General features: G+C 61.0%; 36 protein-coding genes. 22 read left to right on the top strand and 14 right to left on the bottom strand.

The genetic code is table 11. From position 1 onward, the window contains the following. The 8 genes from LQ215_RS20575 to LQ215_RS20540 all read left to right on the top strand — a co-directional run. Positions 1-729 (top strand): hypothetical protein (locus LQ215_RS20575; RefSeq protein ID WP_230152342.1); only part of this gene is annotated, 729 nt, incomplete at its 5' end. 268 nt (positions 730-997) lie between these two features. Then, positions 998-2,239 (top strand): SfnB family sulfur acquisition oxidoreductase, encoded by a 1,242-nt coding sequence (locus LQ215_RS20570; protein WP_230152341.1) that lies wholly within the window; start codon positions 998-1,000, stop codon positions 2,237-2,239. A 23-nt stretch (positions 2,240-2,262) separates the two neighbouring features. Beyond that, positions 2,263-3,456, top strand: coding sequence for an SfnB family sulfur acquisition oxidoreductase (locus LQ215_RS20565; RefSeq protein WP_230152340.1), 1,194 nt, complete (start codon positions 2,263-2,265; stop codon positions 3,454-3,456). Beyond that, the gene (locus LQ215_RS20560; RefSeq protein WP_230152339.1) at positions 3,456-4,814 is read left to right on the top strand and encodes an LLM class flavin-dependent oxidoreductase; all 1,359 of its coding nucleotides are present in this window, start codon (positions 3,456-3,458) and stop codon (positions 4,812-4,814) included. The genes LQ215_RS20565 and LQ215_RS20560 overlap by 1 nt, the downstream gene beginning before the upstream one ends. 191 nt (positions 4,815-5,005) lie before the next feature. After that, positions 5,006-5,815: a MetQ/NlpA family ABC transporter substrate-binding protein gene (locus LQ215_RS20555; protein WP_230152337.1), complete on the top strand. Its 810-nt coding sequence runs from the start codon at positions 5,006-5,008 to the stop codon at positions 5,813-5,815. A 1-nt stretch (position 5,816) separates the two neighbouring features. Beyond that, positions 5,817-6,941 carry a methionine ABC transporter ATP-binding protein gene (locus tag LQ215_RS20550; RefSeq protein WP_230152336.1) on the top strand — a complete coding sequence of 375 codons (1,125 nt, stop codon included), beginning with the start codon at positions 5,817-5,819 and terminating at the stop codon, positions 6,939-6,941. After that, the gene (locus tag LQ215_RS20545) at positions 6,931-7,575 is read left to right on the top strand and encodes a methionine ABC transporter permease (protein WP_003196648.1); all 645 of its coding nucleotides are present in this window, start codon (positions 6,931-6,933) and stop codon (positions 7,573-7,575) included. The genes LQ215_RS20550 and LQ215_RS20545 overlap by 11 nt, the downstream gene beginning before the upstream one ends. Before the next feature lie 82 nt (positions 7,576-7,657). After that, positions 7,658-8,284 (top strand): class I SAM-dependent methyltransferase, encoded by a 627-nt coding sequence (locus LQ215_RS20540; RefSeq protein WP_230152335.1) that lies wholly within the window; start codon positions 7,658-7,660, stop codon positions 8,282-8,284. 981 nt (positions 8,285-9,265) lie between these two features. Here the strand turns inward: LQ215_RS20540 and LQ215_RS20535 are convergent. After that, complete coding sequence (locus tag LQ215_RS20535) at positions 9,266-9,832, bottom strand: transporter substrate-binding domain-containing protein (RefSeq protein ID WP_230152334.1); 567 nt, start codon at positions 9,830-9,832, stop codon at positions 9,266-9,268. A gap of 133 nt (positions 9,833-9,965) precedes the next feature. On the opposite strand from LQ215_RS20535, the gene LQ215_RS20530 reads away from it, so the two are divergent. Then, positions 9,966-10,391 carry a DUF4399 domain-containing protein gene (locus tag LQ215_RS20530; RefSeq protein WP_230152333.1) on the top strand — a complete coding sequence of 142 codons (426 nt, stop codon included), beginning with the start codon at positions 9,966-9,968 and terminating at the stop codon, positions 10,389-10,391. A gap of 109 nt (positions 10,392-10,500) precedes the next feature. On the opposite strand, the gene serA is transcribed toward LQ215_RS20530, so the two are convergent. Continuing rightward, on the bottom strand, positions 10,501-11,730 hold the full coding sequence (gene serA / locus LQ215_RS20525; RefSeq protein WP_230152332.1) for a phosphoglycerate dehydrogenase: 1,230 nt from the start codon (positions 11,728-11,730) through the stop codon (positions 10,501-10,503). Positions 11,731-11,935: 205 nt separating this feature from the next. On the opposite strand from serA, the gene LQ215_RS20520 reads away from it, so the two are divergent. The 4 genes from LQ215_RS20520 to LQ215_RS20500 all read left to right on the top strand — a co-directional run bounded on the left by LQ215_RS20520 (position 11,936) and on the right by LQ215_RS20500 (position 16,238). Then, positions 11,936-13,330 carry an FAD-binding oxidoreductase gene (locus tag LQ215_RS20520; RefSeq protein WP_230152331.1) on the top strand — a complete coding sequence of 465 codons (1,395 nt, stop codon included), beginning with the start codon at positions 11,936-11,938 and terminating at the stop codon, positions 13,328-13,330. Positions 13,331-13,372: 42 nt separating this feature from the next. Continuing rightward, positions 13,373-14,038, top strand: coding sequence for a fumarylacetoacetate hydrolase family protein (locus LQ215_RS20515; RefSeq protein ID WP_230152330.1), 666 nt, complete (start codon positions 13,373-13,375; stop codon positions 14,036-14,038). Positions 14,039-14,269: 231 nt separating this feature from the next. Continuing rightward, positions 14,270-15,202 carry an SdiA-regulated domain-containing protein gene (locus tag LQ215_RS20505; protein WP_230152329.1) on the top strand — a complete coding sequence of 311 codons (933 nt, stop codon included), beginning with the start codon at positions 14,270-14,272 and terminating at the stop codon, positions 15,200-15,202. Positions 15,203-15,323: 121 nt separating this feature from the next. Next, positions 15,324-16,238 (top strand): SdiA-regulated domain-containing protein, encoded by a 915-nt coding sequence (locus LQ215_RS20500; protein ID WP_230152327.1) that lies wholly within the window; start codon positions 15,324-15,326, stop codon positions 16,236-16,238. A 156-nt stretch (positions 16,239-16,394) separates the two neighbouring features. Here the strand turns inward: LQ215_RS20500 and rpiA are convergent, their stop codons facing one another. Continuing rightward, the gene (gene rpiA / locus LQ215_RS20495; protein WP_013692033.1) at positions 16,395-17,069 is read right to left on the bottom strand and encodes a ribose-5-phosphate isomerase RpiA; all 675 of its coding nucleotides are present in this window, start codon (positions 17,067-17,069) and stop codon (positions 16,395-16,397) included. A 137-nt stretch (positions 17,070-17,206) separates the two neighbouring features. On the opposite strand from rpiA, the gene ilvA reads away from it, so the two are divergent. Together ilvA and LQ215_RS20485 are read left to right on the top strand one after the other, a co-directional pair. After that, positions 17,207-18,721: a threonine ammonia-lyase, biosynthetic gene (gene ilvA, locus LQ215_RS20490; RefSeq protein ID WP_230152326.1), complete on the top strand. Its 1,515-nt coding sequence runs from the start codon at positions 17,207-17,209 to the stop codon at positions 18,719-18,721. A 45-nt stretch (positions 18,722-18,766) separates the two neighbouring features. Next, a complete protein-coding gene (locus tag LQ215_RS20485) occupies positions 18,767-19,192 on the top strand; it encodes a DUF2269 family protein (RefSeq protein WP_230152324.1) in 426 nt (141 codons plus the stop codon). Positions 19,193-19,296: 104 nt separating this feature from the next. Here the strand turns inward: LQ215_RS20485 and LQ215_RS20480 are convergent, their stop codons facing one another. Then, positions 19,297-19,953 carry an HAD family hydrolase gene (locus LQ215_RS20480; protein WP_230152323.1) on the bottom strand — a complete coding sequence of 219 codons (657 nt, stop codon included), beginning with the start codon at positions 19,951-19,953 and terminating at the stop codon, positions 19,297-19,299. Positions 19,954-20,096: 143 nt separating this feature from the next. Here LQ215_RS20480 and LQ215_RS20475 point away from each other — a divergent pair, with 143 nt between their 5' ends. Continuing rightward, positions 20,097-20,576, top strand: coding sequence for an RNA pyrophosphohydrolase (locus LQ215_RS20475; RefSeq protein WP_003186867.1), 480 nt, complete (start codon positions 20,097-20,099; stop codon positions 20,574-20,576). 22 nt (positions 20,577-20,598) lie between these two features. Beyond that, a complete protein-coding gene (gene ptsP / locus LQ215_RS20470; protein ID WP_230152322.1) occupies positions 20,599-22,878 on the top strand; it encodes a phosphoenolpyruvate--protein phosphotransferase in 2,280 nt (759 codons plus the stop codon). A 123-nt stretch (positions 22,879-23,001) separates the two neighbouring features. On the opposite strand, the gene LQ215_RS20465 is transcribed toward ptsP, so the two are convergent. Next, positions 23,002-23,748, bottom strand: a complete 747-nt coding sequence (locus tag LQ215_RS20465; RefSeq protein ID WP_230152321.1) for an NRDE family protein — start codon at positions 23,746-23,748, stop codon at positions 23,002-23,004. 327 nt (positions 23,749-24,075) lie between these two features. Here LQ215_RS20465 and LQ215_RS20460 point away from each other — a divergent pair, with 327 nt between their 5' ends. The 3 genes from LQ215_RS20460 to LQ215_RS20450 all read left to right on the top strand — a co-directional run bounded on the left by LQ215_RS20460 (position 24,076) and on the right by LQ215_RS20450 (position 26,757). Then, positions 24,076-24,858 carry a sulfite exporter TauE/SafE family protein gene (locus LQ215_RS20460; RefSeq protein WP_230152320.1) on the top strand — a complete coding sequence of 261 codons (783 nt, stop codon included), beginning with the start codon at positions 24,076-24,078 and terminating at the stop codon, positions 24,856-24,858. Positions 24,859-24,926: 68 nt separating this feature from the next. Next, a complete protein-coding gene (gene lgt / locus LQ215_RS20455; RefSeq protein ID WP_072342621.1) occupies positions 24,927-25,736 on the top strand; it encodes a prolipoprotein diacylglyceryl transferase in 810 nt (269 codons plus the stop codon). Positions 25,737-25,785: 49 nt separating this feature from the next. After that, positions 25,786-26,757, top strand: a complete 972-nt coding sequence (locus tag LQ215_RS20450; protein ID WP_134922381.1) for a thymidylate synthase — start codon at positions 25,786-25,788, stop codon at positions 26,755-26,757. A gap of 135 nt (positions 26,758-26,892) precedes the next feature. Here the strand turns inward: LQ215_RS20450 and cadR are convergent, their stop codons facing one another. Further along, positions 26,893-27,339, bottom strand: coding sequence for a Cd(II)/Pb(II)-responsive transcriptional regulator (gene cadR, locus LQ215_RS20445; RefSeq protein WP_003196623.1), 447 nt, complete (start codon positions 27,337-27,339; stop codon positions 26,893-26,895). 86 nt (positions 27,340-27,425) lie between these two features. Between cadR and LQ215_RS20440 the strand changes: the two genes are divergently transcribed. After that, positions 27,426-29,645, top strand: a complete 2,220-nt coding sequence (locus LQ215_RS20440) for a heavy metal translocating P-type ATPase (protein ID WP_230152319.1) — start codon at positions 27,426-27,428, stop codon at positions 29,643-29,645. Positions 29,646-29,798: 153 nt separating this feature from the next. Here LQ215_RS20440 and LQ215_RS20435 read toward each other — a convergent pair whose 3' ends face one another. From LQ215_RS20435 to LQ215_RS20425, 3 genes are read right to left on the bottom strand one after another with little or no spacing between them, the layout of a single operon-like run. Continuing rightward, on the bottom strand, positions 29,799-32,846 hold the full coding sequence (locus tag LQ215_RS20435) for an efflux RND transporter permease subunit (protein ID WP_230152318.1): 3,048 nt from the start codon (positions 32,844-32,846) through the stop codon (positions 29,799-29,801). Further along, positions 32,843-33,907, bottom strand: a complete 1,065-nt coding sequence (locus tag LQ215_RS20430; protein ID WP_230152317.1) for an efflux RND transporter periplasmic adaptor subunit — start codon at positions 33,905-33,907, stop codon at positions 32,843-32,845. Before LQ215_RS20430 ends, LQ215_RS20435 begins: the two co-directional genes overlap by 4 nt. Then, positions 33,904-35,007 (bottom strand): efflux RND transporter periplasmic adaptor subunit, encoded by a 1,104-nt coding sequence (locus LQ215_RS20425; RefSeq protein ID WP_230152316.1) that lies wholly within the window; start codon positions 35,005-35,007, stop codon positions 33,904-33,906. Before LQ215_RS20425 ends, LQ215_RS20430 begins: the two co-directional genes overlap by 4 nt. Positions 35,008-35,239: 232 nt before the next feature. Between LQ215_RS20425 and LQ215_RS20420 the strand changes: the two genes are divergently transcribed. Beyond that, complete coding sequence (locus LQ215_RS20420; RefSeq protein ID WP_230152314.1) at positions 35,240-36,400, top strand: AAA family ATPase; 1,161 nt, start codon at positions 35,240-35,242, stop codon at positions 36,398-36,400. A 108-nt stretch (positions 36,401-36,508) separates the two neighbouring features. On the opposite strand, the gene LQ215_RS20415 is transcribed toward LQ215_RS20420, so the two are convergent. The 5 genes from LQ215_RS20415 to LQ215_RS20395 all read right to left on the bottom strand — a co-directional run bounded on the left by LQ215_RS20415 (position 36,509) and on the right by LQ215_RS20395 (position 45,008). After that, positions 36,509-37,291, bottom strand: coding sequence for a MetQ/NlpA family ABC transporter substrate-binding protein (locus LQ215_RS20415; protein ID WP_230152313.1), 783 nt, complete (start codon positions 37,289-37,291; stop codon positions 36,509-36,511). 180 nt (positions 37,292-37,471) lie between these two features. Then, positions 37,472-42,202 carry an RHS repeat-associated core domain-containing protein gene (locus tag LQ215_RS20410; RefSeq protein WP_230152312.1) on the bottom strand — a complete coding sequence of 1,577 codons (4,731 nt, stop codon included), beginning with the start codon at positions 42,200-42,202 and terminating at the stop codon, positions 37,472-37,474. 34 nt (positions 42,203-42,236) lie between these two features. Beyond that, complete coding sequence (locus tag LQ215_RS20405) at positions 42,237-43,184, bottom strand: hypothetical protein (protein WP_230152311.1); 948 nt, start codon at positions 43,182-43,184, stop codon at positions 42,237-42,239. A gap of 260 nt (positions 43,185-43,444) precedes the next feature. Next, positions 43,445-44,368, bottom strand: a complete 924-nt coding sequence (locus tag LQ215_RS20400) for a sigma 54-interacting transcriptional regulator (protein WP_230152310.1) — start codon at positions 44,366-44,368, stop codon at positions 43,445-43,447. A gap of 58 nt (positions 44,369-44,426) precedes the next feature. Further along, on the bottom strand, positions 44,427-45,008 hold the full coding sequence (locus LQ215_RS20395; RefSeq protein WP_230152309.1) for an alpha/beta hydrolase: 582 nt from the start codon (positions 45,006-45,008) through the stop codon (positions 44,427-44,429). Between the last annotated feature and the right edge of the window lie 154 nt (positions 45,009-45,162).

The following is a 45,162-nucleotide window of genomic DNA, read 5'->3' as shown; positions in this document are numbered from 1 at the left end:
ACCCTGGCCAATGCCCACCCCACCGGCATCAATATCGCCAACGCCGCTCACCTGGAGGTCGCCATTGCGCCCTACCCCGGCATGGACGCCGGTGACCTGATCGAACTGTTCTGGGACAGCTGCTTCGTCGGCTCGCGCGTGCTGTCGCAGGCCGATACCCTGGGCGACATCACGATGCGGGTTCCGGAGAGTTTCATCGTCAATGGCAGCTCGCGCATTCATTATCGGGTGATGCAAGTCGGGCGTGGGCCGGCGCTGTCGGCCAAGCAACGGGTACACGCGAAGCTCGATTGTCCCGGCGGGCAGTCGTCGGCCCTGAGCGGCGATGAAAACCAGAGCCTGGCACCCGTGCGCATTCCCAGCACTATCCGCCGCCAAGGGGTGAACCCCAACCAGATCAAGCGCGGTGTACCGCTGACCATCGAACCCTACCTGAACATGGCCGTCGGCGATGCCGTGACCCTGCGCTGGGGCGATGTGCGCATGGACCTGCCTGCCGTCACCGCCAGCGAGGTCGGCCAGCCGATCAATGTCTGGGTCCCGCCGCAGATCATCCTGGAGGCGGGAGAAGACCTGCGCCTGGAAGTGACCTACTGCATCCTCGACCGTGTGGGCAATAACTCTCACTGGGCACCGCCACGGACATTGAAGATCGGGTGCGTCAATCCGTATCTGAAAAACCCGCCGAAAGAAGCCCTCATGGCGGCCGAGCCGCACCGACAAAAGTGAAAGACACTGGAAAGCTTCTGTGGCGAGGGGATTTATCCCCTCGCCACAGCATCACCCGGCAAAAGCCCTCTATCAATATTCCTAAAAGTTAGTTTAAAAATAATTTACACACGCTTAGGGTATATACACCGGACCACCGGACATTCTTGATTTTCGCTCGCCGCATTCATCGCGGCGTTTTCTTGAGATGTGAGGTGGGTATGCAACGGAACACAATCACCCCAGGGCAATACGCCAAGGCACTGCCTGCAGCCACGGAGTGGCTGTAATGTCGGATCTGGCGCAAGCAAAAGTCCAAAGCGACCTGGACATCGCCCCGCTGTTGGTGCCCGCACAGGTGTTGCGCAACGATGCCGAGGCGATCAAAGCTGCCCATGAACTGGCGCAGGTCGCCCGTCAACAGGCGGCCCGTCGTGACCAGCAACGCAAGCTGCCCTGGGCAGAAATCGAGCAGTTCACCCGCAGCGGACTGGGCAGCATCACCATTCCCCGGGCATACGGCGGCCCGCAGGTATCGTTCGTCACCCTGGCCGACGTCTTCGCGATCATTTCCGCCGCTGACCCGGCCCTCGGGCAGATCCCGCAAAACCAGTTCGGCGTACTCCAGCTGATTCTCGGCACCGGCACCGAACGGCAGAAAAAAATCCTTTTACAAAGCGTGCTCGAAGGCTGGCGCATCGGCAACGCCGGGCCGGAACGTGGCACTCGCAATACCCTTGAACTCAAGGCTCGGATCACCGCTGACGGTGACGGGTTTGTCATCAATGGCCAGAAGTTCTATTCCACTGGCGCGCTGTTTGCGCACTGGGTCGCGGTCAAGGCGCTGAATGACGAGGGCCGCCAGGTGCTGGCGTTCGTGCGGCGCGGCACCCCGGGCCTGCGGATCGTCGACGACTGGTCGGGGTTCGGCCAGCGCACCACCGCCAGCGGCACCGTGCTGCTGAATAATGTGCGGGTGGATGCCGAGTACGTCCTGGATAACTGGCGCATCAACGAAACACCCGGTGTGCAAGGCGCGATTTCCCAACTGATCCAGGCCGCCATCGATGCGGGTATCGCCCGTGGCGCCATCGACGATGCCATCGCCTTTGTGCGTGAACGGGCCCGGCCCTGGATTGATGCCAAGGTCGACCGAGCCAGTGATGACCTTTACGTGATCGCCGACATTGGCAAACTGAAAATCGAACTGCACGCCGCCGAAGCCTTGCTGCGCAAGGCCGGACAGGTGTTGGACCAGGTCAGTGCCGCCCCCATCACGGCGCAATCGGCCGCCCGCGCCTCGATTGCCGTGGCCGAGGCCAAAGTGCTCACCACCGAGATCGCCCTGCAAGCCAGCGAAAAACTCTTCGAGCTGGCCGGCAGCCGCGCCACCCTCGCCGAATTCAACCTCGATCGCCACTGGCGCAACGCACGGGTCCACACCCTGCACGACCCGGTGCGCTGGAAGTATCACGCGGTAGGCGCCTACCACCTGAACGGCACCTTGCCGGCCCGCCATTCCTGGATCTGACCACCCGACCTCTGGAGCAGCACATGACGTTTTCCCAACACGTCGCGGTGATCACCAGCGATGAACAAGCCCTGATCGTAGCCAGCGACCTGGCCGATGACTTCAAGCGCGACAGCGCCCTGCGCGACCGCGAGCGCCGCTTGCCGTACCCGGAACTGGAGGCCTTCTCCCGCTCGGGCCTGTGGGGCATCAGCGTGCCCAAGGCTTACGGCGGCGCCGGCGTGTCCAATGTCACGCTGGCCAAAGTGATCGCCTTGATTGCCCAGGCTGACAGCTCGCTTGGGCAGATCCCGCAAAATCATTTCTACGCCCTGGAAGTGCTGCGGGTAAACGGCAGCGAAGCGCAAAAACAACGCCTGTACGCCGACGTGCTCGCCGGCCAGCGCTTTGGTAACGCCCTGGCCGAACTTGGCACCAAGACTGCCCATGACCGCATCACCCAACTGCGCCGCGACGGCGAGGGTTATCGCATCAACGGTCGCAAGTTCTACGCCACGGGCGCGATCTACGCCCAGCGCATCCCCACATCGGTGGTGGACGAAAACGGTGTGCAGCAACTGGCGTTCGTCCCTCGCAACAGCCAAGGCCTGACGGTGATCGACGACTGGAGCGGTTTTGGCCAGCGCACCACGGACAGCGGTTCGGTGGTGTTCGAAGACGTGTATGTCGCCGCCGCCGATATCGTGCCCTTCCAGAGCGCCTTCGAGCGTCCCACACCGGTGGGGCCGCTGGCGCAGATTCTTCACGCCGCCATCGACACCGGCATCGCCCGCGCCGCCTATGAAGATGCCCTGCATTTTGTCCGCAATAAAACCCGCCCCTGGATCGACGCTACCAGCGACGTCGCCACCGAAGACCCGCACACCCTCAAGAGTTTCGGCCAACTGAGCATCCGCCTGCACGCCGCCGAAGCCCTGTTGGAACGTGCCGGTGAGTTTCTCGACCGAGCCCAGGCCAACACCCAAGCCGACACGGTCGCCGCCGCCTCGATTGCCGTGGCCGAGGCCCGTGCCATCAGCACCGAAATCTCCCTGGCCGCCGGCAGCACGCTGTTCGAATTGGCCGGCAGCCAGGCGACCCTGGCCGAACATGGCCTCGACCGCCACTGGCGCAACGCCCGGGTGCACACCCTGCATGACCCGGTGCGCTGGAAATACCACGCGGTGGGCAACTTCTACCTCAACGATGAAAAACCGCCGCTGCGGGGGACTATCTGATGGCGGCCGGCAAGAAAAAGATCCTGCTCAACGCGTTCAACATGAACTGCATCGGGCACATCAATCACGGCCTGTGGACCCATCCCCAGGACACGTCGACCCAGTTCAACACGATCGAATACTGGACCGCCCTGGCGCAATTGCTCGAGCGCGGATTGTTCGACGGGTTGTTCATCGCCGACATCGTCGGGGTCTATGACGTGTACCAAGAGTCGGTGGACGTTACGCTCAAGGAGTCGATCCAACTGCCGGTCAATGACCCGTTGCTGTTGGTGTCCGCCATGGCCGCCGTGACGAAAAACCTCGGCTTCGGCCTCACCGCCAACCTGACCTACGAACCGCCCTACCTGTTCGCCCGACGCATGAGCACCCTCGACCACCTGAGTCGCGGCCGGGTCGGCTGGAACATCGTCACCGGCTACCTGGACAGCGCCGCCAAGGCCATGGGCCTGACGGCGCAGGTCGAGCATGACCGCCGCTACGACCAGGCCGACGAATACCTGCAAGTGCTCTACAAACTGTGGGAAGGCAGCTGGGAAAACGACGCGGTGCTCAACGACCGCAAGCAGCGGATTTATGCCCGGCCGGAAAAAGTGCACAAGGTCCGGCACCAGGGCGAGTTCTACCAGGTCGAGGGCTATCACCTGTGCGAACCGTCACCCCAGCGCACGCCGGTGCTGTTCCAGGCCGGCAGTTCCGAGCGCGGCCTGCTGTTCGCCGGGCGACATGCCGAGTGTGTGTTCATCAGCGGCCAGAACAAACCGGCGACCAAGGCCCAGGTGGACAAGGTCCGCGCCAGCGCCGTAGAGGCCGGGCGCAACCCCGGGGACATCAAGGTGTTCATGGGCCTGAACGTGATCGTCGGCGAGACCGAAGCGGCCGCCTGGGCCAAGCATGCCGAGTACCTGAGCTACGCCAGCGCCGAGGCCGGCGTGGCGCATTTTTCCGCGTCGACGGGGATCGATTTTTCCCAGTACGAACTGGATGAGCCGATCCAGTACGTCAAGAGCAACGCCATCCAATCCGCCACCAAGACCCTGCAGAACAACGACTGGACCCGGCGCAAACTGCTGGAGCAACACGCCCTGGGCGGTCGCTACATCACGGTGGTCGGCTCGCCCGAACAGGTGGCCGACGAGCTGGAGTCGTGGATCGCCGAAACCGGCCTGGATGGCTTCAACCTGACCCGTATCGTCACGCCGCAAAGCTACGTGGACTTCATCGACCTGGTGATCCCCGAGTTGCAGCGACGCGGCTCGTACAAGACCGAATACGACAACGGCAGCCTGCGCGAAAAACTGTTTCACGCCGAGGCCCATCTACCCAAGCAACACACTGGTTCGACGTACCGGCACTGACACTGTGGCGAGGACTGATGAACCTGTGGCGAGGGGATTTATCCCCGTTGGGCTGCGGAGCAGCCCCAAAGCAGTCAACTGCATCTAGCTGATCCACCGTTGGATCTGAGGGCCGCTTCGCGGCCCAGCGGGGATAAATCCCCTCGCCACAAAAAATATGCACCGCACCTAAAATGACTGGAATAACTGACATGACCAAGCACTTCCTCACCCTGCCAGTCAAAGCACTGGCCCTGGCCCTCGGCCTGTTCAGCTCGGCGCTGTTTGCCGCCGATGCGCCGTTGAAAATCGGCACCACCGCCGCGTTCGCGATTCCCCTGGAAGCGGCCGTCGAAGAAGCCGGCAAGCAAGGCTTGAAAGTCGAGTTGGTGGAGTTCAGCGACTGGATCGCGCCCAACGTCAGCCTGGCCTCCGGCGATATCGACGTGAATTACTTCCAGCACATCCCGTTCCTGGAAAATGCCAAGGCCGCCGCCGGGTTCGACCTGGTGCCGTTTGCGCCGGGGATCATCAACAACGTCGGCCTCTATTCGAAAAAATACAACAGCTTCGACGAACTGCCCGAAGGCGCCAGCGTCGCCATTGCCAACGACCCGATCAACAGCGGTCGCGGCCTGCAACTGCTGGCCAAGGCCGGGCTGATCAGCCTCAAGCCGGGCGTCGGCTACAAGGCCACCGAAGACGACATCGTTGCCAACCCGAAGAAGCTCAAGATCCTGCAGGTCGAAGCCGTGCAGTTGGTGCGCGCTTATGAAGACGCCGACCTGGTGCAGGGTTATCCCGCCTACATCCGCCTGGCCAAGACCTTCGATGCCAGCTCTGCCTTGCTGTTCGACGGCCTCGATCACAAGGAATACGTGATTCAGTTCGTGATCCAGCCCAAGAGCCAGAACGACCCGCGGCTGATCAAGTTCGTCGACATCTACCAACATTCGCCAGCCGTGCGCGCCGCCCTGGACAAGGCCCATGGCAAGCTCTACCAAGCCGGCTGGGAAAGCTGACATGAACGCCGTCAACGCTCGACTCCGACACGAAGCCCCCGCGCCCCAGAGCGCCGAACACGCTGAACTGCATCCGGCGCTCAACCGTGCCCATGTGCGCTTCATCGGCCTGGGCAAGACTTACACCGGCGCCCAGGGTCCGGTGGCCGCACTGCAAGGCATCGACCTGGCGATCCAGCGCGGCGAGGTGTTCGGCATCATCGGCCGCAGCGGCGCCGGCAAGTCGTCGCTGATCCGCACCATCAATCGCCTCGAACAACCCACCAGTGGCCGGGTGTTGATCGATCAGATCGACATCGGCGAGTTCGATGAAGACCGCCTGGTGGAACTGCGCCGGCGCATCGGCATGATCTTCCAGCACTTCAACCTGATGTCGGCCAAGACCGTGTGGCAGAACGTTGAGCTGCCGCTGAAAGTCGCCGGCGTGCCCAAGGAGCAACGCCAGCGCAAGGTTCGCGAGCTGCTGGAACTGGTCGGCCTGCACGGCAAGCACAAGGCCTATCCGGCGCAACTTTCGGGCGGGCAGAAACAGCGGGTGGGGATTGCCCGGGCCCTGGTGCATGACCCGCAGATTTTGTTGTGCGACGAGGCCACCTCGGCCCTGGACCCGGAGACCACTCAATCGATCCTCGGCCTGCTGCGCGAAATCAACCAGCGGCTGGGCCTGACCATCGTGTTGATCACCCACGAAATGGCGGTGATTCGCGAAGTCTGCGACCGGGTCGTGGTGCTCGAGCAGGGGCGGATCGTCGAGCAGGGGCCTGTCTGGGAGGTGTTTGGCAACCCGCAACACGAGGTCAGTCGGACGCTGCTGGCACCGTTGCAACACGCGATACCGGAAGAACTGCAAAACCGCTTGCAGGCGCAGCCGGCATCGGCGGATGCCGCCACTGTGCTGCGCCTGCAATTCACCGGCGCTGGTCGTGATAAAGCGGATCTGGCCGCCTTGTTCAGCGCCCTCGGTGGGCGGGTGCGGCTGCTGCACGGCGGCATCGAGCGAATTCAGGGCCACGGGCTGGGGCAATTGCTACTGGCCGTGAGCGGTTCGTCGTGGGGCGCCGAGGAACTGCGGCAACGGGCCGGCAATTGGGCGCAACGGGTAGAGGTGCTGGGTTATGTGGTTTGATCGGCTATTGCAGGGTTTCATCGACACGTTCCTGATGGTCGGCGTGTCGTCGCTGATCGCGCTGTTGGCGGGCATCCCGCTGGCGGTGATCCTGGTGACCAGCGGCAAGGGCGGGATCTATGAAGCGCCGGTCTTGAACCGGGCCCTGGGCGCGTTCGTGAACCTGTTTCGCTCGATACCATTCCTGATCCTGATGGTGGCGTTGATCCCGTTCACCCGGCTGATCGTCGGCACCACCTATGGCGTCTGGGCCGCGGTCGTACCGCTGACCATCGCCGCCACACCGTTCTTTGCCCGCATCGCCGAAGTCAGCCTGCGGGAGGTCGACCATGGCCTGATCGAAGCGGCCCAGGCCATGGGTTGCCGGCGCTGGCACATTGTCTGGCATGTGTTGCTGCCCGAAGCGCTGCCGGGCATCGTCGGCGGTTTTACCATCACCTTGGTGACCATGATCAACTCTTCGGCCATGGCCGGCGCGATCGGTGCAGGCGGCCTGGGCGACATCGCCTACCGGTACGGCTACCAGCGTTTCGACAGCCAGATCATGCTCACGGTGATCGTGCTGCTGGTGGCGTTAGTGGCGGTGATCCAGTTGGGCGGCGATCGCCTGGCGCGGGGGTTGAACAAGCGTTGATCTGTGGGAGCAGTTGCTCCCACAGGCAGAACAGCGGGCTTGCGGTATAGTCGGCTGACGCTCCCAACCCAAGCCCCCAATCATGAAACACACCACTGAAGACCTGCACGCCATCACCGCCACGACCCTGGGCCATTACAACGCCGTGGCAGAAAGCTTTCGCGAAGGCACCCGCGATCACGATGTCAGCCAGAACATCGACGCCTTGCTGCGCCATATCCAGGGCCAGGCACCGCTGCACATCCTGGATTTGGGCTGCGGCCCGGGGCGCGACCTGCGCACATTCACGGCCATGGGTCATGTTGCGGTCGGCCTCGACGGTTCAGAAGAGTTCGCCCGGATGGCGCGCCAGGACAGCGGTTGTGAGGTCTGGCAACAGGACTTCCTGGAACTCGACCTCCCGGCCGAGCGCTTTGACGGGATTTTCGCCAACGCGGTGCTGTTTCATGTTCCCGTCCAGGAACTGCCCCGGGTGCTCAAGCAACTGCACGCCACGCTCAAGCCCGGCGGCGTGCTGTTCAGTTCAAACCCGCGAGGCGAAAACCAGGAGGGCTGGAATGGCCAGCGCTTCGGCGCCTACCACGACCTCGCGGCCTGGCGCACGCTGCTTGGCGAAGCAGGCTTCGTGGAACTGGAGCATTACTACCGACCGGCGGGGCTGCCGCGCGAGCAACAGCCTTGGTTGGCGAGTGTCTGGCGTAGGCCTTGAAGGCAACCCCATCCGGACCAAACGCTGAACCTTGTGGCGAGGGAGTCCCCGCCGCGTCACCGACGCTGCGCTGTCGCGCAGCAAACAATTATTCGGCCTAAGATAGGAGGTGCGCGCAGGACAGAGGCCGTAGTTACCACTGGCGTGTTCGCACCCGAGAGGGAGAGTGGTCCGCACGGTATCGGCGTGGAGACGTTGTTGGCGCAGCATGCTGTGACCACGTATAGGAGAGTGAACCCTTTCGCCACCGTGTAACCTGCGCCTTGGAATCTATTTAGAAGATCAGATGCCTGAGTTTTGGGGTAGGAGCTTGCTCACGAAGATAGTCTGACAGCTGGCCAGGATTATGGCCGAGTACATATCCATCGCTGCGGTAACGGCCACTTAGGGTTCCGCCCTGACGGCGGGTCACTTTCGAAAAGCGCGAAAGTAACCAAAGCGCTTTTGCCCCACCACTCGGCACCTCGCCTAGGCTCGGTGTGCCCGAACGCAGGCATTGCTCCGTGGGCCGCCGCGAAGGGCCATCCATGGCCCAGCGCGGCTAACCCGGCATCCATGCCGGGTTACCCACTACGCAATACCTGCGTTCGGCCATCGTGGTTAACGGGGCGCCAAGATCAACGTCCGTCGCGAGGCGGCCTCATAGCCGACCTGGCTCTTGCGGTCGTACTCCGGTCCAATTGTGGGAGCGAGCCTGCTCGCGAAGGCGGTCTGATAGTTTGGCCATAGATTCTGGGCAACCACATTTTCCGTGGAAATTGAACCTTTTCGCTACCGTGCAGCCTTGGCCTGGAATTTTTTTTAGAAAAATCAATGCTTGAGTTTTGTTTGATAGGAGCTTGCTCCCGCTGGGCTGCGGAGCGGCCCCAACCGGATGATGTGATTTTCCAGGCAGACCGCGTCAGCTGCTTTACGACGGCTGCGCCGCCGAGCGGGAGCAAGCTCCCTCGCCACAGGAGTTGCGCTTGATCCCAGGTTTTATCACTCCTGCTTACCCAACCACTTCTGCGACAACTTCTCCAACCGCCCGTCATCCTTGATACGCGTCAGGGCGTTGTCCAGGCTGGCCTTGAACGCCGGGTTGCCCTTCTGGAACGGGATCACCAGGCTCGGCGCTGGCTCGCTCTTTTTTTCTGGCTGGAACGACTGCGCCATGACCAACGGGCGTGGCGTCTCATCCTTGCTCGCCAGCAGTTGTGCATCCGGTTGGCTGTAAACGGCGCTGGTGTCGAAACGTTCCGCCAGTTCCGGGGTCATTGCTATGTGGTTGATGGCGACGTCGTACTTGCCGCTCTCCACGCCGCTCATCAGGTCCACGGCATCGGTGACCACGAAGTCGGGGCGTACATCGAGCTCACTGGCAAGCATTTCACCCAATTCCACTTCGAAACCGGTGAGTTTGCCGTCTTCCTTGAAGTTGAAGGGCGCGGTGTTGGCCTCCAAGGCAATGCGCAGTTCGCCACGGTCATTGACGTCATCGATCAGTTCGGCATGAGCCAGGGGACTCAAAAGGGGTAGCAGGCAAATCAGGCCAGGCAGAAAGCGCATGGTCACTCCTAGGTATTTATACAAGCGACGCTCGTTTCAGGCTCGCTTTGCTATGGTTGTTGCAGGCTTCGACAACGATTGGTCATGAAGTTGTCATGGCCAGGCGGATTTCATGGAAAAACTGGAGAAAAAAATGAAAAGCTTTATGTCTCGTGCCGCGGTGGCCGGCCTGTTACTGGGGGCCTCGATGCTGGTAAGCGCCGCAACCCCAGCGCCCAAAGGTGCAGAAGTGTTCATCGTTTCCCCGGCAGACGGCGCCACCGTCGCGCAAGAGTTCAAGGTCAAGTTCGGCGTCAAGGACATTGCCCTGGCGCCGGCGGGTGACGTGACCAAGAATACAGGCCATCACCATTTGCTGATCGACGTGGACAAACTGCCTGCCGCCGGCGCGCCGATTCCGAACGACGCCAATCACATGCACTTCGGCAAGGCACAAACCGAGGCCACCATCAAACTGGCCCCGGGCAAACACACCTTGCAATTGATCCTGGGCGACAGCGGCCACATGCCGTTCGAGCCGTCGATCGTGTCCGAGAAAATCACGGTGAACGTGAAGTAACACAACACCGGCTGACACAACGCAGCTCCCACAGGGGTTTGATGGGCTGTCAGGCAAAAAAACGGGAGCCCTTTTGGGGCTCCCGTTTTTTATTGCAAGCCAGGCCTGCTTAGAACAACACGCGGCAACGAATGGTGCCGTTGATGTGCTGCAGCTTCTCTTGCGCCAGGTCCGAGTATTCGGCGTCGACGTCGATCACGACGTAGCCGACTTTCTCGTTGGTCTGCAGGAATTGACCGGAAATGTTGATACCGTTTTCGGCGAAGACCTTGTTGATCTCGCTCATCACACCCGGGATGTTTTCGTGGATGTGCAGCAAACGGTGCTTGCCAGGGTGTGCCGGCAGGGCCACTTCCGGGAAGTTCACGGACGATACCGAAGTACCGTTGTCGCTGTACTTGACCAGTTTTTCCGCCACTTCCAGGCCGATGTTGGCCTGGGCTTCAGCGGTGGAACCGCCGATGTGCGGGGTCAGGATCACGTTGTCCAGGCCACGCAGCGGGCTTTCGAAGATGTCGTCGTTGGAGCGTGGCTCCACCGGGAACACGTCGATGGCGGCGCCGATCAGGTGCTTGTCCTTGATCGCGTCGGCCAGGGCGTCGAGCTTGACCACGGTGCCACGCGCGGCGTTGATCAGGATCCCGCCCTTCTTGATGGCACGGATTTCCTCCTCGCCGATCATCCACTGGGTGGCAGCGGTTTCCGGCACGTGCAGGGTCACGATGTCGGACATGCCCAGCAACTCGTGCAGGTTGTTGACCTGGGTAGCGTTGCCCAGCGGCAGCTTGGTCACGGTGTCGTAGAAGAACACCTGCATGCCAAGGCCTTCAGCCAATACCGACAACTGGGTGCCGATCGAGCCGTAGCCCACGATACCCAGCTTCTTGCCGCGGATTTCGAAGGAGTTGGCCGCGCTCTTGATCCAGCCACCACGGTGGCAGGAAGCGTTCTTCTCAGGGATGCCGCGCAGCAGCAGGATCGCTTCGGCCAGCACCAGTTCGGCAACGGAACGGGTGTTGGAGTACGGCGCGTTGAACACCGCGATACCGCGCTCGCGCGCCGCGTTGAGGTCAACCTGGTTGGTGCCGATGCAGAAGCAGCCGACCGCCACCAGTTTCTTGGCGTGGTCGAAGATCTCTTCGGTCAGTTGGGTACGGGAGCGAATGCCGATGAAGTGAGCATCGGCGATCTTTTCCTTGAGCTGGGCTTCCGGCAGAGAACTGGTGATGTACTCGATGCTGGTGTAGCCCGCCGACTTGAGGACGTCGACAGCCGATTGGTGGACGCCTTCGAGAAGAAGGAACTTGATCTTGCTCTTATCGAGAGAAGTCTTGCTCATCTGCGTAAACCTGTGTCCCGGAGAAAAATGGCAGGGAATCGGACAGCGCATGCTGGCCCGACCGGCGTGACAGCCGTCGCCGCAGAACAGCCGTTGGGCACTACGCTGCGGGGTCGGTATGCTAGCATATGCACCCCGCTAAACACTCATTCCTGCGACGTGAAGCGTTCTCAGGATGACCATGAATTGTTCGAGAGTTCTGTCGATGACCAATCCTGCCCTGATAGATGAGCTGAAGACCCTGGTTGAGCCTGGCAAGGTCCTGACCGATGCCGACTCCCTGAACGCTTACGGCAAGGATTGGACCAAGCACTTCGCCCCGGCGCCAAGCGCCATCGTCTTCCCCAAGACCACCGAGCAAGTCCAGGCCATCGTGCGCTGGGCCAACGCGCACAAGATCGCGCTGGTGCCATCGGGCGGACGTACCGGGCTTTCCGCCGCAGCCGTGGCGGCCAACGGCGAAGTGGTCGTGTCGTTCGACTACATGAACCAGGTGCTCGACGTGAACCTCACCGACCGCACCGCGGTCTGCCAGCCGGGCGTGGTCACCGAACAACTGCAGAACAAGGCCGAAGAACATGGCCTGTACTACCCGGTAGACTTCGCTTCGGCAGGTTCCAGCCAGATTGGCGGCAATATCGGCACCAATGCCGGCGGGATCAAGGTCATTCGCTACGGCATGACCCGCAATTGGGTGGCGGGCATGAAGGTCGTCACCGGCAAGGGTGACCTGCTGGAATTGAACAAAGACCTGATCAAGAACGCCACCGGCTACGACTTGCGGCAGCTGTTCATCGGCGCCGAGGGCACCCTGGGCTTCGTGGTCGAGGCCACCATGCGCCTGGACCGTGCGCCGAAAAACCTCACCGCCATGGTGCTCGGCACCCCGGACTTCGATTCGATCATGCCGGTGCTGCACGCCTTCCAGGGCAAGCTGGACCTGACCGCCTTCGAGTTTTTTTCCGACAAGGCCCTGGCCAAGGTCCTCGCTCGCGGCGACGTGCCAGCACCGTTCGAAACCGAGTGCCCGTTCTATGCGCTGCTGGAATTCGAAGCCACCACTGAAGAAGTCGCCAACCACGCCCTGGAAACTTTCGAGCATTGCGTGGAGCAAGGCTGGGTGCTGGACGGCGTGATGAGCCAGAGCGAAACCCAACTGCAAAACCTGTGGAAGCTGCGCGAATACATCTCCGAGACCATCTCCCACTGGACCCCGTACAAGAACGACATCTCGGTGACCGTCTCCAAGGTTCCGGGTTTCTTGCGGGAAATCGACGCGATCGTCGGCGAACACTATCCGGATTTCGAAATCGTCTGGTTCGGCCACATCGGCGACGGCAACCTGCACCTGAACATCCTCAAGCCGGAAAACCTGAGCAAGGATGAGTTCTTCGCCAAATGCGCGACCGTGAACAAATGGGTCTTTGAAACCGTCGAGAAGTACAACGGCTCGATTTCCGCCGAACACGGCGTGGGCATGACCAAGCGCGACTACCTGACCTATAGTCGTTCACCTGTGGAAATCGAATACATGAAAGCGGTGAAGGCGGTATTTGACCCGAACGGCATCATGAACCCGGGCAAGATTTTCGCGATCTGACGCTTAAAAACACCTGATGAATCCCAGAAGCAGGAGTCGGTAATGAGCTATCAGCACCAGTATGTCGACGGAACACGTATTCATTTCCCGGTGGGGAAAGTGGTGTGCATTGGCCGCAACTACGCCGAACATGCAAAGGAACTGGATAACCCGGTGCCCACCGAACCCTTGCTGTTCATCAAGCCGGGCAGTTGCGTGGTGCCGCTGGAAGGCGGTTTCAGCATTCCTGCCGAGCGTGGCTCGGTGCACTACGAGGCAGAAATCGCCGTGCTGATCGGCAAGCCGCTGTCCACCAAGCCCAGCGCTGAAGAAGTACTGGACGCAATCTCCGGCTTCGCCCCGGCTCTGGACCTGACCCTGCGGGACAAGCAGGCCGAACTCAAGGCCAAGGGCCTGCCGTGGGAAGTGGCCAAGTCCTTCGACGGCGCGGCAGTGATCGCTCCATTTGTCTCGAAGGATACGTTTGCCGACCTGGCCGACATTCCCGTGCGCCTGACCATCAACGGCGAAGTGCGCCAGGACGGCAACAGCAGCCTGATGCTCAACCCCATCGTGCCGATGATCCAATACATGGCCGGCTGCTTCTCGCTGCAGGCCGGCGACGTGATCCTCACCGGCACCCCGGCCGGCGTCGGGCCGTTGAATGCAGGTGATGAGCTGGTACTGGAGTTGCCGGGGGCGAGCCGCTTCGAAAGCAGCGTTCGCTAACGGCTAAACCTGTGTTCCCCTGTGGGAGCGAGCTTGCTCGCGATGAGGCCATCACATCCAGCATTGATGGTGGATGACACACCGCTATCGCGAGCAAGCTCGCTCCCACAGGGGCGGGTGGAGGTCTGTCCCACCATTTACCGTTTTTTTCACATGCCATCCGGATAATTCCGAGGAATGCGGCATCTGAGCCAGCCACTCCCCTAGCCGAATTTCTGGAACGTATTCCCGATGGCCAAAACCCAAGCATTCTCTGCTGCCAAACCTGCCCGCCGCTCCCGCTTCGCCCTGCCCTGGTATGCCTGGTCGCTGCTGGCATTGGCCGCTGCCTATGGCCTGGCGTTTGCGATGCATTGGGACGACCGCGGCCTGCTTTGGCTATCGGAACGCTTCCAGAGCCCGGCCCAGCGCCAGGAGAGCATCTGGCTGCCGGACTACCGCGCCGTGATCGACGCCAAGCCGCTACCGGGCATGGAAAAGGACGAAGCGTCCGATGTGACCTACAACCCGCAGACCAAGACCCTGTTCGCCGTCATGGGCAAAAAACCGTTCCTGGTGGAACTGACCCTGCAAGGCGATGTGCTGCGCAAGATGCCCTTGGTGGGTTGGAGCAACCCCGAGGGCGTGGCCTATATGGAAAACGGCCTGTTGGCCATCACCGACGAACGAAATCACACACTGACCATCGTCCACGTCGGTGCCGATACCCGCGAACTGAACAACGCCGACTTCCCCCACTATGATCTCGGCCCATCCAAGAACCAGAACAAAGGGTTCGAAGCGATCGTCTGGGACCCGCGCAACCAGCAACTGGTGCTTGGGGAGGAACGCCCGCCAGCGCTGTTCACCTGGAAAAGCGATGGCAGCCAATTGCTCAAGGGCGACAAGCAGATCCATGTCAGCAATGAACTGGACCTGCGCAACCTCTCGGCACTGGCGATCGATCCGCGCACCGGTCACATGCTGGTGCTTTCGGCCGACTCCCATCTGTTGCTGGAACTGGACGAAAAAGGCGAGCAGGTCAGCTTCATGACCTTGCTAGGCGGCTTCAACGGTTTGAAAGACACCATCCCTCGTGCCGAAGGCGTCACCGTCGATGAGGCCGGCAACCTGTACATGGTCAGCGAGCCGAATCTGTTCTATCGTTTCGAAAAACAGCGCTGACGGCACTAACTCTGTAAGGTAGATTCCCTTTCGTTGTAGGGTGTGGCACACAGCTATTAAGCTTCAGTTCAGGCAGCGGTGGTATTTCCACTCACCTGTTCTCATCCGAGCCCACCCTGACATGCGTCGACTCGTCCGCCCCAAATCCTTGATCCTGATATTGCTGACGCTGGTGCTGATTCTCCTGATCGCCGCCGGCCAGCACCTGCGCCTTTTCGAACGCGCCTGGTTCAACCTCAACACCCTCTGGAAAACCACCAGCGAGCAAGCCATTGCCCTGGACCAATACCGGGTCACGATCGAGGCGCAGGTGATCGAAGGCCTGGACGATGACGTTTCAGCGCTGACGTTCGATCCGATCCGCAAGAGCCTGTTCACCGTCACCAATAAAAATGCCGAGCTGGTCGAGTTGTCGCTGGACGGCAAGATTCTGCGGCGTATCGCCCTGATCGGCTTTGGCGATCCGGAGGCAGTGGAATTCATCAGCGAAGATATTTACGTCATCACTGACGAGCGCCAACAGCGCCTGATCAAAGTCCACCTGGACGACGACACCCAATTCCTCGACGCCGCCGAAGCCGAGCAGATGACCCTCGGCGTGCACATGAGCGGCAACAAGGGGTTCGAAGGGTTGGCCTACGATTCGGTGGGCAAACGCCTGTTCGTGGCAAAGGAACGCGACCCGATGCTGATTTATGAAGTGCATGGGTTTCCCCACCACAATCCAGAAAAGTCTTACGCAGTCCATGTGATCAACAACCCCAAGCGCGATGCCGGGCTGTTCGTACGCGACCTCTCAAGCCTGCAATTCGACGAGCGCAGCGGCCATTTGCTGGCGCTGTCCGAGGAATCGCGGTTGATTATCGAACTGGATATCGACGGCCGGCCGCTGAGCACGCTGTCGTTGAGCAAGGGCCGCCAGGGCCTGCAAAAAACCGTGCCCCAGGCCGAAGGCCTGGCCATGGACGACGATGGCAACCTGTATCTGGTGAGCGAGCCGAATCTGTTCTACGTGTTCAAGAAGCCGCAGCCTTGATCCACTTACCCTGAACTACCACAAAAACCCAATGTGGGAGCGAGCTTGCTCGCGATAGCGGTGTATCAGCCATGAAGGTATCGACTGACATACCGCCATCGCGAGCAAGCTCGCTCCCACAGGGTCCGGTGTTGAATCAATAACTGATCGCCCGGTTTATTCAGCCCGCAGCGTCTTCACCCCTTCAGGGGTCCCCAGCAACAGCACATCCGCCGGACGCGCCGCGAACAAACCGTTGGTGACCACGCCCACGATGGCGTTGATCTGGCTTTCCAGTTCCACCGGGTTGGTGATCTGCAGGTTATGCACATCGAGGATGATGTTGCCGTTATCGGTCAGCACGCCTTCGCGATACACCGGGTCGCCGCCCAGCTTCACCAGTTCGCGGGCCACATGACTGCGGGCCATCGGGATGACTTCCACCGGCAATGGGAACGCGCCAAGCACCGGTACCAGTTTGCTGGCGTCGGCGATGCAGATGAAGGTCTTGGCCACGGCCGCGACGATCTTCTCGCGCGTCAGCGCCGCACCGCCGCCCTTGATCAGGTTCAGGTGCGCGTCGCTTTCATCGGCGCCGTCGATGTAGAACTCCAGGTCGCTCACGGTGTTGAGCTCGTACACCGGGATCCCGTGGCCCTTGAGGCGCGCGGCGGTTGCTTCGGAGCTGGCGACCGCGCCGTCGAACGCGCCCTTGTGTTGCGCCAGCGCGTCGATGAAGCAATTGGCCGTTGAGCCGGTGCCAACCCCGACGACGCTCTTGTCATCCAGCTTCGGGAGGATGAGGTCGACGGCGGCCTGGGCCACGGCCTGTTTGAGTTGATCCTGGGTCATGCGGGCTCCGAAAGCGGGCAGGAAGTAAAGAGGGGCGCGAGTATAACCCAACAAAACCTTGGGATTCGTGTGGTCGCCCAGCTAAAAGCCGGGTTAGACTCCTTGGCCCTGCCCAACCCGCTCAGTGATGCTTTCCGATGCTTGAACAGTACGTCAAAAAGATCCTCACCTCGCGCGTTTACGACGTTGCCGTAGAAACCCCGCTGCAGGCCGCCCGCCAGCTCTCCGAGCGGCTGGGCAACAGCATCTTGCTCAAGCGCGAAGACTTGCAGCCGGTGTTCTCGTTCAAGATTCGCGGGGCCTACAACAAGCTGACCCAGCTCAGCGACGAAGAGCGCGCACGCGGCGTGGTCACGGCTTCGGCAGGCAACCACGCCCAGGGCCTGGCCCTGGCGGCCAAGGTGCTGGGCGTCAAGGCCACCATCGTGATGCCCAAGACCACTCCGGAAATCAAGGTCGAAGGCGTGCGCTCACGTGGCGGCAAAGTGGTGCTGCACGGTGACTCGTTCCCCGAAGCCCTGGCCTATTCGCTGAAACTGGTCGACGAAAAAGGCTACGTCTACATCCACCCGTATGACGATCCCCACACCATTGCCGGGCAGGGCACCGTGGCGATGGAAATCCTGCGCCAGCACCCGGGGCGCCTGGATGCGATCTTCGTCCCGGTGGGCGGTGGCGGGCTGATTGCCGGGATCGCGGCCTACGTGAAATACCTGCGCCCCGAAATCAAGATCATCGGCGTCGAGCCGGACGACTCCAATTGTCTGCAAGCGGCCATGGCCGCGGGCGAACGCGTGATCCTGCCGACCGTGGGGCTGTTCGCCGACGGCGTTGCCGTGGCGCAGATCGGCCAGCACACCTTCGATATCTGCAAGCACTACGTGGACGAAGTGATCACCGTCAGCACCGACGAGATCTGCGCCGCGATCAAGGACATCTACGACGATACCCGCTCGATCACCGAACCTGCCGGCGCTTTGGGCGTGGCCGGGATCAAGAAATACGTCGAGTCACGAGGCATCAGTGGCCAGACGCTGGTGGCCATCGACTCCGGCGCCAACGTCAATTTCGACCGCTTGCGCCACGTCGCCGAGCGCGCGGAGCTGGGCGAAGGCCGCGAAGCGATCATCGCCGTGACCATTCCCGAGAAACCGGGCAGCTTCAAGGCGTTCTGCGAAGCCGTCGGCAAGCGCCAGATCACCGAATTCAACTATCGCTACAACACCGGCAGCGAAGCGCACATCTTCGTCGGCGTGCAGACCCACCCGGAAAACGACCCACGCAGCGCGCTGATCGCCAGCCTGACCGCACAAGGCTTCCCGGTGCTGGACCTGACCGACAACGAACTGGCCAAGTTGCACATTCGCCACATGGTGGGCGGGCATGCGGCCCACGTCATCGACGAAGTGGTGCTGCGCTTCGAATTCCCGGAACGCCCGGGTGCGCTGTTCAATTTCCTCAACAAGCTGGGCGGGCGCTGGAACATCTCGATGTTCCACTACCGAAACCATGGCGCGGCGGATGGCCGTGTGGTCGCCGGGCTACAGGTGCCACACGATGAGCGCCACCTGGTGCCGGCTGCCCTGGAAGAAATCGGCTACCCGTACTGGGATGAAAGCGATAACCCGGCCTATCAACTGTTCCTGGGTTGATAAAGCCGGGCTAGGCTGTGAGCAAGACTTGAGGAAAATCCAACAATGGAAACATTGACTGCGCTGAAGATCGCTCACGTCATCGCCACCGTACTGCTGCTGGCGGGCGCCCTGGGGCTGGCCATCTGGGTCTGGCGCACGCGCCGCAACGGCGATGCCACGGCGGCGGCGCGCACGCTGCAACGTCCGCGCCTGTTCATCTGGCTGGTAATGATCCTGGCACTGGCGAGCCTGCCCTTCACGGGCTGGTGGATGGTGCATCAGGTGGGCTGGCCGCTGGGACAGACCTGGCTGCTGGCTTCCAGCGTGCTTTATACCCTGGCGGCGCTGGCGGGGTTCTGGCTAATGGTGCGGCTGAACAAACTGCGCAAGGCGCCGGGAAGTAGCGGGAGGTTTACCTTTGCCTTGGCGCTGTTCAGTGTCGTCTGCTTTATCGCCATTGCGGGGTTGATGGGGGCCAAGCCGGTTTAATATCTGGGACTGGGTTGGCTTCATCGCGAGCAAGCTCGCTCCCACAGGGGATTTGCGTCGATCACACAACCTCTGTGGGAGCGAGCTTGCTCGCGATAGCTATTTCAGCCGCGCAACGAAATCACCGGCCAACCCCGCTTCTGTGCCTCGGCCCGAAGATTCGGATCCGGATCCACCGCCACCGGATGCGTCACCACCTCCAGCAGCGCCAGGTCATTCATCGAGTCGCTGTAGAAATAGCTGCCGTCGAGCGAATGCCCAGTCTCTTCCAGCCAACGGTTCAGCCGGGTCACCTTGCCCTCGCGAAAGCACGGGACATCCGTGCTGCGCCCGCTGTAGCGTCCGTCGATCATCTCGCACTCGGTGGCGATCAGGGTCTCGACGCCCAGGCGCTCGGCAATCGGCCCGGTGACAAAGCGGTTGGTGGCGGTGATGATCACCAGCTTGTCGCCAGCGTCACGGTGCTTTCCAAGCAATTCGATGGCCTGGGGCAACACGATCGGTTCGATGCAATCGCGCATGTAGTCCAGATGCCACTGGGCCAGCACGTGCATCTCGGTACGGCCGAGGATTTCCAGGCAAAAATTCAGGTACTCGGCGTTGTCGAGCTTACCGGCCAGGTAATCCTGGTAGAACTCGTCGTTGCGTGCCTTGTAGGTGACAGCGTCCAGGAAACCGCGCTCGCACAGGTAATCCCCCCACGCGTGATCACTGTCACCCCCCAGCAATGTATTGTCCAAGTCGAATAAAGCCAGCCGCATTGCAGTTACTCGCTGAAAAATCTGAAGAAAGGCGTCCAGAATACGGACTTTTCACAAGAGTGCACATAAGCTAGGGACGCTCGTTGCTGCTTTCACAACCTTTGTGGAACAATGCGGCGACATGCGTTTGCGAGGTTGTTGCCGTGATCGACCCCGATGGTTTCCGCCCCAATGTGGGGATCATTCTGACGAATGATGCAGGGCAGGTGCTATGGGCTCGCCGTATCAATCAAGACGCCTGGCAGTTTCCCCAGGGCGGGATCAACCCCCAGGAGACGCCGGAAGAGGCCTTGTACCGCGAGTTGAACGAAGAAGTGGGGCTTGAGCGAGAAGATGTCGAAATACTCGCCTGCACCCGAGGCTGGTTGCGCTATCGTTTGCCGCAACGCCTGGTCAGGACACACAGCCAACCGCTGTGCATCGGCCAGAAGCAGAAATGGTTTCTCCTGCGCCTGATCTCCAACGAGCAGCGGGTGCGGATGGATTTGACCGGTAAACCGGAGTTCGATGGCTGGCGCTGGGTCAGCTATTGGTATCCGTTGGGCCAGGTGGTGACATTCAAGCGCGAAGTGTACCGACGCGCTCTCAAAGAGCTTGCCCCGCGCCTGCTGACGCGCGACTGACGACGGAGTTCGACCCCGAGCCATGCTCAATACGCTGCGCAAGATCGTCCAGGAAGTTAACTCCGCCAAGGATCTCAAGGCGGCGTTGGGGATTATTGTATTGCGTGTCAAAGAGGCCATGGGCAGCCAGGTCTGCTCGGTCTACCTGCTGGATCCCGAGACCAATCGTTTCGTGCTGATGGCCACCGAGGGCTTGAACAAGCGCTCCATCGGCAAGGTCAGCATGGCCCCCAATGAAGGCCTGGTCGGTCTGGTCGGCACGCGCGAAGAACCCCTGAACCTGGAAAACGCCGCGGATCACCCGCGCTACCGCTACTTTGCCGAAACCGGCGAAGAACGCTACGCCTCGTTCCTTGGCGCACCGATCATCCACCACCGTCGCGTTGTCGGCGTGTTGGTCATCCAGCAAAAAGAACGTCGCCAGTTCGACGAAGGTGAAGAAGCCTTCCTCGTGACCATGAGCGCGCAACTGGCCGGGGTTATCGCCCACGCCGAGGCCACCGGCTCGATCAGCGGCCTGGGGCGCCAGGGCAAGGGCATCCAGGAAGCCAAGTTCGTCGGCGTACCGGGCTCACCGGGCGCGGCGGTGGGCACGGCAGTGGTCATGCTGCCGCCCGCCGACCTGGACGTGGTGCCGGACAAGACCATCGCCGATATCGACGCCGAACTGGGGTTGTTCAAGACCGCCATCGAAGGCGTGCGCGCCGACATGCGCGCCCTGTCGGCCAAGCTGGCGACGCAGTTGCGCCCTGAAGAGCGCGCGCTGTTCGACGTTTACCTGATGATGCTCGACGATGCCTCCCTGGGCAGCGAAGTGACCACCGTCATCAAGACCGGCCAATGGGCCCAGGGCGCACTGCGCCAGGTGGTGACCGACCACGTCAACCGTTTCGAACTGATGGACGACGCCTACCTGCGCGAGCGCGCCTCGGACGTCAAGGACCTTGGCCGCCGGTTGCTGGCCTACTTGCAGCAAGAGCGCCAACAGGCCCTGGTCTACCCCGACAACACCATCCTGGTCAGTGAAGAGCTGACCCCGGCCATGCTTGGCGAAGTGCCCGAAGGCAAGCTGGCGGGGCTGGTCTCGGTGTTGGGTTCAGGCAACTCCCACGTGGCGATCCTGGCCCGGGCCATGGGCATCCCGACGGTGATGGGCCTGGTGGACCTGCCGTACTCCAAGGTCGACGGCATCCAGATGATCGTCGATGGCTACCACGGCGAGGTCTACACCAACCCCAGCGACGTGCTGCGCAAGCAGTTTGCCGATGTGGTCGAGGAAGAAAAGCAGCTGTCCCTGGGCCTGGATGCGCTGCGGGACCTGCCGTGCGTGACGCTCGACGGCCACCGCATGCCGCTGTGGGTCAACACCGGCCTGCTGGCCGACGTGGCCCGGGCGCAGAAACGTGGCGCCGAAGGTGTGGGCCTGTACCGCACCGAAGTGCCGTTCATGATCAACCAGCGCTTCCCCAGCGAAAAGGAACAGCTGGCGATCTACCGCGAACAACTGGCTGCGTTCCACCCGCAACCGGTGACCATGCGCAGCCTGGACATCGGCGGCGACAAGTCCCTGTCCTACTTCCCGATCAAGGAAGACAACCCGTTCCTCGGCTGGCGCGGTATTCGCGTGACGCTCGACCACCCGGAAATCTTCCTGGTCCAGGCCCGTGCCATGCTCAAGGCCAGCGAAGGCCTGAACAACCTGCGCATCCTGTTGCCGATGATCTCCGGCACCCATGAACTGGAAGAAGCCCTGCACCTGATCCACCGGGCTTGGGGCGAAGTGCGCGACGAAGGCACCGACGTGCCGATGCCGCCAGTGGGCGTGATGATCGAGATTCCGGCGGCGGTGTACCAGACCAAGGAACTGGCGCGGCAGGTGGACTTCCTGTCGGTGGGCTCCAACGACTTGACCCAGTACCTGCTGGCCGTGGACCGCAACAACCCGCGGGTCGCGGACCTGTACGACTACCTGCACCCGGCGGTGCTGCAAGCCTTGCAGAACGTGGTGCGTGACGCTCATGCCGAAGGCAAGCCAGTGAGCATCTGCGGCGAAATGGCCGGCGACCCGGCCGCCGCAGTGCTGCTGATGGCGATGGGGTTCGACAGCTTGTCGATGAACGCCACCAACCTGCCGAAAGTGAAGTGGATGCTGCGCCAGATCAACCTCAGCAAGGCTCAGGAATTGCTCGCGGAGGTGATGACCATCGACAACCCGCAAGTGATCCACAGCTCCTTGCAACTGGCGCTGAAGAACCTCGGGTTGGCGCGGATGATCAATCCGGCTTCGAACAAGACCCTCTGACCCCTATCGCGAGCAAGCTCGCTCCCACAGGGGATCTCGGTTGTTCACAAAATATGTGTTCACTGAAGATCCACTGTGGGAGCGAGCTTGCTCGCGATGAGGCCGGTAATCACACAGCAAAAACTAAACCCTGACTTCCGCCTCCCCCAAATGCCCCCCATGCGGCCCGAAACTGCGCTCGACCATCTGCCGCGTCCCGTCGGCATGGACAATCAGCGCCGTACTGGCCCGCGTCCCGTAGGCCGGGCTGGCGATGAACACACTCGATAGCAGCATCTCAGTCGCCACGCCCACCCCCGTATCAGGCAGCTCAGCCACCGGAGCAGGCTGCGGGTCGTTCAGCAGCGTAAGCAATGCCTCGGGCTGCGGATCATCCAGCACCTCGCCCAGCGCTGCGCGGGCCTTGAGCAACTTGGGCCAGGGTGTGTTCAATCCAGCGTTCGACAAGCCATAGAGCCCCTCGCCCAACCGCTGCGGCTGGGCATCGCGGGCGTTGTGGTGCCACAGCTCGACGGCATCGCCGAGCAGCAGGTTGAACCCGCCATACTCACTGGCGCGGGGCACGATTTCGCTCAAATAATCGGCGATCGACAGATTCCCGGTCAGAAACCGCGCCACCAGTTCGCCACGCGACTTGAATGCTGGCAACTGGCCCGGGTCACGGATGTTGGTCAGTGCCGCAAAGCGCCCCTCGGCGCCAATGCCGAGCCAGGTGCCGCCGGCCTCCAGATCGCGCCCGGCATGCACATGGGGCGCATCAGGCCACTGGGCCAGGGGCAAGGTCGGCCGGGCGTAGAATTCGTCGCGGTTGGCCGCCACGATCAGCGGTTGGGCGTGGCCGGGGCGCCAGGCAAATACGATCAGGCACATCAGGTTGTCCTGTGTAAGGAATGGAGCTTAACAACACTGCTTTTGTGGCGAGGGAGCTGGCTCCCGCTGGGCTCTGTAGGAGCTGGCGAAGCCTGCGATCTTTTGATCTTTGATCTTTCGCTTGAGATTCTAGTGTCTGGGGAAAGATCGCAGCCTCGCTTCGCTCCTCAGCTCCTACAGCGGGAGCAAGTTCCCTCGCCAAAAAAACCATGCGTTGCACCTACTCTACCCATACCTCCATCATGCATCCATCACCTTCAGTGGAGCCAGGGGCCATGGATCCGTTACCATGCCGCTCTTATTTCGGGGATGGGCGGGGAGAGGCTGGTGGAATTTGTGCTCTATCTGCTGCTCGGTGCCTGCGCCGGCGTGCTCGCCGGGTTGTTCGGCGTGGGTGGCGGGATGATCATCGTCCCGGTGCTGGTGTTCAGTTTCACTTTGCAGGGTTTCGACCCACAGGTGTTGACGCACCTGGCCGTCGGCACCTCGCTGGCATCGATCATCTTTACCTCGGTCAATGCCGTGCGTGAACACCAGCGCAAAGGCGCGGTGCGCTGGCCGATTTTCGCCTGGATGACCGTTGGGATCCTGATCGGTGCCGGTTTCGGCGCGATCACCGCCGAAGCGATTTCCGGCCCGCACCTGCAAAAGATCATTGGTGTATTCGCCATGATCGTCTCCGTGCAACTGGCCCTGGACTTCAAGCCCAACGCCAGTCGCAGCGTACCGGGTAAGGCCGGACTGACCCTGGCCGGCACGGTGATCGGCTGGGCCTCGGCGATTTTCGGCATCGGTGGCGGTTCGCTGACCGTGCCGTTTTTGACCTGGCGCAGCGTGCCGATGCAGCAAGCGGTGGCGACTTCGTCAGCCTGCGGTTTGCCGATCGCCCTGGCCAGTGCATTAAGTTTCATGATTCTGGGCTGGCACGATCCGCTGCTGCCGGCCCATAGTCTCGGTTTTGTGTATTTGCCGGCGCTGCTGGGCATCGCCCTGACCAGCATGGTCTTCGCCCGCTTCGGTGCGCGGCTGGCCCATCGCCTGTCACCGCGTCTGCTCAAGCGGCTGTTCGCCGCGCTGCTATTCTGCGTCGGCTTGAGTTTCCTGTTCTGACGCAATCCTGGCTTAATCCCGAGGTGGCAGCGTCGCCCGGGTATTTTTGACGTTTACGAGGAATATCAATGCTGCCTTACCCGCAGATCGATCCGGTGGCCCTGGCCATCGGCCCGCTGAAAATCCACTGGTACGGCCTGATGTACCTGGTCGGCATCGGCGGTGCATGGTTGCTGGCGTCGCGTCGGCTCAACCGCTTCGACCCGACCTGGAACAAGGAAAAGCTCTCCGACCTGGTGTTCTGGCTGTCCATGGGCGTGATCGTCGGCGGACGCCTGGGCTACGTGCTGTTCTACGACCTGAGTGCCTACCTGGCCAACCCGACGCTGATCTTTGAAGTCTGGAAGGGCGGCATGTCGTTTCACGGTGGGTTCATCGGCGTGATGCTGGCGGCGTTGTGGTTCGGCAAGCGCAACAACAAATCGTTTTTCGAGCTGATGGACTTCGTCGCGCCGATGGTGCCGATCGGCCTGGGCGCCGGGCGTATCGGCAACTTCATCAATGCCGAATTGTGGGGCAAGCCGACCGACGTGCCGTGGGCCATGATCTTCCCGCCGTTCAGCGACCCGGCGCAGTTGCCGCGTCACCCGTCGCAGCTCTATCAGTTCGCCCTCGAAGGCGTGGCACTGTTCCTGATCCTCTGGCTGTTCTCGCGCAAGCCGCGGCCAACCATGGCGGTGTCGGGCATGTTCGCGTTGTTCTACGGGATCTTCCGTTTCATCGTTGAATTCGTCCGCGTACCGGACGCCCAGCTCGGCTATCTGGCGTGGAACTGGCTGACCATGGGCCAAGTGCTGTGCCTGCCGATGATCATCGGCGGCCTGGCGCTGATCTGGCTGGCTTATCATCGTGCGCCGGCTGCGGCGGCCAAGGTTTAAAATTCGAACCCCGGGGCGCTGGCCCCGGGTTCAAGGACACAGGTAACCCATGAAGCAATATCTCGATCTGGTGGCCCACGTCATCAAGAACGGCACCAAGCAAGCCAACCGCACCGGTGTGAACACCATCAGTTTTCCCGGCGCCATGCTGCGCTATGACTTGAAAGACGGTTTCCCGGCCATCACCACCCGCAAGATGGCCTTCAAATCGGCCATCGGCGAGATGTGCGGCTTCCTGCGCGGCGTGAACAATGCCGCCGAATTCCGCGCCCTGGGCTGCAAGGTCTGGGACCAGAACGCCAACGAAAACGCCCAGTGGCTGGCCAACCCGTTCCGCCAGGGCGAAGACGACCTGGGCGAGATCTACGGCGTGCAATGGCGCAAGTGGCCGGCCTACAAACAGATCCCCTTGAGCAACCCGGCGGCCATCGAGCAGACGCTGGCCCAGGGTTATCGGCAGATCGCCGAAGGCGAAGAAAACGGTCAGGCCTACGTGGTGCTGTACAAGGCCATCGACCAGGTTCGCCAATGTGTCGACACCATCATCAAGGACCCGGGCAGCCGGCGCATCCTGTTCCACGGCTGGAACTGCGCCCAGCTCGATGAGATGGCCCTGCCGCCGTGCCACCTGCTTTACCAGTTCCACCCGAATGTCGAGACCAGGGAAATTTCCCTGACCCTCTACATCCGCTCCAACGACCTGGGCCTGGGCACGCCGTTCAACCTCACCGAAGGCGCCGCGCTGCTGAGCCTGATCGGTCGCCTGACCGGCTACACGCCGCGCTGGTTCACCTATTTCATCGGCGATGCCCACGTCTACGAAAACCACCTGGACATGCTCAACGAACAGCTCAAGCGCGAGCCGTTCCCGATGCCCAAGCTGGTGATTTCCGAGCGCGTGCCGGAATTTGCCAAGACCGGTGTGTACCAGCCTGAATGGCTGGAGCTGGTGGAACCGAGCGATTTCTCCCTCGAAGGCTACCAGCACCACGCGCCGATGACCGCGCCGATGGCGGTCTGACCACACCACCTCTCCCCTGTGGGAGCGAGCTTGCTCGCGATGAGGCCATTACATTCAACATAAATGTTGACTGCTAAGCCGCCATCGCGAGCAAGCTCGCTCCCACATTGGATCTGTATGTGCTCCAAGACCGGCTCAATGCCCGTGGCTACGCCCCACATGCGAATGCTCCACCTCCGGCGCCACCGCACCACTTACCTCCAGCCGCTGCAAGATCCCGCATTGATCCAGGTCCGGCCCTTCGCCGCAGCGATGGCGCAGGTCGATCAGTTGCGTCTGCAAGGCCAGCAGGCCGTCGATGCGGGCCTTGACGTGTTGGATGTGTTCGTCGATCAGCGCGTTGACGCTTTCGCACTGGTCCTGGGGGCTGTCGCGCAGGGCCAGGAGGCTGCGGATTTCTTCCAGGGTCATGTCCAGGGTGCGGCAATTGCGGATGAACGTCAGCCGCTCGGCATGGGCCTGGGTGTAGACGCGGTAATTGCCGTCGCTGCGGGCCGGTTCCGGCAGCAGGCCTTCGCGTTCGTAATAGCGGATGGTTTCGACCTGGCAGTCGGTGATTTTCGCCAGTTCTCCGATCTTCATGATGCGGCCTCCCAAATAGGTGCTTGACCCTATAGTGGCTACAGGGTCTTTACTGCGCAACAGGCACTTTTCACGGACGTCACCCGATGAGCGATTCCCTTCACATCCACAAACCCGACCACGGCCATGACCACGGGCATTCCTGCTGCGCCTCGAAAGCCGCCCCGGCTGTGGTCAACCTCGGCAAAACGCCGACGGACGGTGCGCGGCTGAGCAGTTTCCGCATCGAAGCCATGGACTGCCCCACCGAACAGACGCTGATCCAGAACAAGCTCGGCAAGCTCGAAGGCGTGCAGCAACTGGAGTTCAACCTGATCAACCGCGTGCTGGGCGTGACCCACGACTTGCCCAGCGACTCACCGATCATCAAGGCCATCGAATCCCTAGGGATGCAGGCCGAGCCGATGACTCCAGGCAAAGAGAAAGCCACCCCTGACTTGCCCGCCCCGGCCAAGCCCTGGTGGCCGCTGGCGCTGTCCGGCGTGACGGCCTTGGGTGCCGAGTTGATCCACTTCACCAACGCCGCGCCAACCTGGGTGGTCGCGCTGGTGGCGTTGGTGTCGATCCTCAGCGGCGGCCTGGGTACCTACAAGAAGGGTTGGATCGCCCTGAAGAACCGCAATCTAAACATCAATGCATTGATGAGCATCGCCGTGACTGGCGCCGTGCTGATCGGCCAATGGCCGGAAGCGGCGATGGTGATGTTCCTGTTCACTGTGGCCGAGCTGATCGAAGCCAAATCCCTGGACCGGGCGCGCAACGCCATCAGCGGCCTGATGCAGATGGCCCCGCAACAGGCCACCGTGCAACAAGCCGATGGCAGCTGGCAGGTGCAGGACGTAAAAGTCATCGCCCTCGGTGCGCGGGTACGGGTTCGCCCGGGCGAAAGGGTTGGCCTGGACGGCGACGTGGTCGCCGGTCGTTCGACCATTGACCAGGCACCGATCACGGGCGAGAGCCTGCCGGTGGAAAAAACCATCGGCGACAAGGTGTTCGCCGGCACCATCAACCAGGCCGGCGAATTGGAATACACCGTGACCGCGGCGGCCGATCATTCCACCCTGGCGCGGATCATCCACGCTGTGGAACAGGCCCAGGGCTCCCGCGCACCGACCCAGCGCTTCGTCGACCAGTTCTCGAAAATCTACACCCCGGCGGTGTTTGTCCTGGCCTTGGCCGTGGCCGTCATCCCACCGCTGTTCATGGGCGCGGCGTGGTTCGACTGGATCTACCGGGCGCTGGTGCTGCTGGTGGTCGCTTGCCCTTGCGCATTGGTGATTTCCACCCCCGTGACCATCGTCAGCGGCCTCGCCGCCGCTGCGCGCAAAGGCATCCTGGTCAAGGGCGGCGTGTACCTGGAGGGCGGCTACAAGCTCGACTACCTGGCCCTGGACAAGACCGGCACGATTACCCACGGCAAGCCGGTGCAAACCGACTATGTGACGCTGGACCCGAGCGTGGAAACCACCGCTCCGGCCCTGGCCGCCAGCCTAGCCGAGCGCTCCGACCACCCGGTTTCCCGGGCGATTGCCAACGCGGCTGTGGATAAACAACTGACGCAGCAGGTTGTGGATAACTTCGCAGCGCTTGCCGGGCGCGGCGTGCGCGGCGACATCGGCGGGCAGACTTATCACCTGGGCAATCACCGTCTCGTGGAAGACCTCGGCCTGTGCTCCCCCGAACTGGAGGAAAAACTCTTCGCCCTGGAAAAACAAGGCAAGTCCGTGGTGCTGCTGCTCGGCGCTACAGGCCCCTTGGCGCTGTTTGCCGTGGCCGACACCGTGAAAGACTCCAGCCGTGAAGCCATTCGGCAACTGCATGACCTGGGCATCAAGACCTTGATGCTCACCGGCGACAACGCCCACACTGCCGACGCGATTGCCGCGCAGGTGGGCATGGACCAGGCTCGGGGCGACCTGTTGCCCGAAGACAAGCTGCAAGCCATCGAAGCCTTGTACGCCCAGGGTCACCGCGTCGGCATGGTCGGCGACGGCATCAACGACGCCCCGGCCCTGGCCCGTGCGGAGATCGGTTTCGCCATGGCGGCGGCCGGCACCGACACGGCCATCGAAACCGCCGATGTCGCCTTGATGGACGATGATCTGCGCAAGATCCCGGCGTTCATTCGCCTGTCGCGGCAGACTTCCAGCATCCTGAAACAGAACATTGCCTTGGCGTTGGTGATCAAGGCGATCTTCCTCGGGTTCACCTTCGCCGGGTTCGCCACCATGTGGATGGCGGTGTTTGCCGACATGGGGGTGAGTTTGCTGGTGGTGTTCAATGGGTTGCGGTTGTTGCGTAAATAAGAAGTTTTCGGTGGCTGGACGGGCGCTATCGCGAGCAAGCTTTGCTCCCACAGATCTTTGCGAATACAGAATCTGAATTCACCACGGATCTGCTGTGGGAGCAAAGCTTGCTCGCGATGGGCTGCACAGCAGCCCTCATGAGTTAACGCCATTTCAATCGCGCTTGGGCTCGCGAATCTTGTACCAGGCCACATACAGCGCCGGCAGGAACAACAGCGTCAGCAGGGTGGCGATGATGATCCCGCCGATCATCGCGTAGGCCATCGGCCCCCAGAACACTTCCCGGGCAATCGGGATCATCCCCAGGCTCGCCGCGGCCGCCGTGAGCAGGATCGGTCGGCGCCGGTGCTCGGTGGCTTCCACCACCGCATCCCAAGGCTCGTAGCCGTCACGTTCGTATTCATCGATCTGGGTCACCAGGATCACCGAGTTACGGATGATGATGCCGATCAAGGCGAGGATCCCGAGGATCGCCACGAAGCCCATGGGCGTGCCTGTCGGCACCAGCGCCAGCACCACGCCGATCAACCCGAGGGGCGCGACGCTCGCCACCAGGAACAGTTTCTGCACGCTGTGCAGTTGGATCATCAGGAAAGTCGCCATCAAGAACAGCATCAGCGGCACGACGCTGGCGATCGGCCCTTGGGCCTTGCTGCTCTCTTCCACCGTACCGCCCGTGGCGACCTTGTAGCCCACTGGCAGGCCGGCAGCGAACTTGTCGATGTCCGGTTGCAGTTGCTTGACCAGGTCGGTGGGCTGGATCTCGTCGCGCACGGCAGCCTTGATGGTGATGGTCGGCTTGCGGTCGCGACGCCACACCAAGGGCTGTTCCAGTTCATAGCGCACCGTGGCGAACGCCAGCAACGGAATCGAGGTGCCGCCCGGGGTGACGATTTGCAGGTTCTGCAGGGTTTCCGGCGAACCCCGCTCAGCATCTTCGGCACGGCCGACCACGTCGATCAGGTAAATATCGTCGTTGACCTGGGTCACCGGCGAGCCGCTGACGATGCTGTTCATCAGCCTGGCCACATCATCGGAAGACAAACCCAACTGCCGCGCCTTGTCCTGGGCGATGTCGATGCGCAGCACCTTGCCCGGTTCGTTCCAGTCGTAAATGATTTCGCCAATGTGCGAGTTCTTGTCCAGCTCGGTGGCCAGTTCGATCGCATGCTTGCGCACCTGGTCGATGTCCTTGCCACTGACCCGGTACTGGATCGGCCGACCCACCGGCGGGCCCATTTCCAGGGCCTGCACGTAGCTGCCAATCCCGACGAAATCCTCGCGCAGACGCTTTTGCAGGCGCTCGGTGAGGGCCGTGCGCGACTCCAGGCCCTTGCTGACAATCACCAATTGCGCGTAGTACGGGTTCTGCAGTTGCTGGTCCAGCGGCAGGTAAAAGCGAATCGCGCCTTCGCCGATGTAGGTGCTCCAGCGCTCGATGTCCGGGTCGCCCTTGAGGGTCGCTTCCAGACGATCGACGGCCCGGCGGGTCTCGTCCATCGAGGCGTTCTGCGGCAGGTTGAGGTCCACCAGGATTTCCGGTCGGTCCGAGGACGGGAAAAACTGGTTCTGCACGAAGCGCATGCAAAACACCGCCAGCACGAACAGCAGCACGGTGATGCCGATGGCCCACCAGCGATTGCGCATCGCCCACAGCAGGCCGCCATTGAACGCCCGACCGACCCGCCCCGGCTCGGCGCTGTGGGGTTTGATGTTGGTGCTGAGGATGTGCACGCCGATCACCGGGGCAAACAGCACGGCGACGATCCACGACACCAGCATCGCCACGGCGATCACCGCGAACAGGGTGAAGGTGTACTCGCCAGCGGAACTGGCGTTCAGGCCGATGGGCACGAAACCGGCCACGGTCACCAGGGTCCCGGTCAACATCGGGAACGCCGTCGAGGTGTAGGCGAAGGTCGCGGCCTGTTCCTTGCTGTCGCCTTTTTCCAGGCGCGTGACCATCATTTCCACGGTGATCATCGCGTCGTCCACCAGCAGGCCGAGGGCGATGATCAACGCGCCGAGGGAAATCCGCTGCATGGTGATGCCGCTGTATTCCATGAACAGGAAGACCATCGCCAGCACCAGCGGAATCGAACAGGCCACCACCAGCCCGGCCCGTACGCCAAGGCTGATGAAGCTGACGACCAGGACGATGATCACCGCCTCGAACAGGGCACTGGTGAAGCCGCCGACCGCTTCCTCCACCACTTCGGCCTGGTCCGACACGGTATGCACGCCAACGCCCACCGGCAGGTCAGCGGTCAGCTCGCTCATGCGCGCATGCAATGCCTTGCCGAAGTCCTGGATGTTGCCGCCCTTCTTCATGGCGATGGCGAGGCCGATGGCCGGTGTGCCGTTGAAACGGAACATCGGCGTGGCGGGGTCGACGTAACCGCGGCTGATATCGGCGATGTCGGCCAGGCGATAGAAGCGGTCATTGAGCCGCAGATTGACGTTGGCCAGGTCTTTTTCCGACTGGAACTGCCCGGACGTGCGCACGGAAATCCGCTCCGGTCCGGCGTCGATGACCCCGGCCGGGGTCACGGCATTCTGCGATTGCAGGCTCTGCACCACCTGGCGCTGGTCGATGCCCAGCGCGGCGAGTTTGCGCGTGGAGAAGTTCAGGTACAGCACTTCATCCTGCTCACCCACCATCTCGACCTTGCCCAGGCCGGGGACGTCACGGATCTCGGCGCGCACCTGTTCCACGTAGTCGCGCAACTGGCGCATCGACAGGCCGTCGCCGGTGAAGGCATACACCGAACCGTAGACATCGCCGAATTCGTCATTGAAGCCTGGCCCTTGCAGGCCCTGGGGAAAATCACCGCGGATGTCATTGATCTTCTTGCGCACCTGGTACCAGATCTCGGGGATCTCCTTGGCGCCAGTGGTATCGAGCAAGTACACGAATACCGTCGATTCCCCCGGCCGGGTGTAGCTCTTCACATAATCAAGGGAGTCGAGTTCTTCGAGTTTTTTCTCGATGCGGTCGGTGACCTGCCTGAGGGTTTCTTCCTGGGTCGCGCCAGGCCAACGGGTCTGGATGACCATGGTCTTGATGGTGAACGATGGGTCTTCTTCGCGCCCCAGGTTCATGTACGAAAACACACCCATCAACAATGCCACGAACATCAGGTACCAGACGAACGACTGATGCCGCAGGGCCCATTCGGACAGATTGAAAGGCCCTTTCATCGTGCTTCCTCGTCGAGTTTCACTTTCTGCCCCGGCTGGAGACTGTTCACCCCGGCGCTGACCACGCGATCACCGGCCTTGATGCCGTTGGCCACCAGCACCGAGCTGGCCGTACGTTCGAGAATCCGCACGTCACGGGGCGAGACGGTCTGGCTGTGCGGGTCGACCAGCCAGATCCGCGCCTTGCCGTCGATTTCTTGCAACGCGCTGAGTGGCAGCTCGATGCGCGGTTCGATGGTCGAGCTCAGGGTCACGCTGATGGCCGTGCCCAGGCGAAAACCTGGCGGTGTATCGGCCAACGTCAGGCGCGCGCGGCGGGTACGGGTGGCGCTCTGGGCCTGGGGTTCGATCTCGCGCACGGTGGCGGTGGTGTGGATGCTCGGGTCCAATTGCGCGGCGACCTCGAACACCACGTCCGCGGGCAGGCGTTCAGCCAGACCGGCCGGCAGGTCGATCACCGCCTCCTTGATGTCCGGGCGGGCCAGGGTCACCACTTGCTGGCCTGCGGTGACGACCTGCCCGGCTTCGGCGTTCCAGGCCGTGACGATGGCATCGTGGTCGGTGTGCAGCTCGCTGTAGTTGAGCTGGTCGCGGGCCTGCTCCACCCAGGCCCGGGCCTGTTCGAGAGCAGCACCGGTGGTTTTCAGGTCGGTCTGGGCGATGTCCAGTTGCGCCTGGGCACCGACGCCACGGTCGAACAATTGCTGCTGGCGGCGGGCATTGGCCTGGGCATTGATGTACTGCGCCTCGATCCGCGCCAGATCGCCCTGGGCGGCGCGCAACTGGTTCTGCTGGTCGGTAGGGTCGAGCGTGGCAAGCAGGTCGCCCTTCTTGACCTGAGCGCCGACGTCGACATTGCGGCTGGCGATCCGTCCTGGCACGCGGAAACCCACGTCGCTCTCGTAGCGCGCCTGGATATTCCCGGCGAATCGCCCAAGCGCCTGCTGGTCGAGGGCCCTGACTTCAACGGACAACACCGGGCGCACCGGTTCGGGCGGCGCTTCTTCCTTGGAGCAAGCGGCCAGCAAGAGGCCGGCCGAGACCATCCACAAGCGCTTCATGGCTGGGCTCCCGACGTGATTTTTCCAGAGGTGTTTTCAGCGATCTCGACGCGTACGCCGGGGTGCAGCAATTGCCCGCCTGCGGTGATGATTTTCTCACCACCCTTGAGGCCATCGCTGATGATGACCTTGCCGGTCAGGTAGCGGCCGACGGTTACCGTCTGCAACTGCGCCTTGCCCTCGCCGTCCACCAGCCACACGGCCGGGTCGCTGAGGTTCTTGGTCAATGCCGACCAAGGCAGCTCGAAGGCGGTCTTGCCGGCGGACTTGGCCGTGGCGCTGACCACCGAGCCCAGGTGCATGCCTTCGGGTAAGTCATCGAGGGTGACCTTGACCTGCACGGTGCCGGTCTGGGCCGACACCGCCGGGGTGATCTCACGCACCGTGCCGGTGGTCTTGATGGCGGGGTTATCCAACAAACTGATGGTGATTGCAGAGTCCGACGGCGGTTCGCGCAACAGCGATTCGTAGATGTTGAACACAGCGTCGCGTTCGCCGTCCCGGGCCAGGCTGAAGATCGGCTCCGTGGCCTGCACCACCTGGCCGACTTCCGCCTGGCGCGCCGTGATGATGCCCGGAGCCTCGGCAACCAGGGCGGTGTAGCTCAGTTGTTCGCGGGCGTTGGCCAGTTGGGCCTGGGCGGCGGTCAGCGCACTCTGGCTGCTGCGCAGTTGCGCCTGGGCGGCGTCGTATTCGCTCTTGCTGGTGTAGCCCTTGGGCAAGAGTTTCTGCTGGCGCACGAACGCCGCCGCACTCTGCTTGACCCGCGCCTGCTCCGCGGCCACCTGGGCCTCGGCGGAGTCGACGCTGGTCTGCAAGTCCCGAGGATCGAGCCGGGCCAGCACTTGCCGGGCCGAGACGCGGTCGCCGACATCGACCTTGCGCTCGATGATCTTGCCACCCACGCGAAACGACAAGTCAGCCTGCACCCGCGCCTGGATATCGCCGGTCAGGGTCACCGAGGCGGCGTATTCGCTGGGCACGGCTTGTTGCACGAAAACCCGTGGCAGGGCTTTTTCTTCGGGCTTCTTATCACCGCACCCCGTCAACAATGCACACACGCCCAAACCAATGACCCATTTGATTCCGGGACCAGTCATGCAGACTCCTTTGCGCTGTACGGACGTACCAGTGACGATACGACTGTGAGCTTAGAACAGGGTTCAACGAATGCGTAGCAGTCAGGCAGACTGGTCTCTTCCCGTAGGAGCTGTCGAGCGAAGCGAGGCTGCGATCTTTTGTTCTTTCGCTTGAGATTCAATTGGGCTTGGAAAGATCGCAGCCTCGCTTCGCTCGACAGCTCCTACAACCCCATGCAGAAGGAGTTTGCTGATGCTCAAGACATTGGCGGTGGCCAACTATCGATCGATCAATAAATTGGTCATCCCCCTGGGCCGGCTGAACCTGATCACCGGCCCCAACGGCAGCGGCAAGTCCAATCTGTACCGCGCCCTGCGCCTGTTGGCCGAGACCGCCCAGGGCGGGGTAGTCAACGCCCTCGCCCGTGAAGGCGGACTGGACTCGACCTTCTGGGCCGGGCCGGAAGAAATCAGCCGGCGCATGCGTAACGGCGAGGTGCCGATCCAGGCGACGGCGTGGCAGCGTATCAAGCGCTTGCGCCTGGGTTTCGTCGGCGAGGACTTCAGCTACTCGATCTCCCTGGGGCTGCCGGAACCCAGTCTTTCAGCGTTTTCACTGGACCCTGAAATCAAGCGCGAATGCATCTGGGCCGGCCCGGTGTTTCGGCCGTCCAGCCTGCTGGTGGACCGCAACGGGCCGATGATCCGTGCCCGCGAAGGCCGTTCCTGGGAGGTGCTGGCCCAGTACACGCCGTCTTTCGACAGCCTGTTCGACCAGGTCGGCAGCCTGCGCACTTCGCCGGAGGTCTTGCAGATGCGCGAGTTCATTCGGCGCTGGCGCTTCTACGATCATTTTCGCAGCGACGCCGACGCCCCGGTGCGCCAGCCGCAACTGGGCACCCGCACGCCAGTGCTGCACCACGACGGACGCGACCTGGCCGCCGCGCTGCAGACCATCCTTGAAATCGGTGACGTCGAGGCCTTGCATGCCGCCATCGGCGACGCGTTTCCCGGTGCCCACCTGCACATCGAGAAACTGCAAGGCGGGCGTTTCGCCATCGCGTTTCAACAGCACGGCCTGCTGCGGCCGCTGTCCGCCGCCGAACTGTCGGACGGGACCCTGCGCTATCTGTTGCTGGTGGCCGCCCTGCTCACCCCACGCCCGCCCTCGCTGATGGTGCTCAACGAACCGGAAACCAGCCTGCACCCCGATCTGTTGCCAGCCCTGGCGCGGCTGATCATCCGGGCTTCAGCCAATTGCCAGGTCTGGGTGGTGTCCCACGCCACGCGCCTGATCGCCGCGCTGGAGCAGGATGAGGACTGCAATTGCATCGTGCTGGAAAAGGAGCTGGGACAGACCGGGATCGTCGGGCAGCGGGTGCTGGATGAACCGGCGTGGCATTGGGCGGATTGAGTGGCGCCTGATAAGCCGAATCGCGAGCAGGCTCGCTCCCACAATAAAAAACGCCGACGCGGTATCAGCCGTCGGCGTTTGAAACCGTGACAAGGTTTACCGCGCGAATCAGAACGCCGGCAGTACCGCGCCGCTGTATTTCTTCTCGATGAACGCCTTCACTTCAGGGCTGGTCAGGGCCTTGGCCAGTTTCTGGATGGCCGGGCTGTCCTTGTTGTCCGGACGGGCCACCAGGAAGTTGACGTAAGGCGAATCCGCACCTTCGATCACCAGTGCGTCCTTGGCCGGGTTAAGACCCGCTTCCAGGGCATAGTTGGTGTTGATCAGGTCCAGGTCGACCTGGTCCAGCACGCGCGGCAGCATGGCCGATTCCAGTTCCTTGAACTTGAAGTTGTGCGGGTTCTTGGCGATATCTTTCGGCGTCGCCAAGGCGTTTTTCGGATCTTTCAACTCGATCAGGCCAGCCTTCTGCAGCAGGATCAGCGCACGGCCGCTGTTGCTGCCTTCGTTAGGCAACGCGATGGTCGCGCCGTCTGGCAGGTCAGCCAGTTTTTTGTACTTCTTCGAGTAGCCGCCGAACGGTTCGACGTGAACGCCGATCACGGTCACCAGATGGGTGCCTTTGCCTTCGTTGAAGTTCGTCAGGTATGGCAGGGTCTGGAAGTAATTGGCGTCCAGGCGCTTCTGATCAACCTGTACGTTGGGTTGGACGTAGTCGGTGAAGACCTTGATTTCCAGGTCCACGCCTTCTTTGGCCAGGGTTGGCTTGATCAGCTCGAGGATTTCAGCGTGGGGCACCGGCGTGGCGGCCACCACCAGTTTCTCCGCAGCCTGGGCCAGGCCCGAGGCCAAGGCTGCCGCCAATGCGGTGAACAACAGAACCTTTTTCATGCAGTGTCCTTATCGAATATCACTGTCGTCAGGGACGACGGCCAATTGTGAGAGTGCCAGTGAAGTGCTATCGCTGGCGTGATGCGGAAGATACCGATATTTTTTATGCCTTAACAATATCATTTATCACGATGCTTAGACCGATAACTCATATATAGAGAAAGGTGCCCCTGCCTGTCATCACGCAAATCGGATATCCGAGCCTCGTTCCCTGACGTCGCCATAGATGTCGTCGAACGCCTGCCCGCCCCGATCCTGACCGGACCATCCATCCTCCGCCTGGAAAAACCCTTTGAGTTTCTCGATGTATCGATCTCTATCAATCATGTACCTGACGCCGTCGACCGGGTATTTGGCATAGTCGACCACATCCTTGGCTGTCAGCACATTTCCCAGATCTTTTTGAAGCGCGATGAGGTTGCGCTGCCCGCCTCTACGAATCAAAGGGCTCGCCGCCCTGCCATGCCCTCCGATGCGCGTCGTGCGCAAGGCATTTTGGCGACTCACTGTCACGACATCACCGAGCGAATCGACGGTTTTCTGCAGCGCGACCGAGGTGCCTTTACCTAGCACTTTGCCCGCCAGGGAAGCCCCACCGGACGCAACCCCCAAGGCAATGCTGGCGTAACTCAGGATCTGAGTGGCCACGGCGTCCGGAGCAGCTTCTTCTAATATCATCGATGCAATGGATACCGCACCTGACACCACCTCCAGCGTCAACGCCGCCGCGGCCGAAAATGACATCCCGACCAAGGGCGCGGATGCGCCTAAGGTCGCAATGGTGAACGCAACGGAAGCCACTGCGAATGCAGCCGTAAGGCCAATCTTGATCCAGCCCCAGGTGGAAATATGACCGGTCGGATCGTTGAGATTGATCGGGTCCCCGAGGCAGTAGGCATATGGATTGAGGCCGCCGCCATCGAAAGGGCTCCAACTGTCGGGCCGGTGGAATCTCATCAATACCGGATCGTAGGCCCGATAGCCGTTGCCGAGCAGGTAACAACCGGTCGCGGGGTCAAGCGGTTCGCCGCTGAAGCCGAACAGGCTTGCCAACCCATCCGACACCGGGCGCTGCCCATAGGGCGCATAGGCGAGCCTGGTGTTGTCGCCGCCAGACAGCACCTGCAAGACGTTGCCATAGGCATCGGTGCTCAATAGTGCCGTCTGCGGACCTTGTAGCAACGCCAACAACTGCTGGCCCTCGCGCACGACGCTGCGGCTCTCATCATCTGTAACCTCGCCGCAAAACTGCTCTTCACGGTAGAAGCGCCGACACGGTTTTTCATTCATCAATTCAAAGGCATGGAGCCGGTCCGAGGCATCATATCGATAGCGGGCCAACGTCAACCTCGAGTCTGTCGACGTCACGTTTTCCAGGCGACCCAGCTCGTCGTAAACAAGCCCGCGCCCCTGTGAATCATTGAGCAGATTGCCGTCGGTGTCGTAATTGAAGGTCGAATTGGCGGACACGTAGTCGGGATGACTGTGGATGACAGCACTCAGTTGGGTTTTGTCAGTCAGGTCATATCGATAGTTTGCAATGTTTTCGCCGCCTGCGAAGCGTGTCACCACCTGACAAATGTTGTCGAGATAGTCGTAGGTGTAGTTCTGGGAAACGATGACTTTGCCCTGGGAATCCACGGGTGCCTGCTTGCCTTCACAAGCATAAAGCGTCAAGCGGCCCCGTAAGTCATAGGTGAACGACTCAAGGCGCAGAACCTCATTGTTGGAGGTGAGCGTGCGCCGACTGAGCTTATCGCCAGGGCCGAACGACTGGCCCACCTCGATGACGTCATTTTCCCCAGAGCTGGAGCGGCGAAGAATCTCGCGACCAAATTCGTCGTACGCCAGATCGGTGACCATCGAAAGGCGCGTTTGAGAGTCGGCAACGGCAATACAACTGACTTGCCCTCGAGAGTCGTACGAGTAGGTGACAGCGATTGGGCCTTGAGTGATTCCCGACAACCGTCCCGTCTCGTCATAGCGGCAGGTGCGGTTCGTGCCGTTGACATCCGTATGACCGATCGGCTTTCCCATCAAGGAATAGGTTTGCAGACTATCGAACCGGTCGAGTGCGGTTATCCATGACTCCCGGCTGAGCCGACCGGAAGCAAAATACTCCAGGCGTCGCTGAACCAGCGAGTTGGCCGTCTCCTGAAGCAGGCCGGTGTGCGGATCGAAACGGTGCCTGGCCAAAACCGACGCCTGGCTGCCTGAACGCTCGGTGACGCGATCATCGAGCAAAGGATCAAGGGTGAACCGCAGGACTTTGCCGGCCGGTGTGATCGTCTGCGAGGCGTTCCTGCTGGAACCTTCATAAACCATCCGTTCGGTTCGACCACCTGACTGGGTGCCCGTAATACGCATCAGTCCATCGTAGGTGCGAGTCCCCACGACATAGCCGTTTGCGCTGATTTGCGTGGGATAGTCACCCTGGCTTTGAGCCGCGTAGCTTTTTCCAATCACCGTGCCGTCGGGTAAAATTGTGCTCAGCACGCGACCGCCCAAGTCGTATGCGTAGCGGGTAACCGCCCCATCGGAAGCCGTTTGCCTGATACACCGTCCCAGACCATCGTATTCGTAGGCGGTTACCTCGCGCACAACGCCTGACAGGTCCACACGTTCGACGCGCGACGGTTTCTCCAAAGCATTAATAAATGTACGAGTCTTGCCGCCGCCCTCCACCCACTCGGTACGGGTGCGAGCTACAGGATCAATCTCATCATGAACGGTCACTTGCCCACGGCGAATGGTGCGGTTCTGGTGCCCCCACTGATCGTACTCATACAGGCTCTCCAGTGTTTTCGGCTTGCCGTTGAACCAATCGGTGTGTTTATCCGACTGCAGGCGACCGAGCCCGTCGTATTGGGCCTCATGGATCACGCGCATGGGCGCACCAGGTTCATCGACGTCCTGTTTCTCGACCCTTATGGTGCGTCCAAGTCCGTCGCTGTGGGTAGCTGTCAGGCAGCCGCGGGCATCCTTGACGGTAACGGTGACAAACGGATCGCTGGACGTGGCGGCCCGATAGGTGAATTGACGGGACGCTGAGCTGTCAGTGTCGGGCATCACCGTCTCACAGGTCAGTTGCCCCAGAGAATCGTATTCGATGCTGACGGTACTGCCGCCAGATTCACAGGTTCTGATCAGCCACCCGCATTCGTCATGCCATTCCTGCCGCCGATGGCTCAGTCCCTGAGCGCTAAAGGTCAGATCGGTGCGAACGTTATCGTTTTCACGCTGGTACACATAACGGTGTTCACTGCGCACGCCGCCTACGGTTTCAACCTTGCTGTGCAGCCGTCCATGAAAGAAATCCCTGCTGTTGTTGACGTACCGTAAACGACAATCCACCCGTGGCTCGCTGACGCCGTCTTCGTACAGTGTTTCGCTGGCGAGCCGGATACAGCCGCCACCACCGGGACGCAACGAGGGCAGTTGCGTATAGGTATATCGAACCACCGTCGTCGGCGCGACGGCGAAATCAGGGGAGGCGATGATCGACTTCTGCTTGAGAAAACACGGCACGCCTATGGGGCTGGCAGGACAATCCGCCCCCCCTTGCGCCGGGAAATATTCATAGACCTCCCGCGCCCCGGACGGGCTGGTTTTTTCCAGCAGGTTCCCATGTTCATCATAAGAAGTGCGGGTAACCTCGGTCCTGGTATTGCTGCGGCCCGCCCCCTCAGCCACGCGGGTGTCAAAAAAACTGTCACGCACGACGCGCGGCAACTGGAACCGTGGGGGCTGATCACGGAAAGCCCGATTGGGCTCATCGTAATATTCGATTTCCCGCAGGTGCATCGTGCCGACGCGGATGGTCCTTTGCGAAATCATCGAATGAAAGCGATTGTAGGTGCGAATGATTCGAGAGGCCTCACGTACGCCGCGAGTGCCGGAGTCCATCTGGATTTGAGTAGAGGAGTATTCATAGTTGCCGCGCTCGTCATAAAGCACATCACGCTCAGCGGACCATCGAACGCTTGAACCATACCCAAGGAAATTTCTGCCCGAATACTCGTAAACGTTAAAAATCGGCGGCTGCCCCCCGCCAGGAGACACAACCGATTGGACGACAACGGGCAAGTAGGTTGCCGGCGCCCCAGTGGGGAGCTTGTGGCCCTGAGCTTTGTAGGTAAGCCTTTCCTGGGCACCGTTTGGCTGACGAACTTCTCTCATCACCAAATATCCACTACTTCGCTCATAGCCAAAGGACCAGACCGATGCACTGTCTTGCGCGGTGACCAGCCTGATGCGTGCGAGCACTCCGTTCTGCAGTGCAAGCAGGTACTGGCGCTTCTTGGAAGGAATATCCGGCCACACGGTAATCGTGGGTGGCGTCGGGCTGTTCTGGGCGTAGTCGATATGCATGACACGGCGATGTTGATGATAGGCGGCCACCAATTGTCGTCGTCCGGATAAAAGACGATATTCATAACGTGTTTCCTTGCCATCGGGGCAATACTCACGCGTCAGCAGCCACTCGTTATAATCCGTACTCGGACGTGACAGAACCTCGGCCCTGCCATCGATATGTTCAATGACAAGTTCGTCACCTTGCACGGTGACGCTCAAGTTATCGAGTTTTTTATCCTGGAAAGCAACCTGACTGCCACTCATGAAAAGTTGATAAGTCTCACCGTTTGTCAGCGTCAATTTCCGTTGGCGCTGATCGTAGCTGCAGGTGCGAAGGGACCACCCGGTTCCTAGACCAAGATTCTGATCATTAAAGGAATCGTATGAGAGGGTCATTGAGACCTTCGGCCCACCGGTTGCGTCATCCGGCGCCGCGTCCAACGCCACGCTGCAACTGTAGCTACCGGTACGGGGATCCACGCCCGAACGGACGAAACTGTCAAACTTAAAGGCAGCCGAAGTTAATTGCCCGGCGGGAGAATACGAGAGCGTCATGGGTTTCATCCTTGAAATAGTTGTTTTTGTTTTATCAATAAACCCGAACCGTCAGCGGGTTATCGGTTAGCTCCAGGTGCAACTGATGGAAATTTCCATACATATCGCGCAATTCGAACGAGGTTTTGCTCACAGGGTCTCGGACCCACACGCGTCCACCGTGCTTCCCGTAGGCGAGCACCCATGCCACATTTCGGTTTCCGCTCCGGTCCCTTCCCAGCGCATCCGGCAGATCCCAATACACCCGCGCTCCCGTTCGCATGGACCTGCCATTCCCATACCCGACAACGTAGTAACCTGTGTATCGGCTGTCCGAGCTTCCTATCCGAAGATGAGCACTCATGCTGAAATCCGTGACGAACTCCATTCGCTGCTGATCAATGATCAGCTCCAGATTGAAAACCTCGACTTTCTCGATATCACCGCGACTGGTATAGGGGGCCGAAGTGCGACGAACCGAATACTGCTCAGGTCGATAAGTCGCCGGAGGAAGTGGAACCAGTGCGAGAGCACCAAAGTTTTTCAGCTTATCGGAGTGAAACGTTACGCCGTCTGCTCGCGTGATACGCAATTGCAAGTCAATCGGCCTGTCGGAGCTGGACGTGACATAAAAATCCTTTGTGTAAACAAACTCCCCCGACGGCACTGGGCCTTGGACAGGACCATTAGGAGGAAGTTGGCGGAAACGGCTGTCTTCCTGTTCAGTGTATTTCCAGACACCGACGTCACCCCGATTCCTGTCTTTAATTAATGCCACCCCGGTGATGCCATTAATCAACGCAATAGAATCAAATTCGGACTGGATCAGTGAAGTACTGTAGCCGAGCCAATCCGTCACCTCGACGAATACTTTTACCAGCAATTGTTGATAGCCGTTTCTGTACAGTTGGTTACCCCCCGTTACGGAAACAATTCCAAATTTTTTTACATCCGTCCATATCGATTCGCGCACCATGACAGGTTGGTTATTTTTATCGTCCATTGTCTAATCCTCGGTATCTATTAATTGAATTGTTATCGTCTTTCTGCTTGGTCGATTACATTGCTTTTGCCATTCAATTAATGATGACTACCGAATGGGTAATCAAGCTCGAAAACCACACAAATTATTTGCAGGAACAGCTTACAAAGTTCATGAACAATCGCACGCTTCACAAGAACACACTTAATATTCACATAACAAAAACCCCGACGATATAAAGACCATCAGGGTTAAGTCATTCGGTGAGGCTGATGTACAAATCAGAGGCCGGCGAACCACTGTTTTAATTGTTCAAGTTGCTGGTGCTTGCCTTGCCCGATCAACGTAAGCGCCAGGTGCTTGATTCTTTCCGAAGGCTCCGTGGGAGGTGGCAAATTGAGATGCTCCGGCAATATGTAATCGCCATCACTCACCAACAACGCAAAATGAATAACGTTTTCCAATTCGCGGGTGTTGCCCGGCCAGTCATGCTGTTCCAGCACGTGCTGCGCCGCCTCGCTGATCAGCGGCACCGTCAGGCCAAGGCGCTGGCTGTAGATGCCCAGGAAATACTCGGCCAGTGACAGGATGTCGCCCACCCTCTCACGCAGGGCGGGCAATTCGAGCCGGCCTTCACTCAGGTAGTGATAGAGCCGTTCGTGGAATTTTCCGGCGGCCACCGCTTGCGCCAGGTCGATGCTGGTGGCCGCGACCAAGCGCACGTCCATCGGACTGGGCTGATGCGCGCCGACGCGGGTGACTTCGTGGTTTTCCAGCGCGGCCAGCAACTTAATCTGGATCGGCAGCGGCAAGTCACCAATCTCATCCAGATACAACGTGCCGCCATTGGCCGAGCCGAACCAACCGGCCCGGCTGCTGGCCGAGCCGCTGTAGCTGCCGGCGGCATAACCGAACAGTTCAGCGTCGGCATAGGTTGGGCTGATGGCGCCGCAGTTGACCGAGACAAACAACCCGCCGCGATTGCTCTCGCGATGGATGTGTCGGGCCAGCAACTCCTTGCCGGTACCGGTTTCCCCGCGGATCAACACCGAGACTGAACGCGGTGCCAACGCTTCCAGTTCCTGGCGCAACTGCCGCGAACGCGGGTCGACAAAGACCAGCGCTTTGGCGCGGATACTCAGGGGGCTTTTTTCCGCATCGGGAAAGGTCAGCAATGGCTGACCGAAATGTTCATGCGAACTCATGACAGACTCCCGCCCTGCACCGTCGGCAGACGGAAGGGCATTAACATGCAAGGGCGATTCAAGCGCGACGCAGGACGTGATGCTCCATGCGGCTTTGCAAGCGATAGAGATAAGCGAAACCCTGCTCCCAGCGCTGGTGGCCGGATTTCACGTTGATATGCCCCGCCCTCGCCAGGATCCCGGCCTCGGCCCCCCAATTGCGCGCCAACTCCAGAGCTCGCGCGGCACTGACCGCCGCGTCATTGTCGGAGCTGACCACTTGGCTGGGGAACGGCAGCAGATCGGTGGGAATCGGCGCGAAATTGCGCAGCGCTGGCGCACAGGCCGGCCGCTCCACATCCGCAGGCGCCACCAGCAACGCCCCACGGATCTGCCGCAACAACTGCACCGGCGCAGTGGCCGCCCAATGCGCGATCGTGATGCAACCCAAGCTATGGGCAATCAGGATCACCGGCGTGCTGTCGGCGGCCACGGCCTCGGCCAGCGCCGCGACCCAGTCTTCACGCCGAGGCGTCAGCCAGTCGGCCTGTTCGACCCGGGCGCTGTTGGGCAGGCTGTTCTGCCAGTGGGTCTGCCAATGATTTTCCGGCGATCCTTGCCAGCCCGGCACAATCAGGTAGCGAATCGATTCGTTGCGCATGGGTGCTCTCCTGCGTGTCTGTTCCCGGACGAGTATAGGGAGGAGAGCCATATTACTTAAGGAATAAGAAGATATTTATTAAGACCAAAAAAGAATATTAACTCGAACCTGTGGGAGCGAGCTTGCTCGCGATAGCGGTATGTCTGGTACATCC

The organism is Pseudomonas brassicacearum, from assembly GCF_918698105.1.
GTDB classification, from domain to species: domain Bacteria; phylum Pseudomonadota; class Gammaproteobacteria; order Pseudomonadales; family Pseudomonadaceae; genus Aquipseudomonas; species Aquipseudomonas brassicacearum_F.
Note: the sequence above shows the minus strand (reverse complement) of the source record. Positions and strands in the feature narration are given on the sequence as shown.

Excerpts from the sequence above, each read along its gene's own strand:
- LQ215_RS20570 (WP_230152341.1), top strand. The coding sequence starts at position 998 with ATGTCGGATCTGGCGCAAGCAAAAGTCCAAAGCGACCTGGACATCGCC.
- LQ215_RS20565 (WP_230152340.1), top strand. The coding sequence starts at position 2,263 with ATGACGTTTTCCCAACACGTCGCGGTGATCACCAGCGATGAACAAGCC.
- LQ215_RS20560 (WP_230152339.1), top strand. The coding sequence starts at position 3,456 with ATGGCGGCCGGCAAGAAAAAGATCCTGCTCAACGCGTTCAACATGAAC.
- LQ215_RS20555 (WP_230152337.1), top strand. The coding sequence starts at position 5,006 with ATGACCAAGCACTTCCTCACCCTGCCAGTCAAAGCACTGGCCCTGGCC.
- LQ215_RS20550 (WP_230152336.1), top strand. The coding sequence starts at position 5,817 with ATGAACGCCGTCAACGCTCGACTCCGACACGAAGCCCCCGCGCCCCAG.
- LQ215_RS20545 (WP_003196648.1), top strand. The coding sequence starts at position 6,931 with ATGTGGTTTGATCGGCTATTGCAGGGTTTCATCGACACGTTCCTGATG.
- LQ215_RS20540 (WP_230152335.1), top strand. The coding sequence starts at position 7,658 with ATGAAACACACCACTGAAGACCTGCACGCCATCACCGCCACGACCCTG.
- LQ215_RS20535 (WP_230152334.1), bottom strand. The coding sequence starts at position 9,832 with ATGCGCTTTCTGCCTGGCCTGATTTGCCTGCTACCCCTTTTGAGTCCC.
- LQ215_RS20530 (WP_230152333.1), top strand. The coding sequence starts at position 9,966 with ATGAAAAGCTTTATGTCTCGTGCCGCGGTGGCCGGCCTGTTACTGGGG.
- serA (WP_230152332.1), bottom strand. The coding sequence starts at position 11,730 with ATGAGCAAGACTTCTCTCGATAAGAGCAAGATCAAGTTCCTTCTTCTC.
- LQ215_RS20520 (WP_230152331.1), top strand. The coding sequence starts at position 11,936 with ATGACCAATCCTGCCCTGATAGATGAGCTGAAGACCCTGGTTGAGCCT.
- LQ215_RS20515 (WP_230152330.1), top strand. The coding sequence starts at position 13,373 with ATGAGCTATCAGCACCAGTATGTCGACGGAACACGTATTCATTTCCCG.
- LQ215_RS20505 (WP_230152329.1), top strand. The coding sequence starts at position 14,270 with ATGGCCAAAACCCAAGCATTCTCTGCTGCCAAACCTGCCCGCCGCTCC.
- LQ215_RS20500 (WP_230152327.1), top strand. The coding sequence starts at position 15,324 with ATGCGTCGACTCGTCCGCCCCAAATCCTTGATCCTGATATTGCTGACG.
- rpiA (WP_013692033.1), bottom strand. The coding sequence starts at position 17,069 with ATGACCCAGGATCAACTCAAACAGGCCGTGGCCCAGGCCGCCGTCGAC.
- ilvA (WP_230152326.1), top strand. The coding sequence starts at position 17,207 with ATGCTTGAACAGTACGTCAAAAAGATCCTCACCTCGCGCGTTTACGAC.
- LQ215_RS20485 (WP_230152324.1), top strand. The coding sequence starts at position 18,767 with ATGGAAACATTGACTGCGCTGAAGATCGCTCACGTCATCGCCACCGTA.
- LQ215_RS20480 (WP_230152323.1), bottom strand. The coding sequence starts at position 19,953 with ATGCGGCTGGCTTTATTCGACTTGGACAATACATTGCTGGGGGGTGAC.
- ptsP (WP_230152322.1), top strand. The coding sequence starts at position 20,599 with ATGCTCAATACGCTGCGCAAGATCGTCCAGGAAGTTAACTCCGCCAAG.
- LQ215_RS20465 (WP_230152321.1), bottom strand. The coding sequence starts at position 23,748 with ATGTGCCTGATCGTATTTGCCTGGCGCCCCGGCCACGCCCAACCGCTG.
- lgt (WP_072342621.1), top strand. The coding sequence starts at position 24,927 with ATGCTGCCTTACCCGCAGATCGATCCGGTGGCCCTGGCCATCGGCCCG.
- LQ215_RS20450 (WP_134922381.1), top strand. The coding sequence starts at position 25,786 with ATGAAGCAATATCTCGATCTGGTGGCCCACGTCATCAAGAACGGCACC.
- cadR (WP_003196623.1), bottom strand. The coding sequence starts at position 27,339 with ATGAAGATCGGAGAACTGGCGAAAATCACCGACTGCCAGGTCGAAACC.
- LQ215_RS20440 (WP_230152319.1), top strand. The coding sequence starts at position 27,426 with ATGAGCGATTCCCTTCACATCCACAAACCCGACCACGGCCATGACCAC.
- LQ215_RS20435 (WP_230152318.1), bottom strand. The coding sequence starts at position 32,846 with ATGAAAGGGCCTTTCAATCTGTCCGAATGGGCCCTGCGGCATCAGTCG.
- LQ215_RS20430 (WP_230152317.1), bottom strand. The coding sequence starts at position 33,907 with ATGAAGCGCTTGTGGATGGTCTCGGCCGGCCTCTTGCTGGCCGCTTGC.
- LQ215_RS20425 (WP_230152316.1), bottom strand. The coding sequence starts at position 35,007 with ATGACTGGTCCCGGAATCAAATGGGTCATTGGTTTGGGCGTGTGTGCA.
- LQ215_RS20420 (WP_230152314.1), top strand. The coding sequence starts at position 35,240 with ATGCTCAAGACATTGGCGGTGGCCAACTATCGATCGATCAATAAATTG.
- LQ215_RS20415 (WP_230152313.1), bottom strand. The coding sequence starts at position 37,291 with ATGAAAAAGGTTCTGTTGTTCACCGCATTGGCGGCAGCCTTGGCCTCG.
- LQ215_RS20410 (WP_230152312.1), bottom strand. The coding sequence starts at position 42,202 with ATGACGCTCTCGTATTCTCCCGCCGGGCAATTAACTTCGGCTGCCTTT.
- LQ215_RS20405 (WP_230152311.1), bottom strand. The coding sequence starts at position 43,184 with ATGGACGATAAAAATAACCAACCTGTCATGGTGCGCGAATCGATATGG.
- LQ215_RS20400 (WP_230152310.1), bottom strand. The coding sequence starts at position 44,368 with ATGAGTTCGCATGAACATTTCGGTCAGCCATTGCTGACCTTTCCCGAT.
- LQ215_RS20395 (WP_230152309.1), bottom strand. The coding sequence starts at position 45,008 with ATGCGCAACGAATCGATTCGCTACCTGATTGTGCCGGGCTGGCAAGGA.